Here is a 57,671-nt window from a genome sequence, read left to right as displayed (position 1 = left end):
TGTGGCGGGTTGCGCGCTTCACGATCCTGCAGGCGATCGCTTCAAGCCTGCTTTCCGTGCTGTTTGCGGTTCCGGTCGCCCGTGCACTTTATGCCGAAGCGAGCTTTGCGGGGCGCGGGCTTATTCTGCGCCTGTTTGCCCTGCCGCTTGCTCTGCCTGCACTCGTCGCAGTGCTCGGCGTCACCAGTATCTATGGTCGCAACGGGTTCATTGCGCATCTGTCAGAAGCCGCAGGACATCCGTTCCAACCGGACATTTACGGTATTACGGGCATATTGATCGCCCATGTTTTCTTCAACATGCCGCTCGCTGTCCGTCTCATTCTTGCAGGCTACGACTCGATACCAACCGATTACTGGAAACTATCCGCGCAGCTTGGCATGGGCAATGGAGCGCGCTTCCGGCTCATCGAATGGCCCGTAATCCGGCGCAATCTGCCGGGCATGATCGGCCTCCTGTTCATGCTCTGCGTGACGAGTTTCACAACTGTGCTGACGCTGGGCGGCGGCCCGCGTGCCACCACGCTGGAAGTCGCAATCTATCAAAGCTTGCATTTCGATTTTGATCCGGGTCGCGCGGTCGCCCTCACCTTCACGCAGCTTGCATTGACGTTGCTGGTCCTTCTGGCCCTGCGGATGACCGGTAGTCCGTCTGAAGAAGGCTTCACCCACGCGGCGACACCGCGACGCTACGGCAAGATGTCAACAGCTGAACGTGTTACGAACGTCATCGTCATCGGCATAGGTTTCCTCTATGTCGCACTGCCGATTGCCGGCGTTGTCATCTCCGGCCTCGCCGCAGATCTTGCGCGACTTCTGACCGAGAGAACAGTCTGGCGCGCCATTGGCACCAGTCTGGCCCTCGGTTTTTCTGCGGCATTGCTCTCGGTCATCCTGTCACTTGCGCTTGTGTCGGCACGTGAAGCGATGAAAAAAAGCAAGGTCGCCAGTATTTTCGATACGGGTGCCAGCCTGATCCTCGTCATGCCGCCTATCGTCATCGGTGCCGGCTGGTTCATCCTGCTTCGTCATTTCACCGATCCGTTCGCGATGGCACCGTTTATGGTCGTCAGCGTCAATGCGGCCATGGCCATGCCCTTTGCCGTGCGTCTTCTACGCCCCGCGTGGGATACGGCAGCAAGCCGCCACAACCGGCTTTGCGCACAGTTGGGCATTCGCGGCATCAGCCGTTTCCAGCTCATCGACTGGCCTTCGATCCGCAAACCTTTCGGCATGGCCTTCGCCTTTGCCATGGCACTTTCCCTTGGCGATCTCGGCACGATTGCCCTGTTTGGCAGTGACGCGCTTTTGACGCTGCCCTATCTCCTCTTGCAGCGCATGGGCAGCTATCGCACATTCGACGCGGCAGGTCTGGCGCTTATTCTCGGGCTGCTTTGCCTCGTATTGATGATGATCGCGGATCGCGCATCCCGAAAGGAAACGCCTTCTCTATGAATGCCCGGATGGATGCCTCGATGAACGCCCCAATAAACGTCCTCGCCGAAATTCGCCTTGATAACGTTCGTTTCAGCTATGGTGAAACCGCCATGCATTTCGATGCGACGATAGAGGGCGGTGTTATTGCTGCAATTGTCGGACCAAGCGGTTCGGGCAAGTCGACACTTCTTAACCTGATTGCCGGTTTCGAATTTCCGCAATCCGGTCGCATCTTCATCGGCGATAAAGACGTCAGTGAACTTTCGCCAGCGGACCGGCCTGTTTCGATGGTGTTTCAGGAAAACAACCTGTTTGCCCATCTGACCGTCGAACAGAATGTCAGCCTCGGACGCTCGCCGAACCTGAAGCTCTCCGCGCAAGACCACGCCGATATTGCGGAGGCTTTGTCGCGTGTCGGGCTCGCAGGCAAAGAACAGCGCAAGCCGGAAGCGCTTTCCGGTGGCGAACGCCAGCGCGTGGCGATTGCCCGGGCTCTTATACGCCAGCGCCCGGTTCTGCTCCTTGACGAAGCCTTTGCCTCGCTTGGCCCAGCGCTACGACACCAGATGCTGGATCTTGTCAGGGAGCTTCAACTTGAAACCCGTATGATGGTGCTGATGGTGACCCATACGCCTGAAGATGCGCTCTATCTCGACGCGGTGTTGCTTTTTCTCGACAGTGGCCGGATTTCCGCAATAGGCCCCGCCACTGAACTACTCTCTCCGACTGGACCGGAAGCATTGCGGCACTATATCGGCGAAAAGCAGAATTCGGCGCTAAACCTCAAATAGAGTTACGGTTGCGGACATATTTTGTTCGCAATCTGCCGGAAGAACCGGCTACAGCTTTCTTATAGTGCCCATGTACGGCTTGTACGCTTTCTGGTCTGTGGCTAGATTTGGCCCCGGATCAAGCAATCTGATTCAGAAGCGAGGATAAAATACTGTTCCGTCAATCGACCCGTTCCCGGGCCTTCCTGTGTCTACCCATCTCCCTGCCAGAATGGACGCAGCACAATTGGCGGAAACCAGCCATCGGTCTTGGCTTGCTTGCGGTCGCCCTGATTTCAGGTTGCCAGTCGATCAATTCCAGCAAGGATCTTGGACTGCAGCCTTCCGACAATCCCGTGACGGTCGACAATGTGACGCGCAATGACCGGCTGGCGCAGCTCGGTGCGCAACAACATCCGCGCATTCTCGCGACCTATGGCGGCGAGTACAAGGACCAGAGGCTTGAACGTATGGTGGCCAAGATCGTCGGCAAGCTGACGACGGTTACCGACAAGCCGGACCAGACCTATCGCATCACCATTCTCGATAGTCCCAATATCAATGCCTTCGCATTGCCGGGCGGCTATCTCTACGTTACGCGCGGCCTGCTTGCACTCGCCAACGACTCTTCCGAAGTCGCCGCCGTGATTGCCCACGAAATGGGCCATGTCATCGCCAATCACGGCATTCTGCGCCAGGAGAAGGAAGCCGAAACGGCCATCGCCGGACGTGTCGCCAGCGAAGTGTTACACAATGAATCTGCCAGCCGCGAGGAAGCCCTGCGCGGCAAGCTTCGGCTTGCGCAGTTCTCGCGCAATCAGGAATTGCAGGCGGATGCCATCGGCATCAAGATGATCGGCGAAGCCGGTTACGATCCGTTCGCTTCGGCGCGTTTCCTGCAATCTATGGAAGCCTATCAGGGCTTTCGTTCGGTTTCGGGCGCGACCGATGCCAGCCTCGACTTTCTTGCAAGCCATCCGGCAACGCCGCAGCGCATCCAGCTTGCGCTTGGTCATGCACGCCGCATCGGCGCACCCGGCGTCGGCACAACCGATCGCGATTCCTTCCTCAACGGAATTGACGGCCTTCTCTACGGCGACTCGCCCAATGAAGGTTATGTCCGCGAACAGACCTTCATCCATCCGAAGCTCGGTGTCACTTTCCGCGCACCAGATGGCTTCACCATCGACAATTCGGCCAATGCGGTCATGGCAAGCGGCCCCGGCGAAGTTGCCATTCGTTTCGATGGCGCATCTCTTCCGGCGGGATCAAACCTTGCCGACTATATCCGCTCGGGCTGGGTAACCGGTCTCGACGACAGTTCGATCCAGACCACCACCATCAACGGGTTGCCCGCCGCGACTGCGCGCGCCAGCGCCGACCGGTGGCAGTTCGACATTGTGGTCATCGGTGCAAACAACAAGGTCTATCGCTTCCTGACAGCAGCACCGAAAGGCAGCAACGCCCTTCTGCCTGCTTCGCAGACGGTCACGCAATCCTTCCGCTTGCTGTCGCCTGCCGAACAGAACGCCATCAAGCCGCTGCGCATCCGCGTCGTGACGGTGAAGCCGGGCGACACGCTGGCCAGCCTGTCGGCACGCATGCAGGGCACCACCCGCAAATTGGAACTGTTCCGCCTTCTCAATGCCATGTCGGCAGGGGCGACGGTTTCGGTCGGTGACCGCGTGAAGCTGATCAGCGAGTAGGTCGTGATGACGGAAACATGCATCCACTCTGTCCTTGCCGGAAAAATCGCTCCTCTCGGACCGCGTAGCGTTCCAAGCGGCATCGACAAACAGCCAGTTACTGGCAAAGTCCGCGTGACTTTCGAGGGGCTGGACTGCGATGCGCAGGGCGACCGGAAAGTGCATGGTGGACCGGAAAAAGCGCTCCATCATTATCCGCACGATCATTATGCGGTCTGGCGCGAAGAGATCGGCGAAAACCCGCGTCTGAGCGCGCGTGGTGCTTTCGGCGAAAACATCTCCACATCGGGTCTGAACGAGCACAATGTCGCCGTAGGCGACAGGTTCCGGCTCGGCAGTGCACTTGTCGAGGTTTCACAGGGCCGCCAGCCCTGCTGGAAACTGAACGAACGCTTTGCAACCGCCGACATGGCCGTGCGCGTGCAGAAGACGGGGCGGACAGGCTGGTATTATCGTGTTCTGGAAGAAGGCAATGTTGAAGCTGGCGATTCGATGATCCTCGCCGACCGCCTTTCACCAAACTGGACACTGCATCGTGTCTGGCACCTGCTTTATGTCGACACGTTGAACTATGACGAACTGTCCGTGATGGCGGAGCTTTCGCACCTCGCCGACAGCTGGAAACGCTATGCCGTGCGCCGCCTCGAAAATCGCAAGGTCGAGGACTGGTCGTCACGGCTTGAAGGCAAGGCCACCGAACCACAAAAGTAAGGAGCCGTTCGGCCCCTCTACTTGTGTTGCGCTGATTGTAACAGCTTACGCCTGATAGGCTGCCAGTTCGTGCTGGCTCAACAAGGCAATCTTCAGCTTCTCCATCGCACGGCTTTCGATCTGTCGCACCCGCTCCTTGGAAATACCAAGCTTTTCGCCCAGCGCTTCGAGCGTCACGCCGTCATCATCAAGGCGACGCTCGCGAATAATGTGCAATTCGCGCTCGTTCAACGTATCGAGAGCAACATTGAGCCATTGATTGCGACGTTCCATATCGATGGAACTTTCGGCGATCTCATCCTGCAAGGGATGGTCGTCAACCAGAAAATCCATGCGACGCACTGCACCCGATTCCTCGTTGTTCACTGGTGCCGACAAGGAGCTATCCGGCCCCGAAAGACGGCTGTCCATGATCTCGACATCGCTTGTCGAAACGCCCAGCTGATCGGAAATTTCGCGATACATCTCGGCCTTGGTCATATTGTCGTCGGACTGAGCCAATTTTGAACGAAGCCGCCGCAGATTGAAGAACAGCGCCTTTTGCGCCGAACTTGTTCCGCCGCGCACGATGGACCAGTTACGCAGGATATAATCCTGCATAGACGCACGAATCCACCACGATGCATAGGTCGAGAAGCGCACTTCCCGTTCGGGGTCAAAACGGGCAGCAGCTTCAAGAAGGCCGACATAGCCTTCCTGGATGAGATCGTTCATCGGCAGTTTGAACTTGCGGAAGCGCCCGGCCATGGAAATGACCAGTCGCATATGTGCGGATGTTATGCGGTGAAGTGCGTCCTGATCTTTCAGTTCCTTCCAGCGAATGGCGAGGGCTCGTTCCTCTTCGCGCTCAAGATAGGGAGCCGACATTGCGCTGCGGATCATTGACTGAGAAGAGGCTGCTGTCGCTGGGAGGCTACGCGCAACCATAGGTATGCGATTGGCTGGAACTGCGGAAGAACTGCTCATGGATGACTGCTTCATCTGGTTCTCCTGTTCTGAACTCACGCCCATCGGGCGTTCAGTGGAAGGATATGCCAGTCCCACAAAGACTCATTGGACAAACTTGCGAATTCGCCCAAAACTCCCCGCTAGGCCTATTCTTTGGCCAAAGTAGTTACGCCGCAAAACAAACCCGTTTACGAACTGGTGTCTGGGAGAACGCGTCAGCTGCGATCAGGTTCCCACCAAGCAAGGATAAATCTCTGACAATGCAGGAAGATGACTAGGAAGGTTAATGACTGGCTGCAAAATTCAATAGAATTTTAACTAAGTGGCCCACTCAAAGAGCGGGCCACTTGTCAGATCTCATTTAGATCTGCGTCAATCCTCCGTCGACGACAAGGTCTGTTCCCGTCGAGAAGCTGCTTTCGTCCGATGCAAGGAAAAGGGCTGCAGATGCCAGCTCTTCCGGGCGTCCCAGACGTCCCAGCGGCACATAAGCGGCACTGTTCGTGCGATACGCCGCTGCTTCCTCCGGTGTTGTGACCTGCGACTCAATAATGGGAGTGTCTATCGGCCCAGGGCTTAGCGTGTTCACCCTTATCTTGTTTGCAAGTAGTTCCGCCGCCGCCGAACGCGCGAGAGATCGCACCGCCGCCTTCGTAGCATTATAGACGCTGTAGCCCGGCGTTCCCTTGCTTGTCATACATGTAGAAAGAAGAATGATCGAACCGCCGTCACGCATCACGGGAAGAGCTCCCTGGACGGTGAAGTATGTACCTTTCACATTGATATCGAACATCTTGTCGAAGTGATCTTCCGAAGCATCGCGGATCGAACTCAATTCCACAACGCCGGCATTGGCGACAAGAATATCGAGACCACCCTCCTCGTTCTGGACTGTTTCAAATAGCCGATCCAAGCTACCCAGATCGGATATGTCGGCCTGAATTGCCGTAGCACCTCGTCCCAGCTTATTTACGGCGGCTTCAAGTTCCGCCTTGCGACGACCAGCAATATAGACAGTCGCGCCTTCCTTGATAAAGCGCTGTGCGATGGCAAATCCAATACCGCTGGAACCACCTGTGACAACGGCGACTTTGGAAACGAGCTTACCCATGAAATCCTCGCTTGGGTTCGTTGAACGACAGGGAGCCGCAGGTCCATGCGCGATATTGCGCATACCCTGCCTGACAGCTAGATATGACGAACCCGTGGAGGTTTAAACTGAAGATAAACGCACAACCCTCGTGAGAAAACGCACCATGGATCACTGGAATGAGGTTCGCATGTTTCTCGCGGTCGCTCAGGGCGGCACGGTTCGCGCTGCAGCAGATGCGTTGGACGTCAATCATGCCACGATCATACGTGGTATCAGTCGGCTGGAAGAAACACTGGAAACAAAACTGTTCGACAGGCTGGCATCCGGATACCGGCTTACGGATGCGGGAAGCGACATTGTTGAACTCGCAGGACAGATGGCGACAGCCTCATCCCAGATCGAGGCTCGGATTTTTGGGCGGGATCAGCGTGTCTCCGGGCCTCTGAGGTTCACGCTCCCGATTTCAATGGCGACTGACCTGCTGATGCCATCCCTCGCAGATTTCAAGGCCGCCTATCCAGACATTGGGCTGGAAATCGTGGGCTCGACGTCAATGATTAATCTCGTCAACCGCGAAGCTGATGTCGCTTTGCGTGTGGTCGTTGGCGGGAAGACGCCACCCGACAATTTATACGGAACAAGACTCTGCCAATTCCATATGGCATTCTACATTCATCGAAATCTGATGACACAACCGTCACCAGCTTCCGCAACCTGGTTGCTGGGACCAAACGAACATGTTCCATCAGATTGGGAGTCAGCGACCGGGATTAAAATGGCTGCAAATCCGGTCCGCTTTGCGGAGATAGGATCACAGTTTCAAGCAACGCGGGCTGGGATGGGCATCTCGTTTCTCCCATGCTTTCTTGGCGATAGCGAACCGAAACTCATCCGCGTACCCGGAACTGCCAGTTCCTGTGTAGGCGATATCTGGCTACTGACCCATAGCGATACCCGACAAACAAGGCGCGTCCGCCTGCTATGCGATCACGTGCGAAGGGCAATACAGGGATTTGTGGGGCTATTGAATGGCCAAACAATATCTTAGCAGGTCAGACACCGACATCCCCAGACATACAAGGGCAAACAACTCTTGAGCGCCGGTCCAACAGATCGAGCAAGTCGCCAGCCGCTCGACGCAATGCATTTTGAAGCAATCTGCTTTCCATCACGCGGAGAATGACGCAGGCGAACTCTTCTCAATCGAGAAAAAAAGCCCGGCTATAATGCCGGGCCTTTTTAAAAGAAAGAGAAGTAAAGCTGCTTATGCCGCTTCAACTTCATCGTCATCGAGGTCTGCTTCAGCGTCGGCTTTGCCGCGCTTCGGTCCCTTGGCGAGATTCGCTTCGATCAGACGAACAGCTTCGGTTTCCGAAAGCTTGTTCACGGCAGCGATTTCGCGCGCCATACGATCAAGGGCAGCTTCATAAAGCTGGCGTTCCGAATAAGACTGTTCCGGCTGGTTCTCAGCGCGGAAAAGATCGCGAACGACTTCCGAGATCGAGATCAGATCGCCGGAATTGATCTTTGCATCATATTCCTGGGCGCGGCGCGACCACATGGTACGCTTCACACGTGCGCGGCCCTGTACGACCTTGAGTGCACGTTCAACATAGTCGGTCTCCGACAGCTTGCGCATACCGATGGAAGCGGCCTTGGCAACCGGCACCTTCAGGCGCATCTTGTCTTTTTCGAAATCGATTACGAAAAGCTCGAGCTTGTGGCCTGCCACTTCCTGCTCTTCAATAGTGACGATCTGACCAACGCCATGAGCCGGATACACGATGGCCTCACCGGCCTTGAAACCGCCACGCGCTACTGGAGACTTTTTCTGCTGGGATGACATACGCTTCATTACTCCCTGTTGTGCCCGGCGCGACCCGCCGGTTGACACATGATGTTCGACCGCGCTCCGGAGAAATGAAGCACGGAAGTTGTTTGTCGGCTTGGAACTGAAAACGTATCTGACGGCAAATCTAGCCGACCGGGTGTACGGTGAGGGGGACGACGCCAAATCGCAATCATCTTCCCCGGTGCCATCAGCCCGGTACTAAAGATCAGCCCTTTCAGAGATTAACGCATAGCGCCACGAATTGACGTCCAGTCACCGAAATTATTGGAGCAACCTAACACAATTTCGCGAAAGAATCAACAAATTGCCAAATATGTCGTATCTGGCAATGCAACACGCCTAAAATATGAGCGTTTTCCCGTGATTTCATTCGTCTTTTGCCGATGCATTGCAGAAAAAGCAAGTGATAAATCCTGCATTCCTGTAATGTCGGACAACCTGGCAGTCTTGCCAGGCTGAACGTACACGTTCCTGGAGCGCAAAGTCTTCCGGAACGAAGACATACTTATACAATACCGTCCAGCTCGCAACAGCCTGCAAGCAGTACCCGCAATGCTGGCCGGGTATTAGTCACCGCTACCAGGCTCGGCGGAGAAATACTTCTCCAGTTTGCCAGCCACACCGTCCATTTCCTTGGCTTCCGGCAGGGCATCTTTCTTCGCGGTAATATTGGGCCATTTTGCCGCATATTCCGTATTCAATTCCAACCACTTGTCGAGGCCCGGCTCGGTGTCGGGGCTGATCGCCTCGGCAGGGCATTCCGGTTCACATACGCCACAGTCGATGCACTCGTCGGGATTGATGACGAGCATGTTTTCGCCTTCGTAGAAGCAATCGACCGGACAGACCTCGACGCAGTCCGTATATTTGCAGCGAATGCAATTATCGGTCACGACATACGTCATCGTCGAACTCCTGTTGCCGCCCGAATTCCAGAACAGGCGGCTTATCTATCCTACAGCTTTGCGCCGATACTCCGGCAAGCCGACAATCGGCTCGGGGCTTTGGAATATCTCGCCACGAAGTCACTGTGCACGGAAATGGTTGCTAGTGGATTGAATTTGACGTTTGATACCCGTCCGACATCAATCTCATTTCAAACGTCAAATTCGAAAAATCCACTAGATCCATGGGTTTATTAGTGGTCTTTTAGCTTCCGACATTTGCTCAACGTCTGTATCAGGGGAACGCAAATGTCGGAATCAGACCACTAGCCTCAGCCCATGCCCTTTTATGACAATGCGTGAGGTAACGATTTTATCCTGCCGTGACAAGGGTACAAACGCCGCAACGTCACGAAGTAACGCACATCTGAAACAGCATTTCGTTTGACGGCTTTTGCTTGGAAAACGCTTTCGCCAGAACGGTTTGATGCGCAATTTCCATCACCGCCGCAACGAGCCTGCGGCAACGCGTCCGTGTCAGCTTCCGCGTAAACGATCCGTTTCGCGACGTTCTTTCTTGGTCGGGCGCCCGGCTCCGCTTTCGCGCTGCGGCGCTACGGCCTCCGGCGATATCGTAGAAGTGGATGCAGGTGGAGGCGTAAGATCTTCATAAAGCAGTTGGGCTTCGGGCGCCGGACCACGACGCTCCCCCGGAGCGAGTATCTTGTAAACGAGGATGCGTCGGTCGAGGGTAATGGTCAGCACATCGCCAACCTTCACCTGATGAGCCGCCTGCTCGATCTTGTCACGGTTGACCCGGACCTTGCCGCCGACGGCGAGTTTCGCCGCCAGCGATCTTGATTTGACCACGCGCGCGAAGAACAGCCACTTGTCGATTCGCTGTCTTGCGCCCGCATCTACAGTCATTTTACTTCTTCATCTGTTCTTTCAGAGCCAGAAGCTTGGCGAAAGGCGAATCGGGATCGATACGTACAGGACGTTCCTGCTCGACGCGCTTGCCGCCCTGATGGCCGTGATCGCGCTTCGGCTGACGCTGATTGCCACCACGGAAGTCACCCTTGGAGCCTTCGCGCTTGCCTTCGCCGTCATGACGCTTTTGCTTGTCGAAGCGCTTGCCGCCGCGATCATTACGCGCCTGCTGGTCTGCACCACCTTCAGACTTGCGTGCTTCACCGCCCTGATCACGGTTCTGATGACCGCGATTCTGGTTGCCGCGATTTTGACGCTGACGGTTCTGGTCCTGATTACGGTTGCGGCCTTCGAAACGACCCTGACGCCACAGAAGAACAGGCTTTGGCTCTTCAGCCGCCGCTTCTGCGGTTTCACCTGCCGGTGCGGCTTCTGCAGCCACCGGAGCTTCTTCCGCTTTGGCTTCAGTTTCCGTTTCAGCGACAACAACCGGTGCAGGCACAGGTTCAGCCGCTGGCACGGCAGGTTTCTCAGCCGCTGCGACCGGCGAAGCGCCAATTTCCTTGACTGCAGCTTCAGCCGCAAAAGCATCCAGTTCGGCGAGCTTCGCCGTGACCGCAGCGGCTTCCATGGCCTCGTGACGATAGCCAAGGCTCTTCAGGATTTCTTCCATGTCGTCGGTTGTCGCACCGAGAATCGACATCATGGCAGGCGTGACGATGAAACGTCCGCCGTCATAAGCGCCATCCGGACGCGCACCGGAACCCGGACGCCAGGCAAGCGCCGGGCGAATGAGATCGGCAAGACGTTCCAGAATATCGATGCGCACAGCGCGACGGCCCAGCACACGATAGCCTGCCAGACGGTAGAACATCGGATCGAAAGCCGGATCGACGACGACCGAAGTGCGACCAGCGGCCAGCACGTTCACGACATCGCCATAACCGGCACGTTCGCGGCCATCGTTCTTCAGCGCCCAGAGCAGCGTGATGAGGCCAGCCGGAGCGGGCTTCAGCAGCATGGGCATGAAGACGTGATAGGCACCGAAACGCACGCCGAGACGACGGAGCGCCGCACGCGAATCCTGATCGAGTCCGCGCACTTCCTCTGCCACATCGCGGCGCGGGAGAATGCCGAGATTCTCGACGATCTGGAATGCAAGACCGCGGGTCATGCCGGTCAGAGCATCGGCGGCAGCCAGATCGGTGAGCGGCTTCAGAATGGTTTCGATATGATGAGCGACGAAACGTTCAATACGCGCGGCAACCTTGTCACGCGCCGCTCCGGTAAGCTGTTCGTCGGCCAGGATCACCGCGCGCGGCTTCAGCAGGTCATCGCCCGCAACCAGCGTTGCGACCGTTGCACCAACCCAGCGCATAACGCCGTCCGAGCCCAGCGCGAAATCGCCATTCGGCGCGGCAGCAAAGCGCTCCGCGCGACGTTCGAACTCGGCGGCCAGCGCCTTTTGTGCAGCCGACTTCACCGCCTTGGCGTCCGGCCCCTCGGCCTGAACGTCAGCGGTAAAACGGAATCCTTCCAGTTGCCCGACATTGTGGCCTTCGACAATCACGTCTCCGGCCGGGCTGATTTCTGCTTCAAGCATGGCATTCTCTCTCAGGCGCCTCATAAGCACGCTTGTCCTGCGGTCTACAAAGCGTTTCGTCAACCTTTCATGCAGCGCGTCGGACAATCTGTCCTCAATTTCGCGCGTCTTTTCCTGCCAGTGTGTCGGATCGGCAAGCCATCCCGGCCTGTGCGACACAAAAGTCCAGGTTCGAATTTGCGCCACACGATGCGACAGGGTGTCAATTTCCCCCTCTGTGCTATCGGCGCGGCGCACCTGTTCGCTCATATAATCTTCATCGACGCTCCCTCGGCGGACAAGATCCTGGTAGATGGTTGCAATGATATCGGCATGCTGCGCCGGCGCGATCTTGCGATAATCGGGCAGCGCGCAGGCGTCCCACAAAAGCTCGATGCGTGCCGGTGTCTTGGCGAGCCGCACAATCTCTTCGTCTTTCGACAAATTTTCAAGCGCTTGTTGATCAACGGCAGGCAAAGCCTTGGCCAATCCTTCAATCGGTGCGGGCGTTTCCAGAGAATACCGCAGAGAATCGAGCGATGAAAAGTCGAAACGCGCCGTGCGCCACTGCAGAACTTTCACCGGATCGAAATTATGCGCTTCCACCCGTTCGACCAGTTCTTCGTCGAATGGATGCACCTGCCCGGTCACACCGAATGTGCCGTCACGCAGATGACGTCCAGCGCGCCCGGCTATCTGCCCAACTTCGGCAGGCGTCAGATCGCGGAACTGATAACCGTCGAATTTGCGGTTCTGCGCAAAGGCGACATGGTCAACATCCAGATTGAGCCCCATGCCGATGGCATCGGTCGCCACCAGAAAATCGACGTCACCCGACTGGTAAAGCTCTACCTGCGCATTGCGCGTGCGCGGACTGAGCGCGCCCATGACCACCGCAGCACCACCGCGCTGGCGGCGGATCAGTTCAGCAATCGCATAAACCTCGTCGGCAGAAAAGGCGACAATGGCGGAACGGTTCGGCAGGCGGGTAATCTTCTTGGCCCCAGCATAGGCCAGATGCGACAGGCGCGGACGCGTTACCACATTGATGCCGCGCAAGAGCTTTTCCAGAATGCCGCGCATCGTCCCAGCGCCAAGCAGGAGCGTCTCCTGCCGTCCCCGCAAATGCAGGATGCGGTCGGTGAATATATGCCCGCGTTCCAGATCACCGGCGAGCTGCACTTCATCGATAGCCACAAAAGCCACATCAGTGCGGCGCGGCATGGCCTCGACCGTGCAGACGGAATAGCGCGCGCCAGGCGGCACGATCTTTTCCTCACCCGTGACCAGCGCGACATTGGCCGCCCCGACCCGTTCCACCACGCGGTTATAGACCTCGCGCGCCAGAAGGCGCAGCGGCAGGCCGATCATCCCGCTTCCATGCGACAGCATGCGTTCGATGGCCAGATGCGTTTTGCCGGTATTGGTCGGCCCAAGTACCGCAGTCACATCGCGGCCACTCAAGGTCAGCGGCAAATCATGGGCAGGGAGTTGGTTCATGCCAATAATCGGATTCCCGGTACAAGCGCCCGTCACGGGCTGGATGCTGGTTCTTGCGATAGCACTATACGACCTGCACCGAAAGCGCTCCTGTTAAGTTTCAGTATGGACGAGTTGCCAACCTTTCGGCGACCGATCTGCAGCCGGTCAATAACTTGTCGATTAACGATTGGAACGACTCTGGAACGAATCGGCGACGAATCGCTGACTCAGAGAGCTTCGCCTTTTGTTCACGGCAACATATAGTAAGCCTAACACAAAACCCCACAACATAATGAATCGGATGTTCCGCTTTTCCTCGTTCTCCCGACGCGGAACAACACCGCCGTTAACTTTTGGCAAAACCTGTCAACAGGCTGTTCCGATTACAATGCAATTCTTCAGAAAATCTTAATGATTACTGATAGTTCGTTAATGCCGAAGCGGATGGAAACTCGATTCTCGTTAACCTTCAGGCCAAAGCCGGAACGAATCGGCGACGAATCGCTGATCTGCAAAGTTTCTCCGTTTGTTCTCACCACATCTGGTAGTCCGTGATCGCAATGCGCCATAGAAAACCAGTATTAAACAGACTTTGAGCACCGTCTCATCGGTTTCGCGTTAACTTTCTGACAAAGCCACCATACCGACGCCAGCGATTTCAAACGTCTCATTGCGGAAACAAAAAGGCGGACGGAGCCAAATCTCCGTCCGCCTCTGTTCCAGTGAAGGAGAAGGTCAGTCGCGCTCGACGCACAAGGCAACGCCCATGCCGCCGCCGATGCAAAGTGTCGCCAGACCGCGCTTGGCATCGCGGCGCTGCATTTCGTAAAGCAGCGTCGTCAGAACGCGTGCGCCTGATGCGCCGATCGGATGACCGATCGCGATTGCTCCGCCATTGACGTTGACGATATGGGGGTTGAGACCAAGATCACGCACAACAGCACAGGACTGTGCTGCAAAGGCTTCGTTGGCTTCGACCAGATCGAGATCGCCGACGCTCCAGCCTGCCTTTTCCAGCGCCTTCTTCGTCGCCGGAATCGGGCCTGTTCCCATGATCGAAGGATCGACGCCAGCCGTTGCCCAGGAAACGATGCGCGCAAGCGGCTTCACACCACGCTTGGTGGCTTCATCCGCATCCATCAGCACGACAGCCGCAGCACCATCGTTAATCCCGGATGCGTTGCCTGCAGTAACCGTCCCCTCCTTGTCGAAAGCGGGCTTCAACTTGGTCAATGCCTCAATCGTCGTGCCGGGACGGATATATTCATCCGCCGAAATGACGATATCGCCCTTGCGACCCTTTACAGTGAACGGAACAATTTCATCCTCGAACCTGCCCGCATTCTGTGCCGCCTCTGCCTTCTGCTGGGAAGCAAGTGCGAACTCGTCCTGATCGGCGCGGGTCAACTGCCACTGGCTGGCGATATTCTCGGCAGTGATCCCCATATGATAGCCATGAAAGGCATCAATCAGGCCGTCCTTCAGCATGGTATCGACCATCTTGAAGTCGCCCATCTTCACGCCGGACCGTAAATGCGCGCAATGCGGCGCCATGGACATGGATTCCTGACCGCCTGCCACGATGATCTTGGCATCGCCGGAAAGAATCTGCTGCATGCCGAGCGCAACCGCTCGCAAACCGGAACCGCATAGCTGGTTGATCGAGAAGGCTGTCGTCTCTTTCGGGCAACCGGCATCCATCGCCGCCTGCCGCGCAGGGTTCTGGCCCTCGCCTGCCGTCAACACCTGTCCGAGAATAACCTCGTCCACATCCGTCGCCGCCACACCGGCGCGTTCCAGCGCTCCTTTGATAACCGTCGCGCCCAATTCATGTGCGGGGATATTGGCAAACGCACCGTTGAAAGCGCCCACTGCGGTACGCGCCGCGCTGGCAATGACGATGGCTTTCTGGTCGGACATTCTTTCCTCCTTGAAATGTTGCGCAACACAAAGACCAAAATTCCGGCCTTGGCAAGCTTTGCCGTGTGCCCGCAACCGTCTTCATGAAAATCGATAAAGTGTTTTTCCCATGACGAGCAGCATTGGAGTGTGCATTGCCGGTCATGATCGCTAAATTGCATTTAGCTATAAATAGGAGATATTCATGACTTCACTGACGCTCGAACAAGCCAATGGGATTATTGCTGGTGCCTTTGCCAAGGCAGCCGAGCTGAAACTGAAGCCGCTGGCTGTCTCCGTCTTTGACGCAGGCGGAAACCTGAAAGCGTTTCAGCGGCAGGACGGAACTTCGATCCTTCGTTTCGAGATCGCCTCGGGCAAGGCTTTCGGTGCACTCGCCGTCGGAACGGGCTCGCGCTGGCTGCACAATCAGGCCAAGGACCGTCCACACTTCCTGGAAGGTTTGTCGGGCGTGTCCGGCGGCAAGGTCGTGCCGGTGCCGGGCGGCGTTCTGATCAAGGATGCAGGCGGCGAAATCCTCGGTGCCGTCGGCATTTCCGGTGATACATCAGACAATGACGAAATTGCAGCCATTTCCGGTATCGAAGGCGCAGGCTTTGCATCAGACGCAGGCTGATTTTCAGCAAAAGCTCACGATCAAGGCCGCTTTATGCGGCCTTTTTCATGCAGCTTGCAGAGAAGACCGCACAAAAGAAAACGCCGCTTCCGGAAACCGGAAACGGCGTTTTTGAAAACCATCTTTCGGCTGCAATGCAGCGTCAGACTTATTCCTTGGCTTCGAGGACCTGACGGCCGCGATACATACCGCTCTTCAGATCGATATGATGCGGACGACGAAGTTCGCCCGAGTTCTTGTCCTCGACATAGGTCGGGGCCTTGAGAGCGTCAGCCGAACGACGCATGCCACGCTTCGACGGAGACGTTTTTCGTTTTGGTACTGCCATGGATTCAGCTCCACTGATCGGTCAATAAACGTCCGGCACGGCCCCGAAGAGCCTGTCACATCGGACAAAATTCCGGAAAGTCACGTGCCTATACACGCTCTAACGGCATTTGACCAGCGGGAGTCTTATCTTTTTTTCGTATCATGCATTTATTGCACGCAAACCACATAGGGACCTGACCGTGCGGCGCGTCCGGCGACGATCCGGGCAATGCGCTGCATGTTGCGCGTCGGCTTGGCGGGGTTGCGCAAGGCCGGGTTTGGCAGCGTGACGGCAAGTAGCGCGGATTGCTGTGCATTGAGTTTTGCTGCCGGGCGCTTGAAATGATGCTGGGCTGCGGCCTCGATTCCGTAAATGCCCGGTCCCCACTCGGCGATATTGAGATAGATTTCCATAATGCGCTTTTTGGACAGAATACCGTCGGCAGCCAGCGCCAGCGGAAATTCGAGCCCCTTGCGGACATAGGAGCGCCCATTCCACAGGAAGAGGTTCTTCACGGTCTGCATCGTGATCGTGGAAGCGCCGCGGCTCGGACCACCCTCGCCCGTATCGTCCAGAACCAGCCCCAGCTGATGCCAGTCCACCCCGCCATGGCTGCAGAACTGGCCGTCCTCGGCCATCATTACCGAATTGACAAGAACCGGCGCGATATCGTCGATACTGACCCATCTCCGGTCCACGCCCTGAAACAGAACATAGTCCTTGACCATCAGGGTCGAGATCGGGCGGACAAAGGGTACGGAATAGACGAAAAGCAGGAAAATCGGCAGCACGGCCAGAATCACCAGAATCTTGAGCGCGAGAGCAATCCGGGCACCCCAAACAGGATCCGCCAGATAATTGCGTCCATCTTTGCTCTTGATGATGATTTTTGCCACTGCCACCGCCTGCTACCTTCCCCCAAGCGACATAAACCATTCCTTAATAAGTTTGAACCGGATTCCATAATCCAACCGGGGAAACAAGTCGAAACACGCCGTTTCGTGACGTTCAAATGAAAAAGCCTGTGCTGATCGTTGTGGCCAGTTGACCAAATCAGCGCTTTCGTCCATCCCCTTTGACATGGAAAAGCTGTCGACCGATTTCACCGCCATTCTCAACCATCGTGCCATGGAAGTAGAAATGGCACTGACGGGCCTTCTGGACCAGCGCCTCAAGACGGGAGAAATCGCCCGCCCGGAACGGCTGCTCGCCGCCATGCGGCATGGTGTCCTGAACGGTGGCAAGCGCCTCCGGCCTTTTCTCGTTGTCGAAAGTGCCGCTTTGTTCGGCAAAGGTAGCGACGCCGTTCTGCGTGTTGCAGCCGCGCTCGAATGCATTCACTGCTATTCGCTTGTCCATGACGATCTGCCAGCCATGGATGACGATGACCTGCGGCGCGGCCAGCCGACCGTGCACAAGGCATTTGATGAAGCTGCCGCCATTCTGGCCGGTGACGGCCTTCTGACCTATGCTTTCGATATCATCTCGTCGGATGAAACCGATCTCGATGCAGCAATTCGCCTGCAACTGGTTTCAGCGCTCGCCCGTGCATCCGGTCTCGGTGGCATGGTGGGCGGACAGGCTCTCGATCTGATGGCCGAAACCAGCAAGCCTGACGAAGCCGGCATCATCACGTTGCAGGCAATGAAGACTGGCGCATTGATCCGCTTCGCCTGCGAGGCCGGAGCCATCATCGCCAATGCATCCAGCGAAGACCGCGAGCGCATGGCCGAATTCGGCTCCGCTATTGGCCTTGCCTTCCAGCTGGCGGACGATCTTCTGGACGTGACCGCCGACGCCGAGGCGATGGGCAAGGCCACTGGTAAAGATGCCGCCGCCGGAAAGGCCACGCTGGTTTCACTCCACGGCATCGACTGGACCCGCAAGCAACTGTCCGGACTGGTTGCCCAGGCGGAAAGCTTGCTGGCACCTTTTGGCAAGGATGCGGATATCCTGAAGCAGGCCGCCCGCTTCATCGCCGAACGGCAGAGCTAAAGCATGTCTCCCGCAAGCGGGAACCGATTTTTCTCAAGAAAATGTGTAAAAACAACGACTTAAATATCGTCTTCACGTACCTTGACGATAACCACATCGTCAGCGGAAAGCATGCGCCCGTCCTGAGAACGCACATCAAGCGCGGCCACGTCCTCGCCTGAAACGCTGTCGACAAGACGCGAATGAGTTTCACCCGGCGCAAAGAGATGCTTTTCTCCCCATTGCCTGAGCGACACGATGACAGGCAGCAGATCGCGCCCTTTTGCCGTCAGGCGATACTCCTGATGCGCGCCACCATTAGGGTCTGGCACGGATTCCATGATTCCCTCTCCCGTCAGCTTGCGCAGACGTTCCGAGAGAATATTGCGGGCGATTCCGAGATTCTTCTGAAAGGCGCTGAAACGTGTCACGCCGTCGAAGGCTTCACGGACGATCAGCAGCGACCACCAGTCGCCGATCACATCAAGCGCGCGCGCACTCGGGCAATAATCGCCTTTCATGCTTTTCTTTCGAACCATGTTAACTCCACAGATTGCAATCTGGTTGCAATATAAAACCTTTTTCGCTACAAGCAAAATGGTTTCATTTTAAAACCGTTTTGCAGGAGTCCGTCATGCAACCTTCAACCGGCGCGGCAGCAACGCTGTCCGCGAACCCTGATGCACGCCCTTTGCTTTCCTCGACTACCCTTTTTCTGTTTGCGGCTGCAAGCGGACTGGCGGTAGCCAATGTCTACTTTGCTCACCCGCTGCTCGATGTGATGGCCGATGACCTTGGCCTCAAACGCTCAACAGCAGGTCTCATCGTCGCCGCCAGCCAGCTCGGTTATGCAATCGGCTTGATCTTTCTCGTCCCGCTTGGCGACCTCTTCAACCGGCGCAAACTCATCATCACGCATTTCCTTCTGTCGGTCCTGTCCCTGATCGCAATCGGCTTTGCGGCCAATGCCACCGTGCTTCTGGTCGCCATGGCCACTATGGGCCTGCTCGCCGTCGTCACACAGGCACTTGTCGCCTATGCGGCCAGCCTCGCAGCACCGGCGCGACGCGGCCATGTGGTTGGCATCGTAACCAGCGGCATCGTGCTCGGCATATTGCTGGCGCGCGCGATAGCCGGCGCGCTCACCGACATTGGCGGCTGGCGCAGCGTCTACTTCGTTTCCGCTATTCTCACGCTTTTGATCGCGCTCCTGCTGTGGCGCAGCCTGCCCGACCAAAAGCGGCAGCCGACCAGCGTTAGCTATCCGGCACTCATTCTGTCGCTTGTGACGCTGTTTCGCTCCGAGCCGGTACTACGCATTCGCGCCATCATCGCCATGCTGATCTTCGCCAATATTACCACTTTGCTCGCGCCACTGGTCATGCCGCTCAGTGCACCACCCTTCGAACTGAGCCATGCAGAGATCGGTCTGTTCGGACTGGCAGGTGCTGCAGGAGCGCTTGCCGCGTCGCGTGCTGGCGGTGTTGCCGACCGGGGTTATGCCCAGCGAATGACAGGCATCGCTTTGCTGCTGATGTTCATGTCATGGGGTCTGATAGCCCTGCTGGGACATTCGCTACTCTGGCTGATCGCAGGTGTGCTGATTATCGACTTCGGCCTTCAGGCTGTCCACGTCACCAATCAGGCGATGATCTACCGTGTACGCCCAGACGCGCAGAACAGGCTCACCGCCGCCTATATGGTTTTCTATTCCATCGGCAGCGCAAGCGGTTCGGCGGTTTCAACCTGGGTCTATGCTTATGCAGGCTGGAATGGCGTTTGCCTGCTTGGCGCAGGCATCAGCCTTGTCACGCTCATCTTCTGGGCAGCAACATTAAAGGCTACACCAGAGACCGCTACGCGCGCGGTCACCTGTACCGCTTAGTTCTGGCCAGCAGCGATTTTCTGATCGAGTCCGAAGCGGTTCTCGATGTAATCGGCAACCATTTTCTGGAAGTCCTCGGCAATAGCAGGACCGCGCAACGTCGTGACTTTCTTGCCATCGACAAAGACCGGTGCGGACGGCGTTTCGCCCGTGCCGGGAAGCGAGATGCCGATATCAGCGTGCTTCGATTCGCCCGGCCCGTTGACAATGCAGCCCATCACGGCAACCGACAGCGCTTCTACGCCGGGATATTTCTCGCGCCAGACCGGCATGTTGCGGCGGATATCGTCCTGAATGGTCTGGGCCAGTTCCTGAAACACGGTCGATGTCGTACGACCGCAACCGGGGCACGCCGCAACAATCGGAATAAATTGCCGGAAGCCCATGGTCTGCAGAAGCTCCTGCGAAACCTGCACTTCGCGGGTGCGGTCGCCGCCGGGTTCAGGGGTAAGCGAAATGCGGATTGTGTCGCCAATGCCCTGCTGCAGCAGAATACCCATAGCCGCCGACGAAGCGACAATGCCCTTGGTGCCCATGCCTGCTTCGGTGAGGCCGAGATGCAGCGCATGATTGGAACGCTGCGCCAGCATCGTATAGACGGCGATCAGGTCCTGCACCTGACTGACCTTGGCCGACAGAATGATCTTGTCGCGGCCAAGACCGATCTCTTCGGCAAGATTGGCGGAAATCAGAGCCGACTGCACAATGGCCTCGCGCATGACTTCCTGTGCGCTCAATGGCGCGCCAGCGTCCTGATTGCGATCCATCAGCGTGGTCAGGAGTTCCTGATCGAGTGATCCCCAGTTCACACCAATACGCACCGGCTTGTCGTAACGGATCGCCATTTCGACGATATCAGCGAACTGCTTGTCCTTCTTGTCCTTGAAGCCGACATTGCCCGGATTGATACGATATTTTGCAAGCGCTTCCGCACAGGCCGGATGATCGGCCAGCAGTTTGTGACCGATATAATGGAAATCGCCGACCAGCGGTACATCATGCCCCAGACGCTCCAGCCGTTCGCGGATTTTAGGCACGGCAGCAGCCGATTCATCGCGATCCACCGTGATGCGCACGATTTCCGAACCGGCACGGTGAAGTGCAGCCACCTGCGCGACCGTAGAGTCCACATCCGCTGTGTCCGTGTTGGTCATTGACTGCACGACGACGGGCGCACTGCCGCCGACGATAACGCCACCGACACTGACGCCAACCGACTGGCGACGAGGAAATGGATGCGAAAAATAGCTGACGGCCTCGGAAGACATTTTGCTCTGTTCTTAACTGTACCTGTTCTCAGGTGGCGCAGCGCGACGCGAATGTCAACGCCCGCGTATATTGAGGCCCGCATATATCTGGGTCTGCGTATATCCGGCTCTCGCTTTATATAATCGCTTGCCGTTGCCTTGTCGCCCTCTCATTATGTCGCCGGGAACAAGGAGGAAATCACGCATGAATGCTGCATCTGCCTGCAAGACCGCAATCGTCACCGGATCGAATTCCGGGATCGGCCTCGGTATAGCCCATGCGCTGGCGGCGGCAGGACACAACGTCGTGATCAACTCTTTCACCGACCGTGAGGAGGATCATACCCTCGCACGCAAGCTCGGCGAGGAACATGGCGTCAGCGTGGTCTATATTGCGGCCGACATGTCGAAGGCCGACCAATGCCGCGCACTGATCGCAGAAACGGTAAAGCAGTTCAGCAGTGTGGACATTCTCGTCAACAACGCCGGTATCCAGCATGTGTCTCCCGTCGAGGAGTTTCCGGCCGAACAATGGGACCGCATCATCGCGATAAACCTGACATCGGCCTTTCACACCTCGGCTGCCTCGATCCCGCATATGCGCAAGACTGGCTGGGGCCGCATTATCAATATCGCTTCAGCCCACGGCCTCGTGGCATCGCCGTTCAAGTCGGCTTATGTTGCCGCCAAGCATGGCATTGTCGGTTTTACCAAAACACTGGCGCTGGAACTTGCAACCGCAAAGATCACGGCCAATTCCATCTGTCCCGGCTATGTGCTGACGCCGCTTGTCGAAGCGCAGATACCGGACCAGATGAAGGCCTACCACATGGACCGCGAAACCGTGATCCGCGAAGTGATGCTAGATAAGCAGCCGACGAAGGAATTCGTCACCACCGCACAGATCGGCGCCCTTGCCGCTTTCCTCGCAAGCGATGCGGCAGCGCAGATCAATGGCGCTGCCATTCCTGTCGATGGCGGCTGGACAGCAGAATAGCGCATCCAGAAAAGTGGAAACCGGTTTTCGGATAAGATGCGCGGCATAAGAAAGCTTAATGCTTATGATCCGCGTATCGGGCCAGACTTGAAAAGGCCAGCACGACCAGCAGCAAGACCGGAAGCGCCAGAAACACCACGCCAAAGCCGCTATGCTTGGCAACAAAACCGATCAGCGACGGTGCCACCAGCATACCCGAATAGCCGAGCGTCGTTGCGATGGACAGGCCGACACTCGGATTGACGCCCGGCATGTTACCAGCCATCGAGAAGCCGATCGGCACCATGTTGGAAATACCGATCCCGCAGATCGCGAAGCCGATAATCGCCGTTGCTGAGCTGTTTCCGAAACCGACGATCAGCATGCCGATGATTGCAATGATCGTGCAGGCACGAAGGGTTTTGACTGCACCGAACCGGTCGCGGACCAGATCGCCTGCAAAACGCATGATAGCCATTGAACCCGAGAAGGCTGCGAAGCCGAAGCCTGCCACCGTGACGGAGGCGCCCAGATCCTGGCGCATATGATAGGCGCCCCAATCGAGAATCGCCCCTTCCGGCACCATGGAAAACAGCGCCATGACACCGACAAGCCATGGCAGAGGATTGCGCGGCAAGGTCAGCTTCTGCTTTTCGCCGCTTGGATGATGATGCTCCGTGTCCGGGATGATCGAAGGCCATGCGATAGCAATCAGGATTGCGGCGACAATCGTTGTCACCAGCGCATGAACGGTCGATCCGAATTGCGCGATAAGAAAGCCGCCTGTCGCAGCACCGATAAGGCCGCCGAGGCTCCAGAATGCATGGCAGGACGACATGATTGCCCGGCGCATTTTTTTCTCGACCGCGACCGCATTGGCGTTCATCGACACATCCATCGCAGCCATGGTCCCGCCGAAATAGAACATCACGATCACAGCCGTGACCACATTCGGCACCAGTGCGATGATGAGCAGCGCCGGGATAAAGGCGAGTGCAAAAATGCGCACCACCATGCCCGAACCGCGATGTGCTGAAAGCGCACCTGCGACCGGCATCATGGCCAGAGAACCAAGGCCGAAGACGAGGATCATCAACCCCATGCCTGCACTATCAAGTCCGAGGCGTTCGGCAAATTCCGGAATTTTCGGGGCCCAGCCGCCGAAAATATAGCCGTTCATCAGAAAGAGTAGCGCAACGGCAATCCGCTCTCTGGTTACAATCGGCGCACGCGCAGGCGCCGCATCTTCGCGTCCGGAAACCTGTTCCATCTGTCCCTCAGTTGCGGTCCGCTGCCGCACGTAAAATCTTCATATCCGATGTCGCATAGGGCGCAAGCGCTGCTTCATCCGCATCATACTCGACAGCCATGACACCGACATCGTCCAGGGGAACAACATCATGGGCGGCAACCGTACCGAGCTTGTCGCTCGTAATGGCCAATGCCACCACCCGGCTGCGTCCGGCTATCACTCGCTTGAATTCCGCATCGTCCAGATGCAGCGCCGTTACGCCGATTTCGGCGGCAATACCGCACGCGCCCAAAACACAAAGATCAGGCCGCAGCAGTTCCGCATCACGCAACGCGCGCGCGCCGACGGCGGCACTCACCCGCCGGTCGATGGGACCACCAATCATGATCAGCTCAATTTCCGGCGAGCCCATAAGAATTGCAGCGATAGACGGCGTATTGGTGACGACGGTGATGGCTTCACCGCGTTCGACCAAAAGCCGCGCCAGAGCCGTATTCACCGAAGATGCATCGAGAAACACCGTCATGCCGGGTTCGACCAGTTCCGCAAGGACCGCAGCCAGGGCGGCTTTCGCTTGTGGTCGCTCGGAATCCCGTTCTGCGAGCGGAGAAGGCTCGGGCACGGCACGCAACGCGCCGCCATAGACACGCTTGCAGAGCCCCGCCGCCGCCATCTCGCGCAGATCGCGCCGGATCGTATCCTCGGACACGCCGAAACTTTCAGCCAGTTCAGCAGCCAGTACACGACCAGACTGCTGTAGCAGTTCCTGAATGCGCGCCTGTCTTTCGTGAAGCAGAAGCTCTGTCACCACCACCCTCCTTATCATGCACAATCATGCATAAATCGGCACAAACATGCATATCAGATTTTGGGAACCCTGCAAGCGCAAAAAAAGCCGTACCTTTTGACAGGCACGGCATTAACGTTTCTGATGCTTTTAACGACTCGAAAGCGACAGTTACGGTCTCTGATGGGCCGCTACGCTTCCCCCTCATCCTGAGCTTGTCGAAAGACGAGGGTAGGCGTTGTGCATTTCCCTCGCCCTTCGAGACGCCGTTTTCAACGGCTCCTCAGGATGAGGGAAAAGGAGACCTGGAACGCGATCCGAAGATCGATCCACTTTGACAGAAGCCCATAACTGTTACGAGTAGACGACGAGCAAATCCTTGGCATCGATCTGTTCGCCGGGACGTACCAGCACTTCCGTGATAGTGCCATCGCGTTCGGCATGGATGGCGGTTTCCATCTTCATCGCCTCTATGGAAAGCAGCACATCACCCTGCGTAACCGCCTGGCCGGTCGCCACGGCAACCGTTGATACGACACCCGGCATCGGTGCACCAACCTGCCTGTCGTTCCCGGCTTCCACCTTGCGACGCACACCGCCAGAAGCGCCTTTGGCCCGGTTCGGCACCTTGATGCGGCGCGGCTGACCATTCAGCTCGAAGAACACCGTCACCATGCCCTTCTCATCGGTTTCGCTCATTGCCTGATTGACGATCACCAGCGTCTTGCCGCGCTCCAGATCGACGAAGACTTCTTCTTCCGGCTTCAGGCCGTAGAAATAGACCGGCGTTGGCAGAACACTTGTCGGACCATAGGTTTCCTGCGCGGATGCATAATCGGTGAAGACCTTCGGATACATCAGTGCCGACGCGAATTCCTGATCGGAAATCTTGCGATCGACTGTCTCCTCGAACCCTTCACGCTCGGCGTTCAGATCGGCAGGTTCCAGCAGGGCACCGGGACGCACGGTAAACGGCTCTTCGCCCTTCAGAATCTTTTTCTGAAGCGCCTTCGGCCATCCCGATGGCGGCTGGCCAAGATCGCCGCGCATCATCGACACCACGGAATCCGGGAAAGCAATGTCCTTTGCCGGATTTTCGACGTCGGCAACCGTCAGGTCCTGACTGACCATCATCAGTGCCATGTCGCCCACAACCTTGGAGGATGGCGTGACCTTGACGATATCGCCGAACATGCGGTTCACATCAGCATAGGCCTGCGCCACCTCATGCCAGCGGGTTTCAAGTCCCAGCGAACGGGCCTGCTCTTTCAGGTTGGTGAACTGACCACCCGGCATTTCATGCAGATAAACTTCTGAAGCTGGTCCCTTGAGGTCGCTTTCGAAGGCGGCATACTGGTTGCGTACGGCTTCCCAATAGAAAGAGATGCGGCGGATCGAATCCGGATCAAGGCCCGGATCGCGCTCGGAACCGTGCAGTGCCTCGACAATGGAACCGAGGCAAGGCTGCGATGTGTTGCCGGAGAGAGCGTCCATCGCCGCATCGACCACATCCACGCCCGCATCGATCGCGGCAAGTACGGTCGCCGCCGAAATGCCCGACGTATCATGCGTATGGAAATGGATCGGCAGATCGGTTTCCTCGCGTAGCGCCTTGAACAGGGCGCGGGCCGCGGCAGGCTTCAAAAGCCCCGCCATATCCTTCACCGCAATGATATGCGCGCCAGCTTTTTCAACTTCCTTCGCCAGATTGACGTAATATTTGAGGTCATACTTGGCGCGTTCCGGATTGAGAATATCACCTGTGTAACAGATCGCTGCTTCGCAGAGCTTGTTTTCCTCCAGCACCGCATCCATCGATACGCGCATGTTTTCGACCCAGTTCAGACTGTCGAAAACGCGGAACAGATCGATGCCGCCGCGTGCTGCCTCGCGCACGAAATATTTTACGACATTATCGGGATAAGATTTGTAGCCGACGCCGTTTGCACCGCGCAAAAGCATCTGCAAAAGAAGGTTCGGCGCCGCTTCACGCACCAGCGCCAGACGCTCCCACGGGTCTTCGGTGAGGAAGCGCATCGAAACGTCGAATGTCGCACCGCCCCAGCATTCCAGCGAAAACAGATTCGGCAGTGCCTGCGCATAGGAATTGGCGATGCGGGCAATGTCGTATGTGCGCATGCGCGTCGCCAGAAGCGATTGATGGCCGTCGCGCATGGTCGTATCGGTAATCAGCGCACGCTTTTCGTTGCGCACCCATTCCGCGAACTTCTTCGGCCCAAGCTGGTCCAGACGCTGCTTGGTGCCATCAGCGACCGGCTTATCGCCGAACCACGGCACGCGCGGCTTGGCGGCATCCTTAGCCGGCTTTGCGCGCCCCTTGGTTTCTGGATGGCCATTGACCGTCACGTCGGCGATATAGGTTAGAAGCTTGGTGGCACGATCCTGCCGCTTGACCTGCTCGAACAGTTCCGGCGTCGTGTCGATGAAGCGCGTCGTGTAGTCGTTTGCCTGAAACTTCGGATGATTGATGATCGCTTCCAGGAAGGTAAGATTCGTCGCCACGCCACGGATGCGGAATTCGCGCAAGGCGCGATCCATCCGGCGAATGGCTTCCAGAGGCGTTGCGCCTGAAGCAGTCACCTTGACCAGCAGCGGATCGTAGTAGCGGGTGATGAACGCACCCGAATAGGCCGTACCGCCATCCAGACGAATGCCGAAGCCCGACGCCGAGCGATAGGCCTGAATGCGTCCATAATCAGGAATGAAGTTCTGTTCCGGATCTTCCGTGGTGATACGGCACTGGAGCGCATGGCCATTAAGGCGAATATCCTCCTGACGCGGCACACCCGATTCCGGCGTGCCTATGGCAAAGCCTTCGAGAATATGAATCTGCGCCTTGACGATATCGATACCGGTCACCTGTTCGGTCACCGTGTGCTCGACCTGAATGCGCGGGTTGACCTCGATGAAATAGAACTTGCCGCTATCGGCATCCATCAGGAACTCGACAGTACCCGCGCCGATATAATCGGTCGCATGGGCAATCTTCAGACCATAGCCTGCCAGTTCCTGACGCTGCGCGTCATCGAGATAGGGCGCCGGTGCGCGCTCCACGACCTTCTGGTTGCGGCGCTGGATCGAGCAGTCACGCTCGAAAAGATGAACCGCATTGCCATGGGTATCGCCCAGTATCTGCACTTCGACATGGCGCGCGCGTTCAATCAGCTTTTCGAGATAAACCTCATCCTTGCCGAATGCGGCCTTGGCCTCGCGCTTGGCTTCCGTCACTTCACGGGCAAGATCAGCCTCGGCGCGGATAGCACGCATGCCGCGACCGCCACCGCCCCAGCTTGCCTTCAGCATCAGCGGATAGCCGATTTCTGCCGCAAGTTTCTTCACTTCCTCAATATCGTCGGGAAGCGGGTCGGTGGCTGGAACCACCGGCACGCCGATTTCAATGGCGAGATTGCGTGCCGCAACCTTGTTGCCGAGGCGGCGCATGGTCTCCGGCTTCGGGCCGATGAAGATGATGCCATTTTCAGCGCAGGCTTCAGCAAATTCCGGGCTTTCGGACAAAAGGCCATAGCCGGGGTGGATCGCATCGGCGCCCGAAACCTTGGCGACGCGGATAATCTCATCGATAGAAAGATAGCTTTCAATCGGACCAAGATCTCGATCCAGATGCGGACCGCGACCGACCTGATAACTTTCATCAGCTTTGAAGCGATGCAGGGAAAGTTTGTCTTCCTCAGCCCATATGGCCACCGTTTTGAGCCCCAGCTCATTGGCGGCGCGGAATACGCGGATTGCGATTTCAGATCGGTTGGCGACCAGAATTTTCCGGATAGGCTTTTGGGCGAAAGACAAGGCAGATCTCCCTAACTGCAATGACAAAGGCGCCATTGCTTAACCTGCAATAGACACAAGCGCAAACAAACTGTGCAACAGGGAGATAAAAACAAAATGCCCGACTAAATGCCGGGCAGATTGATGAATTTTGTAGCACTTTATGCTAATATATCAGGCACAAGAGTGGTTCCTATTATGAAGCAATCATCAGAACCGTTCTAAGCATCTGTGTTCTCGCATTATCCAACGCAAAACCGCTTCGCACTTTTGCTGGAAATGCTCCATTACTTCTGGAAGTAATTATACTTGCCGTCTTCACCCTTGCGCCATTCGAACATGACGTAAGGCGAAAGGCTCGGATCGCCCTTGGCGTCGAACGAGATGTCGCCAAGCACGGTCTTGAATGGACCCTTTTCCTTCATCGCGGTTGCAACTTCCTGCGGATCGTTGCTTGCGGCAGCATTGGCGGCATTGACCAGCGACTGCACACCGGCATAGGCATAGAAGGTATAGGCTTCGGGCTCAAAACCCTTGTCGCGGAATGCCTTGATCAGTTCCGCATTCGACTTGTCGTCGCGCGGATCGGGACCGAAAGTGTTCATGACACCACCAACAGCATCACCGGCAATCGAGGCAAGTTCGTTGGACACGATGCCATCGCCCGAAATGAACTGTGCCTTGAGGCCCTGATCATCCATCTGACGGATGAGCAGTCCCGCTTCCGGATGCATGCCGCCCCAGTAAACAGCAGTAATGCCAGCAGCCTTCATCTTGGAGATGAGCGCGGAGAAGTCCTTGTCGCCCTGGTTTACACCTTCGTAGAGCGTTTCCTTCATGCCGTTGTCGTTGAGCGACTTCTTGGTTTCGTCGGCAAGGCCCTGACCGTAAGGGGTCTTGTCGTGAAGGATTGCGACTTTGCCGTCCTTGTAATTGTCGGCGATATATTTGCCGGCAACGATGCCCTGCTGGTCATCGCGACGGCAGGTGCGGAACGTGTTCCAAAGTTCGCGCTCGGTGAAGGTCGGGTTGGTGGTGCCGGGCGCGATCATCAGCACGCCGTTTTCAGCATAGATGTCCGACGTCGGAATGCTGACGCCGGAATTGAAGTGACCGATAACGAACTGAACACCATCACCCACGAACTTGTTTGCAACGGAAATGCCCTGCTTCGGATCGGCAGCGTCGTCGCCATAGACGATGGTGATCTGCTCGCCGTTCATGCCGCCCTTGGCATTGGCTTCTGCGACAGCCGCTTCGACACCGCGCTTGATCTGCTCGCCGAAAGCTGCCTGGCTGCCGGTCAACGGTGCGCCGACGCCGAGCTGGATGTCGGCAGAAGACACGCCACCCATCGCAACCAGTGCCGAAAGGCAGACGCCGCAGAATAAGGATTTCTTCATTTCAGTTGCTCCCACTAAGCGCATCCCGAAAGGTATGAAACGATTTTCGAGACACACGTCAAAATAGTCATTCAGAGCGGCAGTCTGACAGGATCAGATGACCGCCATTTTTTGCAGGCATGAACAGCAACACCAGAGGCGTTGCATAAACCTGATATTCGAATGGGAGACTGCATCAGCGCCAGAAACGCAATTCGGGCTTGAAACTGCCCGCGCTGAAACTGCTCCTCCCACCAGAACGCGAGACTGGATATAGAGATTCGCCCTATATTCAGCCGTCAAGCTAGATACAATCACGTTCAATACCGAAGTAAAGTAATGATTTAGTCTATATCTTGCTTTTTCCGCATGACTTTATGCGGACCGACGCCATCGAAACGAAAATGCCCGGCTTGAAGCCGGGCATTTCCATTCATCGGGAAAGAATGTAAGCGAAACTTACTGCTGAATGTAAGTATATTTCCCGTCAGCGCCCTTTTCCCACTTGTACATGACATAGCCTGGAAGCTTCGGATCGCCCTTTTCGTCATAGGACAGGTCGCCAAGCACGGTCTTGAACGGACCCTTTTCCTTAAGCGCCTTGGCAACTTCCTGCGGGTCGTTGCTTCCGGCAGCCTTCGCAGCCCCAGCCAGAGACTGAACGGCAGCGTAAGAGTAAAGCGTGTAGGCTTCCGGTTCGAAGCCAGCATCGCGGAACTTCTTCACCAAATCGGCATTGTTCGGGTTATTGCGCGGGTCTGGGCCAAACGTATTCAGCGTACCGGCAACCGCATCGCCTGCGATGGAGGCCAGCTCGTTGGAAACGATACCGTCGCCAGAGATAAACTGGACCTTCAGCCCCTGATCGGCAAGCTGACGGATAATCAGACCGGCTTCAGCGTGCAGACCACCCCAATAAAGGACCGTAACGCCCTGCTGTTTCAGTTTGGCGATCAGAGCCGAGAAATCCTTCTCGCCAACATTCACGCCTTCATAGACGGCTTCCTTGACGCCAAGCTCGTTGAGCTTCTTCTTGGTTTCATCGGCAAGGCCCTGACCATAAGGGGTCTTGTCGTGAATGACGGCAATTTTCCCGTCTTTGAAATTGTCGAAAATATACTGACCGGCCACGATGCCCTGCTGATCGTCGCGACCGCAGGTACGGAACGTGTTCCAGAGCTGGCGCTCTGTATAGACCGGGTTGGTCGCAGCAGGCGAGATTTCGAGAATGCCGTTTTCGGCATAAACGTCCGAAGCCGGGATCGAAACGCCCGAATTGAAGTGACCGATAACGTATTTCACGCCATCAGCTGCGAACTTGTTGGCAACCGAGATACCCTGCTTCGGATCCGATACGTCATCGCCGAGAGTGATCGCGATTTTTTCGCCGTTGATGCCGCCCGCATCGTTGATTTCCTTGATGGCCGCTTCCGCGCCCTTCTGGATCTGCGCACCGTAAACGGCATTTGGGCCCGTCAGTGGCGCACCAATACCGACAAGAACATCAGCCCAAGCCGAGCCCCCGAAAGCCATAACTGCTGCAAGAGCAACGCCTGAGAAAAGTGATTTCTTCATTGTTGGAACTCCCATCATTGTATTTACCCCGAAACGATGTTTTGCATCGCCTTATTTTCTTGCTGAATACTCAGCAATATCTACGCTGAATCTTATTACTGTCAACGTGATCTTACAAAAAAGCTTCGCCGCATGACGGCGAAGCTTTAAAATTATTTTGCCTTCCAGCTGAGAGGCGAAGCTTTTTCATAAAGCCAGCTATATTGCCGCACCATCTGCTTGGTGCGGGTGAAGCGAAAGCCGACCGTACCTATGATCATCAGGACGATCGTATCCACCAGATAATAGTGGAACGAAAGAAGCGTTCCCTCAAACAGTGCGAAATGGATGAAGCGCACCGCAGCTCCCAGCGGGATCAGATAGAGCAGAAGCTGCGGATAGGTGCGCCACGTCGAAGCACAGGCACGCCCCGTCATCCAGGCGGCCCAGCCGCCCAGCAGACAGGTGATGAGGAAAAACAACCAGAATGACGATTCTTCGTAGAGAATACCCTGCATCTTATCCTCCTAGTGCCTTCCGCCTTCGAGATAGGCGGCGCGGACTTCCGGATCGGCCAGCAATTCGCGGCCAGCGCCGCTCATGGTGATCGAGCCGTTGACCATCACATAGCCACGGTCTGCGAGCTTGAGAGCACCGAATGCGTTCTGCTCAACGAGGAACACCGTCAGCCCCTGCGTGCGGTTCAGTTCCTTGATCGCTTCGAAAATCTGCTTCACGATCAGCGGTGCCAGACCGAGCGACGGTTCATCCAGAAGCAAGAGCTTCGGACGCGCCATCAGCGCGCGGGCAATGGCCAGCATCTGCTGTTCGCCGCCCGAAAGCGTGCCGCCACGCTGGTTGATGCGTTCCTTCAGGCGCGGGAACAGGTCGAACATCAGTTTCACGTCTTCTTCGAAGTGTTGCTGATGATCGAGACTTGCGCCCATCTGGAGATTTTCCAAAACCGTCATGCGCGGGAAGATGCGACGGCCTTCCGGAGACTGCGCAATGCGCAGCTTGGCAATCTCATGCGGCGGCATGGATGTAATATCCATGCCGTTGAAGAGAATGCGGCCGGTACGCGCCTTCGGCGAGCCGAAGATCGTCATCATAAGCGTCGACTTGCCGGCACCGTTAGCGCCAATCAGCGCGACGATCTCGCCCTCATCGACGGTAAGGTCAATGCCCTTGAGGGCACAAATATTGCCGTAATAGGTCTCGACCTTCTCGACGGCCAGAAGCGGTTGCTTTTTCTGCATGGTTTCGGCCTGCATCATTCGCCTCCCTTCTTGGGCTTGGCCGCGGTTTTAGTCGGTGCTTTAGCGCGTTTCGCACCACCGCTTTTGGCAGCCTTTACGGGAGCAGTCTTATGGCTCGTCGGAACATCACCCTGTTCAACGCGCTCGGAGAACTCTGTCGCCTGACCAGCGGCAAGTTGTTTGGCCTGCCCGACCCAGTCTTCGCGCGCGATACGCCCGTCGAATTCCAGATAGGTTTCAGCGTCCACAATGTCCGCGTCGCTCCAGGCGGCAATCTGATCGAAATGATAGATCCCGTGTTCGTGAAGCTTCTTTTCGTTGACCGCGCCGATACCCTTGATGAGGGTCAGGTTATCGGCCTTGCCACCACGTGCCTCCGCCAGACCACCGGTGAGAGAAACGCGTCCGGACGATGCTTCACCTGTCTCTTCGGCAATTTCTTCCTCGATGGCTTCCTCGGCGAGTTGTGCCGCCACGAAGTCCGCCGCATCACCGGTACCCGGCTTGTCCGCCTCTTCGATAAGCTCGGCAATCTCTTCGTCATCGACGCCGAGATAAGCGGCAATAACGCGCGGATCATTCTTGACTGCTTCTGGAGCACCGTCAGAAATCTTGGTGCCGTATTCCAGCACGATCACATGATCGGAGATTTCCATGACCACCGACATGTCGTGCTCGATCAGCAGGATTGACGTCCCGGTTTCCTTGCGGATATCGAGCAGGAGCTTGTTGAGCTCTGCCGATTCACGCGGATTGAGACCGGCGGCCGGTTCATCGAGGCAAAGAATTTCCGGCTCGGTGCACATGGCGCGGGCGATTTCCAGACGGCGCTGATCGCCATAAGGCAGATCGCCTGCCGGATCGTCCGCACGACCGATCAGGTTGATTTTCTCCAGCCAGTGACGCGCTTTTTCAATCGCATCCTTCGCCGCAGACTTGTAGCCGGGCAAACCGAGAAGACCGAGGATCGTGAAGCCCGACGAACGCATCAGCGTGTTGTGCTGCGCGACCAGCAGGTTCTCCAGAACAGTGAGACCCGAGAACAGGCGAATGTTCTGGAAGGTACGCGCCACCTTGGCCTGCTTGGTGATCTGGAAGTCGGGCAGGCGTTCCAGCAGGAACTTGTCGCCCGTCTTCCGGTTCATCGTCAGCATGCCGCCCGTCGGCTTGTAGAAGCCGGTGATGCAGTTGAAGACCGTGGTCTTGCCTGCACCGTTCGGGCCGATGATCGCCGTGATATCCCCACGCTTCACATTGAAGCTCAGATCGTTGATGGCGACGAGACCGCCAAAGCGCATCGAAAGATGCTCGACCTGCAGGATCGTGTCTTTTTCAGTGTTGCCCAATTCGGCTTTATCAGGCGCAGTGCCAGACATAGTGCTTATCTCCGCCATCAGCCGTGCCCTTCCTTGGTAAAGGCACCCGACACCATCTTCTTCTCATGCAGGAAGGCACTGGGTTCTCGACTTCCGACGAAACCGCGCGGTTTCCAGACCATGACCACGACCATGGCAAGGCCGAAGATGAGCATGCGATAGAGTTCCGGCGTGAAATCTGGGCCGAAAATCGCTTTCAGGAAGCTCATTTCACGCAGGATTTCAGTGCCGCCGATCATGACGATCGCAGCAATGGCGATACCGACCAGGGAGCCCATGCCGCCCAGAACGACGATGGCAAGAATGACGGCGGATTCGAGAAACACGAAGGATTCCGGGCTGACGAAGCCCTGGCGTGCTGCAAAGAAGGAACCGGCAAAACCACCGAACATCGCGCCCGTGGCAAAGGCCGTGAGCTTGGTCGTGGTGGTGTTGATGCCAAGCGAACGGCAGGCAATTTCATCTTCACGCAGTGCTTCCCAAGCACGGCCAACCGGCATGCGGCGCAGACGGATGGTGACCCAGGCCGTCAGCAGCGCCAGCAGAAGGATGACGTAATAGAGGAAGAACTTGTAATGCGCCGCCGAGAAGGTGAGGCCGAAGTGGGCCGCAAAACCGTCCTTGCTGGCATTGAAAGGCAGGCCGAAGAAGGTTGCCTTGGCAATGCCGGAAACGCCGAAGGTGCCGCGGGTGACATCTGTCCAGTTGATGAGCACCAGACGGATGATTTCACCGAAAGCAAGCGTCACGATGGCAAGATAGTCACCGCGCAGACGCAAGACCGGAAAGCCCAGAATGACGCCCCATGTTGCAGCAAGAATACCGGCAATCGGCAGCAGCATCCAGAAGGACAGACCGAAATAGGCCGACAGGAGTGCATAGGAATAGGCGCCGACTGCATAGAAGGCGACGTAACCCAGATCGAGAAGACCGGCGAGGCCCACCACGATGTTGAGGCCCCAGGCCAGCATCACATAGATGAGGATCTGAACGCCGAAATTATCGACCCATTTGAGCGATCCCTGCCAGCCCAGAAAGGTGACGATCAGGACCGGGTAGACAAAAAGGAAGGCAACGCCGAGGCGCGAGAAGTTGCGGCGCACGAAAGACGGGCTTTCGTCGACCGCAGCGGTCGGCTGTTTGCTCTTGGCAAGCTTGCGCGCCTCCAGCGTTGGCTGAAGGAATGCAACGAACAGGAAACGACCAACCGCAGCGAGCGCGACCATGACGACCAGTGCGCCCCAGCGCTGAACGAGCACCAGTTCGTTGTTGATGTTCTGATCGGTCTTGAAACCGATGATGAGGCAGAAGAGACCCAGAGCCAGAAGACCGGCGAAGAACCCTTCACGAATGGCCCGGCCAAAAAGGGAATCCGGGCGTGAACTCGACTGTGCAGCCATGATTAAACCTTTTCGACTTCAGGACGGCCAAGAATGCCGGACGGCATGAAGATCAGCACGATGGCGAGGATCGAAAACGCGGCAACGTCCTTGTAGTCGATCGAGAAATACGCCGACCACAATGCCTCGATGAGACCGATGAGCAAGCCACCGACCACAGCACCCGGAAGCGATCCGATACCGCCCAGAACTGCCGCCGTGAACGCCTTCACGCCGGGGATGAACCCGTCGGCAAAGGAAATCACGCCATAGAAGGAAAGGTAGAGCGTACCAGCCACCGCCGCGAGCATCGCACCCATCACGAAGGTGAGCGAAATGACCCGATCGACATTAATGCCGAGAAGCGCTGCCATTTTGCGATCCTGCTCACAGGCACGCTGCGCGCGACCAAGCGAGGTGCGATTGACGATATACCAGAAGATCGTCAGCAGCACGGCTGTCACCACGATGACCACAATCTGCTTCAGCGAGATCGTCACGTTGGTTCCCATGATATTGTAGGAACCGTTCAGCAGCTGAGGCACCGGCTTGTTACGCGGACCCTGCGTTACCTGTACGAAGTTGGACAAGGCAATCGACATGCCGATAGCCGTGATCAACGGTGCGAGGCGAAACGAACCACGCAGCGGCCGGTAGGCCACGCGCTCGATCGTCCAGCTCCACAAACCCGTCAGCAACATGGCGACGATCATCATCAGAAGAAGCATCAGCGCAATCGGCAATGCTCCAATGAAGGTTGTGATCATGAGAAAAACAATCAGCGCCATGAAGGCGCCGAGCATGAAGACATCGCCATGAGCAAAGTTGATCATGCCGATAATGCCATAGACCATCGTGTAGCCGATGGCGATCAGGCCATAGATCGAGCCGAGCGCGAGCCCGTTGATCACCTGCTGGAAGAAATATTCCATCGAGAAGCCACCCATTTTACCGCCCGGGATTTTATTGACGCATCTTTATTTCGTGCGCCTTCATTTTATTCCCGGCTCTTTACACCTAACGGCTGTATAGAGGAATGCAACCCCCTTTTGCCTCAGACAAAAGACTAAGGGCATCATCCCTCCACAAACTAGTTATGTCCCCTACTAAACGTCCTGTATATGTTTTTTTCTCCTACCCAGGACGCCTTATTCCATACTTTCTACATGGCCGAAAAGCCAAAAAATTGGGGGCCAGCATTAAAATTACCGACCGTACCCACTTTACGCGACCGTAAACCCATGTGCAAAGGGATCACGGTCGTCGATGAAGATCGTATTATATCCCGTCATGCGTGCCCAGCCCGCAATTGAAGGAATAATCGCCGGCAATGTGCGGTCCTGGCCTACAACTTCGGTAGCACGTTCCACACGGCCATGGAAAAGCGACCCGATGATGGATTCATGCACAAACTCGTCGCCGGGCTTCAATTTGCCCTTGGCAGCCAGTTGCGCCATGCGAGCAGACGTACCGGTTCCGCATGGCGAACGGTCGATTGCCTTGTCGCCGTAGAAGACGGCATTGCGGGCATGCGCTTCCGGATGTTTCGGCTTCCCAGTCCACAGAATATGGCTCAGACGGTTGATATCCGGCAGCAGCGGATGCTGGAATTTGTACTTCTCATTTAACCGCTCACGCAGTATCGGACTCCAGGCAATCAGCTGCAGCGCAGAATAATCTTCCATATCGGTGTAATTTTCTTGCGGCTCGACGATAGCGTAGAAATTGCCGCCATAAGCCACATCGACCTTGAGGTTGCCAAGGTCCGGGCATTCGACCTCAAGTCCTTCAGCATAAAGGAAAGCCGGAACATTGGTGAGACGAACGCGCTCGACATACTGGCCGTTCTGCTCATACTCGATCGCCACCAGACCGGCAGGCGTATCCAGATTGAGCTTGCCCGGTGTCTTCGGCGTCACCAGCCCCTGCTCTATCGCCATCGTCACGGTTCCGATGGTGCCGTGACCGCACATCGGCAGACACCCCGAGGTTTCAATAAAAAGCACCGCGACATCGCAATCAGGACGTGTCGGTGGGTAGAGAATGGAGCCGGACATCATGTCATGGCCGCGCGGCTCGAACATAAGACCAGTACGGATCCAGTCATACTCGCGCAGAAAATGCGCGCGCTTTTCCATCATGGTCGAACCTTCGAGGTTCGGCCCGCCGCCAGCCACGAGACGCACGGGGTTACCGCATGTATGTCCGTCGACGCAGAAGAAGGAATGTCTTGCCATGATGGTCAGTTCCGAAAACGTTGTGGCTTGAAAGGTTCAATGTCGATTGCAGGCGCGGCCCCCGTGATGAGATCACGGATAAGCCGCCCGGTTGCCGCCGATTGCGTGAGGCCGAGATGGCCGTGGCCGAAGCCGTAATAGATGTTGCCACCTGCCGAGGCCCGGCCGATGACCGGTACGGAATCCGGCATGGATGGCCGATAGCCCATCCACTGTCGCCCGCCCTCTGTCCGAAAGCCCGGCAGAAACATGGAAGCCTTCTTAAGCATGGCTTCAGATCGCGCGAAATTTGGTGGCAGGTCGAGCCCGCCGAATTCCACCGCACCACCGACACGCAGGCCGGTTTCCATCGGCGTGATGACAAAGCCATGGCCAGGAAAGGTCAATTGCCGTTTCACATCGAAACTGCCGACGGGCAGCGTCGTGTTGTAGCCGCGTTCCGTATCGAGCGGCACCGCATCACCAAAGCCCTTGGCAAGATCGCGAGACCATGCGCCCGCCATAAGGACAAGATGCGTCGTCTTGATTTTCGTTCCATCCTCAAGATGAACGCTCGTCGCGCCATGGCCCGGCTTTGCATTCGTGACCTTGGCCTGAAGGAAGCGCGCGCCCTTGCTCTGGGCATAAGCCCAGATCGCCTTGCCGAACAGTTTCGGATCGCTGACATTCTTCCAGCCGGGAACGAAAGTTCCGGCAACGAAACGCGGGCTCAGGCCGGGCTGCAGTTCGGCAAGCCGGTCACCGCGCACATGTTCATAGGCAATTCCGGCTTGTTCGCGAACATCCCAGCCCGGCTGTGAGGCAGCGAGTTCGGCTTCGCTTTCATAAAGCTCCAGATTGCCATTCTCGCGCAATCTTCCGCGCAGCCCTGCCCTGTCGATCAACGCCATCATCTCGCTGCCGGCAAGACGCATGATGTCAGCCTGCGCAATTGCAGTTTTCGCCAATGCATCCGCGCTGCTTGCGCGCCAGAAGCGGTAGAGCCACGGCACCATTTTGGGAAAATAGGAAGGACGGATCGTAAACGGACCAAGCGGGTCCATCAGCCAGCCTGGCACTTTGCGCATGACGCCCTTGGAGGCCAGCGGAAGAATGTCCGAAAAAGCGAGCGCCGCAGCATTGCCAGAACTGGTCTCTTCGCAAATGCCGGTTCTGTCGACGACCAAAACCTCGCGTCCAGCCTCGGCAAGCAGGGCGGCAGTGGCAACCCCGACAATACCGCCACCGATAATGAGAATATCCTGCTGACCCTGCGGATCAGATTTCATCTTGTGCGGCTCCCCACCGGATTCATTTTTGCCTATAGCCTTGCCAAAGAACCGGACAATGTCGACGCTTCGAGCAATTGGCATTCAGTATGTTCAATGCCAGCCTTTCGGCTCTGTCCATCGATTTTTTGGAATGACACTGTGCTGAAAGTTCGCCATCGCTTGAAAAAGCCACAAAGGCAAAGTTAGGGATCGACAAACTCAAATCACCTCATATTGATATATCAGAGATATATCTGTAAGATTGCACTATGTCAATCGTCGTAACCACAGGGCATGGACAGGCATGGAAGAAGCAAACGTTCGAGACAGGTTGACGCGGAGCCCGGCAAACATGCCGTTGGCGACCATGGATAGCTGGGGTAGCGAAAGCCTCGCCGAGCAAGCCTATCGCATTCTGGAGCGCTCCATCGTCACACTGGAACTCGAACCGGGCACCGTTGTCAACGAGCGCACGCTGATCGAGCTGACCGGTATGGGCCGCACGCCGATGCGCGAAGCCATTCAGAGGCTCGCCTGGGAAGGTCTCGTGGAAGTGCGTCCGCGCTCGGGCATTGCCATCGCGGCCATCGATCCGACGGATTTCATCAAGGTGCTGGATGCCCGCGAAGGTGTCGAGCGCGTTCTGGCGCGCGATGCCGCACGCTTTGGCAGCCCTCGCGATTATGAACGGCTTGAAGCCGCTGCAGCCGCCATGCGGCAGGCCATCCCCAACGAGGATGTGGCCCTGTTTCTCGATGCCGACAAGGCATTCGATATTGTTCTGGGCGCGGCGGCGAGCAATCCCTATGCCGCGCGTATTGCAGCCCCCCTGCAAACCCACAGCCGCCGCTTCTGGTTCCGCCTTCGCCCCTCGACCGGCATAGCCGGTTCTGCCAATGCCCATGCGACACTGATCGAGGCGATCGTCTCCCGTCAGCCGGAACGGGCCAGCGACACGGCCAGTGAACTGATGGCCTATCTGCGCACTCTTGCACCCTGACACCCGGCGTCCGACCAATATGGCTTTGTAGGGATGGACGCCCTCTCCTCAATGGTGTTCAACAAATCCATTCTGCCGCATTAGAGCGCGTTTCGATCTGATTGAATCAGATCGGCGCTCTAATCATTTGTTTTTACGCGCATCTTTTCCGAAAACCGTTTCACACTTTTCGGGATGCGTTCTAAGGCCGTCGGAAGGGCGTCCATCCCACAAGAACCAATCCCAATCAATGAGCCTTGTGTTCGCCCTGCTCCACTTCGGTCGTGACAGGCATGGCACTTTGGAAAAGTTTGGCACGGTTCTCGCCGCTCACGACAAGCGTTCCGACCAATCCGCGTGCCGCTCGCGACAGCGCGTGATCCACCAGAGTGTATTCGCCGGGAACTTCCAGCTTGATGTCGACCGCCGCCGCGCCTCCCGGTGGGACCGTAATTGTCTGGACATCGGATAGCGGCTCCGTCGTCAAGGAGCCCAGCTGATAAACCTTGTCGAAGATTTCTCCGATCACATGAAAGCTCGACGTCTTGTTGGGTCCGCCGACACCGAAGTAGATGCGTACGGTTTCGCCGACCTTCGCCGTCAGGGCATTGTCGCCTGTGAGTGCATTGGCAGCCCCGTTAAAGACATAGTACTCCGGGTCCTCCTTGAGCAGGCGTTCGACGCTCTCGGTCAGCTTCCCCTTGGATCCGTATGGCTGCGACGTGTAGAGCTCGCCCTGCATTACATAGAACTCCCGGTCAACGGGCGGCAGATCGTCTGCCGGCTCGACGAGGATCAGGCCATACATACCGTTGGCGATGTGATGTGCGGCCATTGGCACAGCACAGTGATAGACGTACAGCCCCGGTTTCAGCGCCTTGAACGAGAAGGCCTTGGTTTCGCCTGGTGCGGCATCGGTCGCCGCCGCTCCGCCGCCTGGTCCGGTCACAGCATGGAAGTCTACGCTGTGACGTTCGCTGCTGTCGGCCTTGTTGGAGAGCTCCACCAGGATCGTGTCACCTACTCGGGCGCGCACGAACGGGCCGGGGACCTTCTTGTTGAACGTCCAATAGTGGTAGGCTGCGCCGTCTGCGAGCTGTCCCGTCACCTCGACGGTATCGAGCTTTACCTTGATGGTCGCTGGCTCGCTTCTTGTAATTGGCGATGCCAGGTCATTCGCCGGACGGACAATGTTGAGTGGAGCTTTGACACTGCCGTTTTCCGCCGGATGCTCGTGCGAACCAGATGCGAGGGCTGATGTCCCGGTCACCGCCAGAAATGCGAGTGCCACGGCTGTGTACGAGGGTCTGGAAAGGCGTATCATGAGAACTCCTGAGCAATGGTGTTACTCAGGTATTCAAGACCTCACCGACCTTGCGATCTTTGATCTGCGACAAGGACGGCATGTCCTCGCAAGATCGTGATTGCCGGAGCATTTCCTGTTTCATTTGAATCGTTGGAAATACTCTATCTCTTTGTTCTTACGCATGTCTCCCAAAACCGGTTCCCACTTTGGGGAGACATGCACTAGGTGACCGGCTCACTGGAACGTAGCCAAACGTCAATTGCTACGAATTGAACAGATGCGCCGAAATTGTCATCACGGTTATCGTATCAGGTTGTAACGACGTAGCTGACACTGATGAAAACTTACGGCAAAACAACCCGATCAGTGGGTCTTGTTCATCGATTCTGACATTTTGCGAAGCACGTTGAGCGCGATGCTCAACTCCTCATCGGTTACACCTTCCAGCAAATCCTCGCGGACATCACCGGCGAGCTTCACGACCTGTTCAGCCAGAATCTTGCCTTCCGCCGTCATCACCACGCGCTTGGCGCGGCGGTCACCCTGAACGGTTTGCCGTTCGATGAATGACTGGCGCTCCAGACCGTCGAGCAGGCGGACCATAGTCGCATTCTCAATTTCCAGCGCTTCTGCCAGTTCTTTCTGGTAGAGGCCTTCCTGTTCCATCAAGGCAAGCAGGGTGCGCGCCCGCGCCAGGGTCAGGCCCCGTTCCTTCACACGCGCGTCGAAAACAGTGCGGAGCCTGCGATTAACCTTCGCCATGGCATCAATCATTTCAGCTTTAAGATCTGCCGTATCCATGCCAACCGCCTCATATATTAGTAAACTAATGATTACGGATTTGGATAAATCGCTGGCGAACTATTTTCAAGCGAACTTCCTGAACTCACGCAAGCGTGATGGGATTTAGCGGCAATATGACAGTTCTGCGAACAAATTCACTGGAGAGCAGATGATCTGAAAAAGAAAAAGCGGGCAAAAGCCCGCTTTCCCGAAAAACGATAGAATGCTGCCGATCAGGCTGGCATGATCGTTCCCTGCAGCGTCATCAGCTGGTGCAGGAAGATTTCCGCCTTGGTGCGGTGTTCGTTCGACGAAGCATCGTCCAGAGCCTTGCGGGCATGTTCAATGCGGCGCTGAATATCTGCCGGGTCGATATCGTCCACATGGGTCGCCGATTCGGCCAGAACGGTGCAACCCTGCGGGGTGATATCGGCGAAACCGCCGAAGACCACGTAGGAGTCGGACTTGCCGTCGGCAAGCTTCACCGAAACGACACCCGGCATGATCGTCGTCATCAGAGGCGAATGACCGGCGAGAGCCGTCAGATAGCCTTCGCTACCCGGAATGACGACTTCCGTCACCTGCGCGGACAGCAGGAGCCGTTCAGGCGACACGAGTTCGAATTGGAAAGCTTGAGCCATGGTTCTCACTTGAATTCAAAAGCACAATCCCGAAAACAAACCGACTTTCAGAACATGCTTAAACAAAATGATTGGCTTTCACGGCGGGCCTTGCGACCCACCGGGAAATTCAATTCATCAAGCAGCTTCAGCTGCCAGCTTCTTCGCCTTTTCGATCGCCTCTTCAATCGATCCGACCATGTAGAAAGCCGGTTCTGGAAGATGATCGTATTCACCTGCGCAAAGGCCCTTGAAGCCCTTGATGGTGTCGGCGAGGTCAACCAGCTTGCCTGGCGAACCGGTGAAGACTTCAGCAACGAAGAACGGCTGAGACAGGAAGCGTTCGATCTTACGAGCGCGCGCAACGGTCAGCTTGTCGTCTTCCGACAGTTCGTCCATGCCAAGGATGGCGATGATGTCCTGAAGCGACTTGTAGCGCTGAAGGATCGACTGAACCTGACGGGCAACGGCGTAGTGTTCTTCACCAACGATCATCGGATCGAGCATACGCGACGTGGATTCAAGAGGATCCACAGCCGGGTAAATACCCTTTTCAGCGATCGAACGGTTCAGCGTCGTGGTCGCGTCCAAGTGAGCGAACGACGTTGCCGGTGCAGGGTCGGTCAAGTCGTCGGCAGGAACGTAAATTGCCTGAACCGAAGTAATCGAACCCTTGGTCGTCGTGGTGATGCGTTCCTGCATCGCGCCCATGTCGGTTGCCAGCGTCGGCTGATAACCCACAGCGGAAGGAATACGGCCGAGAAGAGCTGAAAGTTCCGAACCAGCTTGCGTAAAGCGGAAGATGTTGTCCACGAAGAACAGAACGTCCTGACCCTTGTCACGGAAGTTTTCAGCAACCGTCAGACCCGACAGAGCAACACGAGCGCGCGCACCCGGAGGCTCGTTCATCTGACCGTAAACGAGCGCGGCCTTCGAGCCTTCACCGCCACCGAGCTTGTTAACGCCCGATTCGATCATTTCGTGGTAAAGGTCGTTACCTTCACGGGTACGTTCACCAACGCCTGCGAATACCGAGTAACCGCCGTGCGCCTTGGCGACGTTGTTGATCAGTTCCATGATGAGAACGGTCTTGCCGACGCCTGCGCCGCCGAACAGACCAATCTTGCCACCCTTTGCATAAGGAGCGAGAAGGTCAACGACCTTGATGCCCGTTACGAGGATTTCAGCTTCGGTCGACTGTTCGATATACTCTGGAGCTTCCTGGTGGATCGCGCGACGGGCAGTGGTCTTGATCGGACCAGCTTCGTCAACCGGCTCACCGATAACGTTCATGATGCGGCCGAGCGTTTCTTCGCCAACCGGAACCATGATCGGGTTGCCGGTGTCACGCACTTCGTGACCGCGAACCAGACCTTCGGTCGAGTCCATGGCGATGGTGCGAACAGTGTTCTCGCCCAGATGCTGCGCAACTTCAAGAACCAGACGGCTGCCGAGATTGTCGGTTTCCAGAGCGTTGAGGATCAGCGGAAGCTGACCGTCTTCGAACTGTACGTCGACAACAGCGCCGATGACCTGAGTGATCTTGCCGACTGCGCCGGTCTTTGCAGCCTTGGGAGCTGCATCGGACTTAGCGGCGGCTGTCTTCGCCGGAGCCTTTTTGGCTGGAGCTTTCGCCGCTGCTGGCTTCGCTTCGGCCGCGGCGGTAGTTTTCGGGGTCGCTGCTTTTGCCATCGATCCTTTACCTTCCGATTAGAGCGCTTCCGCGCCCGAAATGATTTCGATCAGTTCCTTGGTGATCTGAGCCTGACGCTGACGGTTATACGTGATCGACAACTTGTTGATCATGTCACCGGCGTTACGCGTCGCATTGTCCATCGCGCTCATCTTCGCACCCATTTCGCCCGCCACATTTTCCAGCAGAGCGCGGAAAATCTGGACCGAAATGTTGCGCGGGATCAGCGTACTCAGGATCGCCGCAGGATCAGGTTCGTACTCATAGATCGCATCGCCTGCAGTCTCCGCCTGCGCAACATCGCCAGCCGAAGCCGGAATGATCTGCTGTGCAGTTGGAATCTGTGCAATCACCGATTTAAATTCGGAATAGAACAGGGTGCAGACATCAAATTCGCCTTGTTCGAACAGCTCGATCACCTTGTGGCCGATCTGGTCGGCATGCACAAAAGCGAGCTGCTTGACTTCGCGCAAATTGACGTGGTCGATAATCAGAGAGGCAAACTCGCGACGCAGAATATCTGCGCCCTTCTTGCCGACCGTGATGATCTTGACCGTCTTGCCTTCAGCGAGGAGCTTGCGGGCATGATCGCGCGCCAGACGCGCGATCTGCGAGTTGAAACCGCCGCAAAGGCCACGTTCTGCGGTGCAGACGACGAGCAGATGCACGTCGTCCTTGCCCGTACCGGCCATCAAAGCCGGCGCATCTTCGCCGGTTACGTTCTGCGCGATATTTGCGAGAACGGCACCCATGCGCTGCGAATAAGGCCTTGCGGCTTCCGCGGCTTCCTGGGCACGGCGCAGCTTCGCCGCGGCGACCATCTGCATCGCCTTGGTGATTTTCTGCGTCGCCTTGACCGAGGCGATACGGTTTCTCAGATCCTTTAGTGAAGGCATCCGTTCATCCCGTCACAAAATTCAAGCGAAAGACTTGGCGAACGCGTCGACCGCTGCCTTGAGCTTTGCTTTGATGTTGTCGGTGAGCGCCTTTTCGTCGCGGATCGCATCCAGCACATCCTTGTGCTCGGTGCGCAGCGAAGAAAGAAGACCTGCTTCGAACTTGCCAACCTGGTTGACGGCGATCTTGTCGAGATAGCCATTCACGCCGGCGAAAATCACAGCAACCTGTTCTTCCGTCTTGAGCGGTGAGAACTGCGGCTGCTTGAGAAGCTCGGTCAGACGTGCGCCACGGTTCAACAAACGCTGGGTCGAGGCATCCAGATCCGAACCGAACTGTGCGAAGGCGGCCATTTCACGATACTGGGCGAGCTCGCCCTTGATCGAACCGGCGACCTGCTTCATGGCCTTGACCTGCGCCGAAGAACCAACGCGCGAAACCGACAGACCGACGTTAACAGCCGGACGGATACCCTGGTAGAACAGGTTGGTTTCGAGGAAGATCTGGCCGTCGGTGATCGAGATCACGTTGGTCGGAATGAAGGCGGAAACGTCGTTGCCCTGCGTTTCGATGACCGGCAGAGCCGTCAGCGAGCCAGCGCCGTTTTCGTCGTTGAGCTTTGCAGCGCGTTCGAGAAGACGGGAGTGCAGATAGAAAACGTCGCCCGGATAAGCTTCGCGGCCCGGAGGACGGCGGAGCAGAAGCGACATCTGACGGTAAGCGACAGCCTGCTTGGACAGATCGTCATAACCGATCAGAGCGTGCATCGAGTTGTCACGGAAATATTCGCCCATGGCGCAGCCCGCAAACGGAGCGAGATACTGCATCGGAGCCGGATCGGAAGCGGTAGCCGCAATAACGATCGAATATTCCAGAGCGCCGCGTTCTTCGAGAACCTTGACGAACTGAGCGACGGTCGAACGCTTCTGGCCGATAGCAACGTAAACGCAATAAAGCTTTTCGCTGTCCGGGCCGTTGTCGTGGATCGGCTTCTGGTTCAGGAAGGTGTCGAGAATGATAGCGGTCTTGCCGGTCTGACGGTCACCGATGACCAGCTCGCGCTGGCCACGGCCAACCGGGATCAGAGCGTCAACAGCCTTGAGGCCGGTCGACATTGGCTCATGAACCGACTTGCGCGGAATGATGCCCGGTGCCTTCACGTCGACGCGGCGACGCTCGGTAGCAACGATTGGGCCCTTGCCGTCGATCGGGTTGCCGAGAGCGTCGACGACGCGGCCGAGCAGGCCGGGACCAACCGGAACGTCAACGATTGCGCCGGTACGCTTGACGATGTCGCCTTCCTTGATGTCACGATCGGCACCGAAGATAACGACGCCGACATTGTCGCTTTCAAGGTTCAGCGCCATGCCGCGAATGCCACCAGGGAATTCGACCATTTCACCGGCCTGGACATTGTCCAGACCATAGACGCGGGCGATACCGTCGCCAACGGAAAGAACCTGACCGACTTCGGAGACCTCAGCCTCCTTGCCGAAGTTCTTGATTTGCTCTTTCAGGATAGCGGAAATTTCCGCGGCGCGGATGTCCATCAGCCGACCTCTTTCAGTGCAAGCTTGAGAGAAGAAAGTTTAGTGCGAAGGGACGTGTCGATCTGACGCGAACCCATCTTGACGATAAGACCGCCGAGGATCGACGGATCGACGGTGACATTGATCGTCACGTCCTTGCCGGCCACGCCCTTCAGCGTTGCCTTCAATTCGTTCTGCTGCGCAGCACTCAGTTCGTGCGCGGAGATGACATCGGCGGAGACTTCACCGCGATGTTCGGCAGCAATCTTGCGGAAAGCGGCGATGATGCCCGGCAGGGCGAAGAGACGACGGTTCCGCGCGACAACGCGCAGGAAATTTCCGACCAGACCCTTGATGCCCGCCTTGTCGGCGAGAGCGCCGATGGCGTGAAGCTGATCTTCCGAAGAAAATACGGGACTGGAAATCAGTCGCTTGAGGTCTTCGCTTCCGCTCAGAAGCGCCTCGAAACGGTCAAGATCTTTTTCCACAGCCGCAACGGATTTCGCGTCGAGTGCGAGCTCGAAAAGAGATCCGGCGTAACGCTGTGCGACACCTGAAATGAGCGAAGACGTTTCAGCCACGAACAACCTGCTCTCTACGTTGAAACCATCCTTTTGGGACCCAATCTTGTTCAGGACGCCAAACCGATGATTTTATTGAATGTTTCCGGAAAACCACTGACGCGCGAGCACGTCAACACCGAAATGTGATTGCCGTCTAGCATAGACGAACAGGACTCGCAACACGCGAATCCGGCACTTTTGTGTAAGATTTACCGCCTTTCGCGGTCAAAAAAGTCGCATCCACCGCAGCGACGCTATCTTCCCTTGCGCAGCCTGCACGTCAGACGTGCAGAACAGAGCTCTTTCCGATCAGGAAATGAAGCCGAAAGCGTAGAGCAGCGGACCTGCTGCAAGCACGAACTCCACCAGCGCTGCGAGACCGCCATAGAAGCGTCCGCCGCTCGGTCCGCCCTTGCGCCCACCCGCATCCGACATCATCGAAATGAAGCGTCCGAACAGCGCAAATCCCCAGACGGAACCCAATACGACCCAGAGGAATGGCTGCGCGAAAACGAGGCATCCGAGCCCCACGCCGAGATAGGGCCCAGCGAGCGTCGCACGGATGGAGCCGTAGCCTTCGGGACGGCCATTGATCGGCTGGAGCCGCAACAGCTTCATCGTTATGCCGGGCGCAAAAAGCATGACAAGACCAGCAAGCGCCGTGATGGCGGCAGAGCCCCAGGCAAGCCATTCTCCGGTCGTGGCAGGAAGATAGAATTCCATCGCAATTACCCTCGTCGTTTCTTGCCGTATAAGCATGTCTCCCAAAAGTGGGAACCGGTTTTGGGATCAAGACATGCGGAGAGATAATCAGATAGAATATTCCCCACAATCAAACCAAACTGGAAATCTGTAGCGGAATTTCCGGCGATCTTCCACGCCTTTGCATCTCAAAGGCATGTCAAAGGAAGCTTTGCGGATCGATATCCACCTGCACCCTTATCGAGCCTTTTTCCTTCGGCCCGTTGGCAAGCAAGACGCGGATAAATCCTTGAATGTCGGCGCGTTTGGTCCCGTGCACGAGAATGCGGAAACGGTGTCTTCCCCGCACGAGCGCAAGCGGTGCCTCGGCGGGCCCGAGCACGGAAATCTCCGGGGATGAGGGTGCCGCACGGCGAAGCGCACGCGCATGATTTTCGGCATCGGGCCGGTTGTCCGCGGAAATAATCAACGCGGCGAGCCGCCCGAAAGGCGGCAAAGTACTGCGTTCGCGCTCCTCAATTTCACGGGCGTAGAATGCGTCTGCGTCGCTGCTGACGATTGCCCGCATCACCGGATGATCCGGCTGGTAGGTCTGGATCAGTCCGAGGCTCTTGCGACCGGTTCGACCGGCGCGTCCCGTCACCTGATTGAGAAGCTGGAAGGTGCGCTCAGCCGCGCGGGGATCGCCATTGGCAAGCCCCAGATCGGCATCCACGACACCCACCAATGTCATGTTGGGAAAGTTATGCCCCTTGGCAACAAGCTGCGTGCCGATCACGATATCCGCCTCGCCTTTTGCGATAGCATCGAGTTCCAGCCGCAGCCGCTTCACGCCGCCTGCCATATCAGACGAAAGAACTATGATTCGCGCTTCGCTGAACGTTGCCGCGACTTCTTCCGCGATGCGCTCCACACCCGGACCGCAGGCGACCAGATGATCCAGGGTGCCGCATTCGGGACAAGCCTCCGGCACCGGCTCATGATAGCCGCACTGATGACACATCAGCTGCCCGCGAAAACGATGTTCCACGAGCCAGCTTGAACATTGCGGACATTGAAAGCGGTGGCCGCAGACCCGGCACAAGGTCAAAGGCGCGTAACCGCGCCGGTTGAGGAACAAAAGCGCCTGCTCTCCGCGTTCCACCGTCCTGCCGACAGCTTCGGTCAGTGCGGGCGACAAAAACCGGCCCGGCGGTGGCGGAGAACGCCGCATGTCGATGGTCTTCAGATCGGGCAGTGCGGCTTCCGCATAGCGACCATAAAGCTTGATTCGCTTGTAACGCCCCTGCTCCGCATTGACCTGACTCTCGATGGATGGCGTGGCCGATGCCAGCACCACCGGAAAGCCGCTGATATGGCCGCGCACCACCGCCATGTCGCGCGCATTGTAGAAGACCCGGTCTTCTTGTTTGTAAGCCGGATCATGTTCTTCATCGACAACGATCAGCCCCAGTTCCTTGAAGGGCAGAAAGAGCGCCGACCGCGCCCCTGCCACCACCCGCACCGTACCCTCGGCAATCTGCCGCCAGACGCGCTCCCGGGTGCGGGGTGCAAGGTCGGAATGCCATTCGGCAGGCTTTGCCCCAAAACGATCGTGGAACCGGTCGAGAAACTGTTGTGTCAGCGCGATCTCAGGCAGGAGAATCAGCACCTGCTTGCCTTGCTCGATCGCCTTGGCAACGGCTTCGAAATAAACCTCGGTCTTGCCCGATCCGGTCACGCCATCGAGCAGTGAAACCGAAAAACAATCGGCTTCGACAGCTTCCGACAGCATTTCAGCCGCCGCCTGCTGGTCTTCCGAAAGCGTGGCCCGTGCATAGTCGATATCGGGCTTTGCCACCACGGCTGGCGGCGGTAGCATGACTTCCTCGAAAATACCTTGCGTCTTCAACCCGTCCACGACCGTCATGGAGACACCCGCCGCATGGGCAAGGCCGGATCTGGTCCATGCAAGCCCGTCGCGGGCAAGCTCCATCACCCGCGACCTCGCTTCGGTCATACGCTCCGGCTCACCGCCGGAATAGCGAAGACCCGGCACCGATGGTTCGGGATCAAATGCAGCTGGCACACGCAGGACCATGCGCGCCACCATGCCTGGCGGCGAAAGAGTGTAGTCAGCTGCCCAGCGCATGAAGCGCAGCATGTCGGCTCCCACCGGCGGGCAGTCGAAAACTTCGGAAATCGCCCGCAACTTTCTGGCGTCAACGGCGTCGGTTTCCCCCTCACAGACGATCCCCGCCACCTCACGAGGTCCGAGCGGCACGCGCACGATCGATCCGGGCTGGACGTTCATCCCTTCCGGAACCATATATGAATAAGGCCGCTCCGCGGGCATGGGCACGAGTACGGGAACGACCCGTGGTGCGAGCTCCGGAAACAGACCAGAAATGGGGTTTGCAATATCGTGCGAATCTTTCGACATGATCGCGTGACCTTGGCGCGGCTTTGCGCTAAAGAAAAGCCACCTTCCGGGAATTAAATGGTTTTAAATTCCTCAAATCCACCCGCGCTCATTATGGAGGAACGCTGTTATGAAGTTTTTCGTGGACACTGCGGACGTCAAGGAAATCCGCGAGCTCAACGACCTTGGGCTGGTCGATGGCGTGACCACCAACCCGTCCCTCATCCTGAAGTCGGGTCGTGACATTATCGAAGTGACCAAGGAAATCTGCAACATCGTCAAGGGCCCGGTTTCTGCCGAGGTTGCCGCGACCGAATATGAGCAGATGATGAAGGAAGCGGCCGTCATCGCCAAGATCGCTGACAATATCTGCATCAAGCTGCCTGTAACCCTCGACGGACTGAAAGCCTGTAAGGCTCTGTCTTCTGATGGTCACAAGGTCAACATGACGCTCTGCTTCTCGGCCAATCAGGCGCTTCTGGCAGCCAAGGCCGGCGCGACCTTCATTTCGCCGTTCATTGGCCGTCTCGACGATACCGGCATCAACGGCATGGAGCTGATTGCCGAAATCCGCACGATTTACGACAATTACGATTACCGCACCGAAATTCTTGCCGCTTCGGTTCGCACCGTCAATCATGTCAAGGAAGCAGCCCTCATCGGCGCCGATGTCGTGACCGCGCCTCCGGCAACGCTCAAGGCACTGGTCAAGCATCCGCTGACCGACAAGGGCCTCGAAACCTTCCTCGCCGATTGGGCGAAGACCGGTCAGAAGATCGCCTGATCGACGATTTTCAGAGACATGAAAAGGCGGGCCATCGGCTCGCCTTTTTTATTCCAGCACCGTTTCCCCGTCCTGCTTGCTCACCCGGATCGGTCTTGCGCCGCATTGCTCCGCAATGGCACTGGCAAGGGCGGCTGAATGAGTCACCACCCATATCTGGCTGCGTTCGGATGCCTGCGCGATCATGCGGGCAAGTGACGGGATCATATCGGGATGCAGGCTTGCCTCCGGCTCGTTGAGCGCGATCAGTGGCGGCAGGCGATAGGAAAGCAGTGCACCCGCCAGAGCCAGCAGGCGAATCTGTCCATCGGACAATTCTCCGGGGCGAAATGTTCGCGGCGGGAAAGCCGGGAAATTCAGGCCGAAAGTCGCCGTTTCTTCCGGATAGGGAACGACCAGCTTGGCACCCTCCAGCGCGTCGGCAACCAGACGATCAAGGTCGACCGTATCCTGCCGGATATGGGCAAGCGTGGCAAAGACGGAGGCAAGATTGCCACCGTCCTCGTCCAGCATCGCAGCAGTTGCGGCTATGGACGGCTGACGCACCGGCGCATCACGGTCGCTTCGAAAACCGTGGTAAAAGCGCCAGCCACGTATCTGCGCGGAAAGATCGCCTATCTCCGGATAATGGCCGGATTGCCCAAGCACTGCCAACCCGCTTTCCGAAGTCAGCAGGCGCGCCGGGTGCTCCATGCGCCGCCCTTCCCCGTCCCGCGCGAAAACCGCAGGTCCGCGCCGATCCATCAGATCCACGGGGCGACGACCGGTATCGAGATTGAGCTGTTCTTCCTTGATCTGCGGCTCGAAGGGAAAGGCACCGGAAACCGGCGGCGGCAGACCTGCCTCGACACGATAGGAAAGACGCGAGGCGAGCCGCTCGTCTTCAAAGTCCGCTTCCAGAATGATGCGCGCCGATTCGTGCTTGCGGCGATTGCCGCTCCACATGGCCGATTGCATCCCGCCTTCGCGCACCACTTCAGTAGAGAGATTGCCCTCCGCCGCCGCCTTCACCAGTTGCAACGCCCGATAGAGATTGGATTTTCCGGCACCATTCTCGCCAACGAAAACCGTCACCTGTCCGAGATCAAACCGGACGGAACGCAGCGAGCGATAGCCTTTGGCAGAAAACGAAACGAGACGCATGGTTTGATCGGGCCCCTGCAAATGAAAAGGCGGCGTGAAATCCACACCGCCTTTATAGCCGCCTGTCAATTTGAGACTAGAGCATTTCCAGTTTAAATTTAATCGTTGAAAATACTCTATCTTTTTGTTTTTACGCATTATCCTACGCAAAACCGCTTCGCACTTTTGCTGGAAATGCTCCAGCTTATTCCCACTTCATCTCGCCCTTGATGACCTTTGCACCGAGTTCCAAGCTGCTTTCACCGCCAAGATCAGGATAACGCTTCTTCATTGCTGCGATCAGTTCGCCGCTATCCTTGGCTTTCGCCGCTTCCTCGTCGAAGGCCGCGATATAATCGCGGGTGAACTTGATTGCCGAAACATCCGTCGCCGAACCGGGCTTCATATGCGCCGGAACAACCACTTCAGGATTGCGTGCAGCAATCGTATCGAGATTTCTGATCCATGCCTCACGCTGGGCAAGATCGGGCGTATCGGCAAGCCAGACATGCTCGCCTGCCGTTATCAGAACACCGCCAAACACCGCCTTCAATGAAGGCACCCAGAGATAACGCCTGTTCGTCATGCCTTCGGCGGGAACGATTTCAATCTCATTGCCCTCAAGCTCCAGCGCCTTCACATCGGAAGCTTCGGGAATAACGACATCCGACAGTTTCTGCGGGCCATTGTCCTTGAGTTGCGGACCCCAGACCTTCAGTTTCGCCTCGATATTACCCTTGATCGCATCGACCGTTTCAGGGGCTGCGATGATGCGCGCATCAGGAAAGACGGCCTTGATCGGGCCAAGGCTGAAATAATAGTCCGGATCGCTCTGGCTCACATAGATCGTGGTCAGCTTCTTACCCGTTTCCTTGATCTTCTCGGCAACCGCCTTGCCGTCCGAAAGCGTGAAGCCGCCATCGAGCAGGATGGCTTCCTTGTCTCCGGTCAGAAGGACAGGCGTACGATTGAAGCCATTCTCATCCGCCTGGAAATATTGCCATTGCAACGGCGCTGTCTTTTCCTGTGCCATCGCAGGACCGGCAACCGCCAGCCCGGCCAAAATCGCGAGACTGCCCATCGTCATGGAAAACCGCTTCATCCAACTACTCCTGTAAAAACTGGTTTGAACCAGCGGACGCATCATGCGCCCGCAGAAGCATTCAGGTTGCCAATCACTTCATGAAAAACAAGAAGACACATGAATGTTGGCAAGGCACAGCAATGTTACCCTTCTGAATTTACTGCAATTTTTCTAGTATCTAAAACAAAAAAAGCGGCACCTTGCGGCACCGCTTTTCGATGTCAGGTCGAAGCCCAATCAGAGCTTCGACAATTTCTGCGCCAGAGCGAGGAACACCTGTTCGGCAAGTTCTTCGGCAGCGCGCTTGCGCGCATCGCGTTCAGCACGAAGGTTTGCGAATTCCTGACGCGGACGGTCGAAGGAAGCGCCAACCGTGCGGGTGCCTGCGGCAAGCGGCTTGCCGTCCTTGTCACGCAGCACGAAGTTCGACGTCGCCTTGACGATACCAGCCGATGGACGGCCTGTACGGTCGGTCTGATCGCCAATATCCACACTCACCGCGGAGATCGTATTGCTGCTCAGGCCAAGACCAAGCCGATAGGTCGGGTTGGCCGGTTCACCGGCACCACCGCCAAGCAGGAAGATCAGGCGATTGCGGACCTGCTGCTGAAACACATCGCCGGCCGGATCGATGGCCACCGAAGCAAGCTTGGTGCGCATGTCCGGCGTCACGCTGCCGCCTATGGTTCCACCGGCACCAGCGCCGGAGGAGTAAAGCGGCTGCACGGTGCATCCAGCCATCAGAACCGCGGCCCCGAGTGCGAAAAACGCAACCCGGAAAGCTTTGATTGCGGAGAAAAAGCGGTCAGGCAACGACATTGACGATCCTTTGCGGCACCACGATAACCTTCTTCGGCGAGCTCCCGTTGAGCGCAGCCTTGACGAAGTCAAGTTCGAGCACCGCCTGCTGGATGCTAGCTTGATCAGCGTCGCGGGCGATTGTCAAATCCCCACGCTTCTTGCCGTTGATCTGCACCGGCATAACGATCTCGTTTTCCACCACCAATGCCGGATCGAATTCCGGCCAGGCACTGCGGGCAACCAGCGTTTCACGACCGGCAATCTTGCCGCCAAGTACGGCCAGGCACTGTTCAGCCAGATGCGGCATCATCGGCGCCAGCATCAGGATGAGCTTTTCGGTGACGTCACGGACGGCACTCTTCAACTCGTCATCCGCATTGCCCGAAGCCACCTGCTGCAGGGATGCAGCAGCCGTGTTGACCAGCTCATAAAGACGGGCAACGCCACGGTTGAAGGCGAGCTTCTCGATATCGTCACCGACAGCCTTGACCGCCTTGTGCGCAGCCTTGGAAACAACAAGGGCTTCACCCTGCGTCCCGGTCTTGGGCGCAACGTCCTTCAGATGTTCGGCAGCTTCCGCCACCAGACGCCAGACGCGCTGCACAAAACGATGGGCGCCTTCGGCACCGGCTTCCGTCCAGATCACGTCACGCTCGGGTGGCGAATCAGACAGCATGAACCAGCGCGCGGTATCAGCACCGTAGGAAGCGATAATGTCATCCGGATCGACAACATTCTTCTTCGACTTCGACATCTTCTCGATGGAACCGATTTCCACCGGCTCGCCTGTCGAGAGCAGGGCCGCGCTGCGCTTGCCGTCGGTTTCCTCGATACGAATGTCGGCAGGTGCCACCCACTGGCCGTTGGCCTTGTAGGTTTCGTGCACCACCATGCCCTGCGTAAACAGGCCCTTGAACGGCTCGTCGATGCCGACGTGACCGGCCACCTTCATCGCGCGGGTGAAGAAACGCGAATAGAGCAGATGCAGGATCGCGTGTTCGATACCGCCGATATACTGATCGACCGGCAGCCAGTGATCGGCGACCTTGCGGTCGGTCGGTTCGTTTTCCCATGGTGCCGTAAAGCGCGCATAGTACCAGGACGAATCGACGAACGTGTCCATCGTATCGGTTTCACGACGCGCATCGGCACCGCATTTCGGGCACTTCACATGGCGCCATGTTGCATGACGGTCGAGCGGATTGCCCGGACGGTCGAACTCGACATCGTCCGGCAGCTTGACCGGCAGATCGGCGCGCGGCACCGGATTGACGCCACAGCTTTCGCAATGGATCATCGGGATCGGGCAGCCCCAATAGCGCTGGCGCGAAATGCCCCAGTCACGCAGACGGAACTGCACCTTGCGGCTTGCCTGCGGGCTGTTGCCGAGACTGGTCTGTTCCAGACGGTTCGCCACCTCATTGAAGGCCGCTTCCGGCGTCATGCCGTCGAGGAAGCGTGAGTTGATCATCACGCCATCGTCGGTATAGGCCGTTTCGCCGATGCTGAAGCCTGCCGCATCCTCGCCCTTCGGCATAACGACAGGCGTAACCTTCAATTTGTACTTGTTGGCGAAATCCAGGTCGCGCTGATCATGCGCCGGGCAGCCGAACACCGCGCCCGTGCCATATTCCATCAGGACGAAATTGGCGACATAGACCGGCAGTTCCCAGTTCTCGTCGAACGGATGCTTGACCTTGACGCCAGTATCGAAACCCTTCTTTTCAGCGGTTTCAAGCGCTGCAAGCGAGGTGCCGTGCTGGTGGCATTCTTCGATGAAGCCGGTCAGCGATGCATTGTTTTCGGCAAGCTTCTTGGCCAAAGGATGATCGGCGGAAATCCCGACAAAAGCCGCACCGAACAGCGTGTCGGGGCGTGTGGTATAGACTTCGACTTCCGAGAAACCTTCCGGCGCCGTCTTGCCGTCGAGCGTGAAACGAACCTGTAAGCCTTCCGACTTGCCGATCCAGTTGCGCTGCATCAGGCGGACTTTTTCCGGCCACTGGTCAAGCGTGTCGAGACCGGCCAGCAATTCCTCGCTGAAATCGGTGATCTTGAAGAACCATTGCGTCAGTTCGCGCTGTTCGACCAGCGCGCCCGAACGCCAGCCCCGACCGTCCACCACCTGCTCGTTGGCAAGCACGGTGTTGTCGACCGGGTCCCAGTTGACCTTGGAGGTCTTGCGCGTCACCAGACCTTTTTCGAAAAGATCGATGAACAGCATCTGCTGACGATGATAATATTCCACATCGCAGGTCGCGAATTCACGCGCCCAGTCGAGCGAAAGCCCCATCGATTTGAGCTGGCTGCGCATCGTGGCGATGTTCTGGTAGGTCCATTCTTTCGGATGAACCTTGTTCTGCATCGCTGCATTTTCCGCAGGCATGCCGAACGCGTCCCATCCCATCGGATGAAGCACGTTGAAACCCTTGGCGCGCTTGTAACGGGCGACAACGTCACCCATCGCATAGTTGCGCACATGGCCCATATGGATGCGCCCCGATGGATAGGGGAACATCTCGAGCACATAATATTTCTCGCGGCTGTCGCTATTGTCGGTTTCGAAGGTCCGGTCTTCTTCCCAGACTTTCTGCCAATGAGCTTCCGCCACGCGCGGATTATAACGTTCGGCTGCCATGACCGTATTTACTCGTACGAAGGTGATGCAATAAGGAGAGTCGATGTTTAATGGCGACCTTCACCACGTATTGGCGAAAGCGTCAACCTTTTGCGGATGAAAAGCCTGAAAGCGAGAGTTTCATGTCAGATATCGTAGCGAACCTGAACACGGTCAAGGCCGCAATCGCCAATGCCGAAGAGGAAGCACAGCGCGACAAGGCTTCCGTGACGCTCGTCGCCGTATCGAAAACCTTCGATGCCGAAGAAATTCGCCCGGTCCTCGACGCAGGCCAGCGCGTCTTCGGTGAAAACCGCGTGCAGGAAGCACAAGCCAAATGGCCTGGACTGCGCGACGATTATTCCGGCATCGAACTGCATCTCATCGGCCCGCTGCAATCCAACAAGGCCGCCGATGCCGTCGCCCTCTTCGATGTCATCGAAACCGTCGACCGCGAAAAGATCGCCGCAGCTCTCGCTGTCGAGATCAAAAAGCAGAACAAGGCCCCAAAGCTCTACGTGCAGGTGAATACCGGACTTGAAGAACAGAAAGCCGGCATTGCGCCGAAGGAAGCCGTCGCCTTTGTCGAGCGCTGCCGCAAGGAACACGGCCTCGCCATCGAGGGGCTGATGTGCATCCCGCCTGCGGATGAAAATCCGGGGCCGCATTTCGCGCTTCTGGAAAAGCTCGCCCGCGAGGCACAGGTCGAAAAGCTCTCCATGGGCATGTCGGGCGATTATGAAACCGCCATCGGTTTCGGCGCGACATCGGTGCGTGTCGGCTCGGCCATCTTCGGCGGACGGAGCTATGCCAACCCCACCTGAATTGTCACCCCTACTGTTTGTTCTTGTCGCATTATCCTACGCAAAACCGCTTCACACTTTTGCTGGAAATGCTCCTAATGCAGGACGATCTCGCCCTGCACATTCCTCCAGTCCGAGGGGCCAAGCAGCCGGAAATGCGTATAGCTGACCGAATGCAACGGCCCGTCGATTTCCCGATTCCAGAATTCGATGAAATGATTGAGCACCGGAAAATCGGGCGCGAGGTCATAATCCTGCCAGACGAAAAGCTGCAGCAGATGCGGGTGATCAGGCAAGTGGTAGAAAACTTTCGCCGTCGTCAGACCATAACCGGCGAGCTGGAGTTCGAAGGCTGACTTTGCGTTCAAAGCGGACGTCGTCA

The 57,671-nt window shown here is 57.0% G+C and carries 49 protein-coding genes (2 of these 49 running past the window's edge); 12 read left to right on the top strand and 37 right to left on the bottom strand.

Annotation, left to right across the window (positions count from 1 at the left end; genetic code table 11):
• From thiP to OANT_RS05880, 4 genes are all read left to right on the top strand, one after another.
• On the top strand, positions 1 to 1,454 hold the 3' portion of the coding sequence (gene thiP / locus OANT_RS05895) for a thiamine/thiamine pyrophosphate ABC transporter permease ThiP (RefSeq protein WP_012091286.1). It extends 172 nt beyond the left edge of the window; the window shows 1,454 of its 1,626 coding nt (coding positions 173-1,626); the start codon falls outside the window, past its left edge; its stop codon occupies positions 1,452 to 1,454.
• A 20-nt stretch (positions 1,455 to 1,474) separates the two neighbouring features.
• On the top strand, positions 1,475 to 2,227 hold the full coding sequence (thiQ, locus tag OANT_RS05890; protein ID WP_040130057.1) for a thiamine ABC transporter ATP-binding protein: 753 nt from the start codon (positions 1,475 to 1,477) through the stop codon (positions 2,225 to 2,227).
• A 203-nt stretch (positions 2,228 to 2,430) separates the two neighbouring features.
• Positions 2,431 to 3,912, top strand: coding sequence for a cell division protease CdlP (cdlP, locus tag OANT_RS05885; RefSeq protein WP_029376279.1), 1,482 nt, complete (start codon positions 2,431 to 2,433; stop codon positions 3,910 to 3,912).
• Positions 3,913 to 3,918: 6 nt separating this feature from the next.
• Positions 3,919 to 4,623 (top strand): MOSC domain-containing protein, encoded by a 705-nt coding sequence (locus OANT_RS05880; RefSeq protein WP_012091284.1) that lies wholly within the window; start codon positions 3,919 to 3,921, stop codon positions 4,621 to 4,623.
• Positions 4,624 to 4,668: 45 nt separating this feature from the next.
• Here OANT_RS05880 and OANT_RS05875 read toward each other — a convergent pair whose 3' ends face one another.
• Positions 4,669 to 5,604 (bottom strand): RNA polymerase factor sigma-32, encoded by a 936-nt coding sequence (locus OANT_RS05875; protein WP_012091283.1) that lies wholly within the window; start codon positions 5,602 to 5,604, stop codon positions 4,669 to 4,671.
• Positions 5,605 to 5,932: 328 nt separating this feature from the next.
• Complete coding sequence (locus tag OANT_RS05870) at positions 5,933 to 6,682, bottom strand: SDR family NAD(P)-dependent oxidoreductase (protein ID WP_010661437.1); 750 nt, start codon at positions 6,680 to 6,682, stop codon at positions 5,933 to 5,935.
• A gap of 145 nt (positions 6,683 to 6,827) precedes the next feature.
• Here OANT_RS05870 and OANT_RS05865 point away from each other — a divergent pair, with 145 nt between their 5' ends.
• Entirely contained in the window at positions 6,828 to 7,712 is an 885-nt protein-coding gene (locus tag OANT_RS05865) for a LysR family transcriptional regulator (RefSeq protein WP_040129086.1), read from the top strand.
• A gap of 216 nt (positions 7,713 to 7,928) precedes the next feature.
• On the opposite strand, the gene OANT_RS05860 is transcribed toward OANT_RS05865, so the two are convergent.
• From OANT_RS05860 to OANT_RS05840, 5 genes are all read right to left on the bottom strand, one after another.
• On the bottom strand, positions 7,929 to 8,510 hold the full coding sequence (locus OANT_RS05860; RefSeq protein WP_006471273.1) for a CarD family transcriptional regulator: 582 nt from the start codon (positions 8,508 to 8,510) through the stop codon (positions 7,929 to 7,931).
• A gap of 572 nt (positions 8,511 to 9,082) precedes the next feature.
• On the bottom strand, positions 9,083 to 9,421 hold the full coding sequence (gene fdxA / locus OANT_RS05855) for a ferredoxin FdxA (RefSeq protein WP_006467781.1): 339 nt from the start codon (positions 9,419 to 9,421) through the stop codon (positions 9,083 to 9,085).
• 516 nt (positions 9,422 to 9,937) lie between these two features.
• Positions 9,938 to 10,327 (bottom strand): RNA-binding S4 domain-containing protein, encoded by a 390-nt coding sequence (locus OANT_RS05850; RefSeq protein ID WP_012091281.1) that lies wholly within the window; start codon positions 10,325 to 10,327, stop codon positions 9,938 to 9,940.
• Between the two features lies 1 nt (position 10,328).
• Entirely contained in the window at positions 10,329 to 13,412 is a 3,084-nt protein-coding gene (locus OANT_RS05845; RefSeq protein ID WP_012091280.1) for a helicase-related protein, read from the bottom strand.
• Between the two features lie 717 nt (positions 13,413 to 14,129).
• On the bottom strand, positions 14,130 to 15,314 hold the full coding sequence (locus OANT_RS05840; RefSeq protein ID WP_012091279.1) for an acetyl-CoA C-acetyltransferase: 1,185 nt from the start codon (positions 15,312 to 15,314) through the stop codon (positions 14,130 to 14,132).
• 184 nt (positions 15,315 to 15,498) lie between these two features.
• Here OANT_RS05840 and OANT_RS05835 point away from each other — a divergent pair, with 184 nt between their 5' ends.
• On the top strand, positions 15,499 to 15,930 hold the full coding sequence (locus OANT_RS05835) for a GlcG/HbpS family heme-binding protein (RefSeq protein ID WP_012091278.1): 432 nt from the start codon (positions 15,499 to 15,501) through the stop codon (positions 15,928 to 15,930).
• Positions 15,931 to 16,078: 148 nt separating this feature from the next.
• Here the strand turns inward: OANT_RS05835 and rpmF are convergent, their stop codons facing one another.
• Together rpmF and mtgA are read right to left on the bottom strand one after the other, a co-directional pair.
• A complete protein-coding gene (rpmF, locus tag OANT_RS05830) occupies positions 16,079 to 16,258 on the bottom strand; it encodes a 50S ribosomal protein L32 (protein WP_006467787.1) in 180 nt (59 codons plus the stop codon).
• A gap of 149 nt (positions 16,259 to 16,407) precedes the next feature.
• Complete coding sequence (gene mtgA / locus OANT_RS05825) at positions 16,408 to 17,136, bottom strand: monofunctional biosynthetic peptidoglycan transglycosylase (protein ID WP_029376280.1); 729 nt, start codon at positions 17,134 to 17,136, stop codon at positions 16,408 to 16,410.
• 184 nt (positions 17,137 to 17,320) lie between these two features.
• On the opposite strand from mtgA, the gene OANT_RS05820 reads away from it, so the two are divergent.
• On the top strand, positions 17,321 to 18,235 hold the full coding sequence (locus tag OANT_RS05820) for a polyprenyl synthetase family protein (RefSeq protein WP_012091277.1): 915 nt from the start codon (positions 17,321 to 17,323) through the stop codon (positions 18,233 to 18,235).
• Positions 18,236 to 18,294: 59 nt separating this feature from the next.
• Here OANT_RS05820 and OANT_RS05815 read toward each other — a convergent pair whose 3' ends face one another.
• Complete coding sequence (locus tag OANT_RS05815; protein ID WP_012091276.1) at positions 18,295 to 18,753, bottom strand: winged helix-turn-helix transcriptional regulator; 459 nt, start codon at positions 18,751 to 18,753, stop codon at positions 18,295 to 18,297.
• A gap of 95 nt (positions 18,754 to 18,848) precedes the next feature.
• Here OANT_RS05815 and OANT_RS05810 point away from each other — a divergent pair, with 95 nt between their 5' ends.
• A complete protein-coding gene (locus OANT_RS05810) occupies positions 18,849 to 20,099 on the top strand; it encodes an MFS transporter (RefSeq protein WP_012091275.1) in 1,251 nt (416 codons plus the stop codon).
• On the opposite strand, the gene ispG is transcribed toward OANT_RS05810, so the two are convergent.
• Positions 20,096 to 21,367: a flavodoxin-dependent (E)-4-hydroxy-3-methylbut-2-enyl-diphosphate synthase gene (gene ispG, locus OANT_RS05805; protein ID WP_010661447.1), complete on the bottom strand. Its 1,272-nt coding sequence runs from the start codon at positions 21,365 to 21,367 to the stop codon at positions 20,096 to 20,098. The genes OANT_RS05810 and ispG overlap by 4 nt on opposite strands.
• A 184-nt stretch (positions 21,368 to 21,551) precedes the next feature.
• On the opposite strand from ispG, the gene OANT_RS05800 reads away from it, so the two are divergent.
• A complete protein-coding gene (locus OANT_RS05800; RefSeq protein ID WP_012091274.1) occupies positions 21,552 to 22,343 on the top strand; it encodes a 3-hydroxybutyrate dehydrogenase in 792 nt (263 codons plus the stop codon).
• 55 nt (positions 22,344 to 22,398) lie between these two features.
• On the opposite strand, the gene OANT_RS05795 is transcribed toward OANT_RS05800, so the two are convergent.
• The 12 genes from OANT_RS05795 to OANT_RS05740 form a co-directional block, all read right to left on the bottom strand.
• Positions 22,399 to 23,592 (bottom strand): MFS transporter, encoded by a 1,194-nt coding sequence (locus OANT_RS05795; RefSeq protein WP_012091273.1) that lies wholly within the window; start codon positions 23,590 to 23,592, stop codon positions 22,399 to 22,401.
• A gap of 7 nt (positions 23,593 to 23,599) precedes the next feature.
• Positions 23,600 to 24,385 carry a DeoR/GlpR family DNA-binding transcription regulator gene (locus OANT_RS05790; RefSeq protein WP_040129085.1) on the bottom strand — a complete coding sequence of 262 codons (786 nt, stop codon included), beginning with the start codon at positions 24,383 to 24,385 and terminating at the stop codon, positions 23,600 to 23,602.
• Positions 24,386 to 24,715: 330 nt separating this feature from the next.
• Entirely contained in the window at positions 24,716 to 28,189 is a 3,474-nt protein-coding gene (gene pyc / locus OANT_RS05785) for a pyruvate carboxylase (protein WP_040129084.1), read from the bottom strand.
• Between the two features lie 266 nt (positions 28,190 to 28,455).
• Positions 28,456 to 29,571, bottom strand: a complete 1,116-nt coding sequence (locus tag OANT_RS05780; RefSeq protein ID WP_012091270.1) for a branched-chain amino acid ABC transporter substrate-binding protein — start codon at positions 29,569 to 29,571, stop codon at positions 28,456 to 28,458.
• Positions 29,572 to 30,009: 438 nt separating this feature from the next.
• Complete coding sequence (locus OANT_RS05775; RefSeq protein WP_010661453.1) at positions 30,010 to 31,125, bottom strand: branched-chain amino acid ABC transporter substrate-binding protein; 1,116 nt, start codon at positions 31,123 to 31,125, stop codon at positions 30,010 to 30,012.
• A 152-nt stretch (positions 31,126 to 31,277) separates the two neighbouring features.
• Positions 31,278 to 31,622 (bottom strand): DUF6867 family protein, encoded by a 345-nt coding sequence (locus OANT_RS05770; protein WP_010661454.1) that lies wholly within the window; start codon positions 31,620 to 31,622, stop codon positions 31,278 to 31,280.
• A 9-nt stretch (positions 31,623 to 31,631) separates the two neighbouring features.
• A complete protein-coding gene (locus tag OANT_RS05765) occupies positions 31,632 to 32,378 on the bottom strand; it encodes an ABC transporter ATP-binding protein (RefSeq protein ID WP_012091269.1) in 747 nt (248 codons plus the stop codon).
• Positions 32,378 to 33,757 carry an ATP-binding cassette domain-containing protein gene (locus OANT_RS05760; RefSeq protein ID WP_049768393.1) on the bottom strand — a complete coding sequence of 460 codons (1,380 nt, stop codon included), beginning with the start codon at positions 33,755 to 33,757 and terminating at the stop codon, positions 32,378 to 32,380. Before OANT_RS05760 ends, OANT_RS05765 begins: the two co-directional genes overlap by 1 nt.
• The gene (gene livM, locus OANT_RS05755; protein WP_012091267.1) at positions 33,757 to 35,139 is read right to left on the bottom strand and encodes a high-affinity branched-chain amino acid ABC transporter permease LivM; all 1,383 of its coding nucleotides are present in this window, start codon (positions 35,137 to 35,139) and stop codon (positions 33,757 to 33,759) included. Before livM ends, OANT_RS05760 begins: the two co-directional genes overlap by 1 nt.
• Positions 35,140 to 35,141: 2 nt before the next feature.
• Positions 35,142 to 36,050 (bottom strand): branched-chain amino acid ABC transporter permease, encoded by a 909-nt coding sequence (locus OANT_RS05750; RefSeq protein ID WP_010661458.1) that lies wholly within the window; start codon positions 36,048 to 36,050, stop codon positions 35,142 to 35,144.
• Positions 36,051 to 36,341: 291 nt separating this feature from the next.
• Positions 36,342 to 37,355 (bottom strand): 4-hydroxyproline epimerase, encoded by a 1,014-nt coding sequence (locus tag OANT_RS05745; RefSeq protein WP_012091266.1) that lies wholly within the window; start codon positions 37,353 to 37,355, stop codon positions 36,342 to 36,344.
• Positions 37,356 to 37,360: 5 nt separating this feature from the next.
• Positions 37,361 to 38,623, bottom strand: a complete 1,263-nt coding sequence (locus OANT_RS05740; protein WP_012091265.1) for an NAD(P)/FAD-dependent oxidoreductase — start codon at positions 38,621 to 38,623, stop codon at positions 37,361 to 37,363.
• A 286-nt stretch (positions 38,624 to 38,909) separates the two neighbouring features.
• Between OANT_RS05740 and OANT_RS05735 the strand changes: the two genes are divergently transcribed.
• The gene (locus OANT_RS05735) at positions 38,910 to 39,605 is read left to right on the top strand and encodes a GntR family transcriptional regulator (RefSeq protein ID WP_010661461.1); all 696 of its coding nucleotides are present in this window, start codon (positions 38,910 to 38,912) and stop codon (positions 39,603 to 39,605) included.
• Between the two features lie 226 nt (positions 39,606 to 39,831).
• Here the strand turns inward: OANT_RS05735 and nirK are convergent, their stop codons facing one another.
• The 9 genes from nirK to OANT_RS05690 all read right to left on the bottom strand — a co-directional run bounded on the left by nirK (position 39,832) and on the right by OANT_RS05690 (position 50,099).
• Entirely contained in the window at positions 39,832 to 40,908 is a 1,077-nt protein-coding gene (gene nirK / locus OANT_RS05730) for a copper-containing nitrite reductase (RefSeq protein ID WP_012091263.1), read from the bottom strand.
• A gap of 345 nt (positions 40,909 to 41,253) precedes the next feature.
• Positions 41,254 to 41,691, bottom strand: coding sequence for a MarR family winged helix-turn-helix transcriptional regulator (locus OANT_RS05725; RefSeq protein WP_012091262.1), 438 nt, complete (start codon positions 41,689 to 41,691; stop codon positions 41,254 to 41,256).
• A 215-nt stretch (positions 41,692 to 41,906) separates the two neighbouring features.
• Positions 41,907 to 42,314 (bottom strand): F0F1 ATP synthase subunit epsilon, encoded by a 408-nt coding sequence (locus OANT_RS05720; RefSeq protein ID WP_010661464.1) that lies wholly within the window; start codon positions 42,312 to 42,314, stop codon positions 41,907 to 41,909.
• Positions 42,315 to 42,431: 117 nt separating this feature from the next.
• Positions 42,432 to 43,985, bottom strand: coding sequence for a F0F1 ATP synthase subunit beta (atpD, locus tag OANT_RS05715; protein WP_012091261.1), 1,554 nt, complete (start codon positions 43,983 to 43,985; stop codon positions 42,432 to 42,434).
• A gap of 18 nt (positions 43,986 to 44,003) precedes the next feature.
• Entirely contained in the window at positions 44,004 to 44,882 is an 879-nt protein-coding gene (locus OANT_RS05710) for a F0F1 ATP synthase subunit gamma (RefSeq protein ID WP_012091260.1), read from the bottom strand.
• 21 nt (positions 44,883 to 44,903) lie between these two features.
• Positions 44,904 to 46,433, bottom strand: coding sequence for a F0F1 ATP synthase subunit alpha (gene atpA / locus OANT_RS05705; protein ID WP_012091259.1), 1,530 nt, complete (start codon positions 46,431 to 46,433; stop codon positions 44,904 to 44,906).
• The gene (locus tag OANT_RS05700; RefSeq protein ID WP_012091258.1) at positions 46,433 to 46,993 is read right to left on the bottom strand and encodes a F0F1 ATP synthase subunit delta; all 561 of its coding nucleotides are present in this window, start codon (positions 46,991 to 46,993) and stop codon (positions 46,433 to 46,435) included. Before OANT_RS05700 ends, atpA begins: the two co-directional genes overlap by 1 nt.
• Before the next feature lie 291 nt (positions 46,994 to 47,284).
• Positions 47,285 to 47,698 (bottom strand): AGROH133_08824 family phage infection protein, encoded by a 414-nt coding sequence (locus tag OANT_RS05695; protein WP_012091257.1) that lies wholly within the window; start codon positions 47,696 to 47,698, stop codon positions 47,285 to 47,287.
• Between the two features lie 178 nt (positions 47,699 to 47,876).
• Entirely contained in the window at positions 47,877 to 50,099 is a 2,223-nt protein-coding gene (locus OANT_RS05690; RefSeq protein ID WP_012091256.1) for a primosomal protein N', read from the bottom strand.
• 109 nt (positions 50,100 to 50,208) lie between these two features.
• Between OANT_RS05690 and fsa the strand changes: the two genes are divergently transcribed.
• Positions 50,209 to 50,862 (top strand): fructose-6-phosphate aldolase, encoded by a 654-nt coding sequence (gene fsa, locus OANT_RS05685; RefSeq protein WP_010661472.1) that lies wholly within the window; start codon positions 50,209 to 50,211, stop codon positions 50,860 to 50,862.
• 48 nt (positions 50,863 to 50,910) lie between these two features.
• Here the strand turns inward: fsa and OANT_RS05680 are convergent, their stop codons facing one another.
• From OANT_RS05680 to leuS, 4 genes are all read right to left on the bottom strand, one after another.
• Positions 50,911 to 52,005, bottom strand: a complete 1,095-nt coding sequence (locus OANT_RS05680) for an AAA family ATPase (protein WP_040130055.1) — start codon at positions 52,003 to 52,005, stop codon at positions 50,911 to 50,913.
• Positions 52,006 to 52,189: 184 nt separating this feature from the next.
• Positions 52,190 to 53,086 (bottom strand): MBL fold metallo-hydrolase, encoded by an 897-nt coding sequence (locus OANT_RS05675; RefSeq protein WP_012091254.1) that lies wholly within the window; start codon positions 53,084 to 53,086, stop codon positions 52,190 to 52,192.
• Between the two features lie 219 nt (positions 53,087 to 53,305).
• The gene (gene lptE, locus OANT_RS05670; RefSeq protein WP_010661475.1) at positions 53,306 to 53,887 is read right to left on the bottom strand and encodes an LPS assembly lipoprotein LptE; all 582 of its coding nucleotides are present in this window, start codon (positions 53,885 to 53,887) and stop codon (positions 53,306 to 53,308) included.
• A complete protein-coding gene (gene leuS, locus OANT_RS05665) occupies positions 53,874 to 56,507 on the bottom strand; it encodes a leucine--tRNA ligase (protein WP_012091253.1) in 2,634 nt (877 codons plus the stop codon). Before leuS ends, lptE begins: the two co-directional genes overlap by 14 nt.
• A gap of 122 nt (positions 56,508 to 56,629) precedes the next feature.
• Here leuS and OANT_RS05660 point away from each other — a divergent pair, with 122 nt between their 5' ends.
• Positions 56,630 to 57,310 carry a YggS family pyridoxal phosphate-dependent enzyme gene (locus OANT_RS05660; RefSeq protein ID WP_040130051.1) on the top strand — a complete coding sequence of 227 codons (681 nt, stop codon included), beginning with the start codon at positions 56,630 to 56,632 and terminating at the stop codon, positions 57,308 to 57,310.
• A gap of 74 nt (positions 57,311 to 57,384) precedes the next feature.
• On the opposite strand, the gene OANT_RS05655 is transcribed toward OANT_RS05660, so the two are convergent.
• Positions 57,385 to 57,671 carry the 3' portion of an usg protein gene (locus tag OANT_RS05655; protein ID WP_006471250.1) on the bottom strand. The gene runs 1 nt beyond the window's last position, so the window shows 287 of its 288 coding nt (coding positions 2-288); the start codon is cut by the window's right edge — 2 of its three bases fall inside, at positions 57,670 to 57,671; it ends in the stop codon at positions 57,385 to 57,387.

The sequence above is a fragment of the Brucella anthropi ATCC 49188 genome, from assembly GCF_000017405.1.
GTDB classification, from domain to species: Bacteria; Pseudomonadota; Alphaproteobacteria; order Rhizobiales; family Rhizobiaceae; genus Brucella; species Brucella anthropi.
This window is presented reverse-complemented; position numbering and strand designations above follow the sequence as displayed.

Excerpts from the sequence above, each read along its gene's own strand:
- OANT_RS05875 (WP_012091283.1), bottom strand. The coding sequence starts at position 5,604 with ATGAAGCAGTCATCCATGAGCAGTTCTTCCGCAGTTCCAGCCAATCGC.
- OANT_RS05870 (WP_010661437.1), bottom strand. The coding sequence starts at position 6,682 with ATGGGTAAGCTCGTTTCCAAAGTCGCCGTTGTCACAGGTGGTTCCAGC.
- OANT_RS05680 (WP_040130055.1), bottom strand. The coding sequence starts at position 52,005 with ATGCGTCTCGTTTCGTTTTCTGCCAAAGGCTATCGCTCGCTGCGTTCC.
- OANT_RS05695 (WP_012091257.1), bottom strand. The coding sequence starts at position 47,698 with ATGGAATTCTATCTTCCTGCCACGACCGGAGAATGGCTTGCCTGGGGC.
- OANT_RS05775 (WP_010661453.1), bottom strand. The coding sequence starts at position 31,125 with ATGAAGAAATCACTTTTCTCAGGCGTTGCTCTTGCAGCAGTTATGGCT.
- OANT_RS05820 (WP_012091277.1), top strand. The coding sequence starts at position 17,321 with ATGGAAAAGCTGTCGACCGATTTCACCGCCATTCTCAACCATCGTGCC.
- livM (WP_012091267.1), bottom strand. The coding sequence starts at position 35,139 with ATGGCTGCACAGTCGAGTTCACGCCCGGATTCCCTTTTTGGCCGGGCC.
- OANT_RS05840 (WP_012091279.1), bottom strand. The coding sequence starts at position 15,314 with ATGTCCGACCAGAAAGCCATCGTCATTGCCAGCGCGGCGCGTACCGCA.
- atpD (WP_012091261.1), bottom strand. The coding sequence starts at position 43,985 with ATGGCAAAAGCAGCGACCCCGAAAACTACCGCCGCGGCCGAAGCGAAG.
- lptE (WP_010661475.1), bottom strand. The coding sequence starts at position 53,887 with ATGTCGTTGCCTGACCGCTTTTTCTCCGCAATCAAAGCTTTCCGGGTT.
- OANT_RS05675 (WP_012091254.1), bottom strand. The coding sequence starts at position 53,086 with ATGAAGCGGTTTTCCATGACGATGGGCAGTCTCGCGATTTTGGCCGGG.
- OANT_RS05815 (WP_012091276.1), bottom strand. The coding sequence starts at position 18,753 with ATGGTTCGAAAGAAAAGCATGAAAGGCGATTATTGCCCGAGTGCGCGC.
- OANT_RS05880 (WP_012091284.1), top strand. The coding sequence starts at position 3,919 with ATGACGGAAACATGCATCCACTCTGTCCTTGCCGGAAAAATCGCTCCT.
- OANT_RS05735 (WP_010661461.1), top strand. The coding sequence starts at position 38,910 with ATGGAAGAAGCAAACGTTCGAGACAGGTTGACGCGGAGCCCGGCAAAC.
- fdxA (WP_006467781.1), bottom strand. The coding sequence starts at position 9,421 with ATGACGTATGTCGTGACCGATAATTGCATTCGCTGCAAATATACGGAC.
- OANT_RS05740 (WP_012091265.1), bottom strand. The coding sequence starts at position 38,623 with ATGAAATCTGATCCGCAGGGTCAGCAGGATATTCTCATTATCGGTGGC.
- OANT_RS05795 (WP_012091273.1), bottom strand. The coding sequence starts at position 23,592 with ATGGAACAGGTTTCCGGACGCGAAGATGCGGCGCCTGCGCGTGCGCCG.
- OANT_RS05720 (WP_010661464.1), bottom strand. The coding sequence starts at position 42,314 with ATGGCTCAAGCTTTCCAATTCGAACTCGTGTCGCCTGAACGGCTCCTG.
- OANT_RS05745 (WP_012091266.1), bottom strand. The coding sequence starts at position 37,355 with ATGGCAAGACATTCCTTCTTCTGCGTCGACGGACATACATGCGGTAAC.
- OANT_RS05850 (WP_012091281.1), bottom strand. The coding sequence starts at position 10,327 with ATGACTGTAGATGCGGGCGCAAGACAGCGAATCGACAAGTGGCTGTTC.
- OANT_RS05765 (WP_012091269.1), bottom strand. The coding sequence starts at position 32,378 with ATGCAGGCCGAAACCATGCAGAAAAAGCAACCGCTTCTGGCCGTCGAG.
- OANT_RS05760 (WP_049768393.1), bottom strand. The coding sequence starts at position 33,757 with ATGGCGGAGATAAGCACTATGTCTGGCACTGCGCCTGATAAAGCCGAA.
- OANT_RS05725 (WP_012091262.1), bottom strand. The coding sequence starts at position 41,691 with ATGGATACGGCAGATCTTAAAGCTGAAATGATTGATGCCATGGCGAAG.
- OANT_RS05835 (WP_012091278.1), top strand. The coding sequence starts at position 15,499 with ATGACTTCACTGACGCTCGAACAAGCCAATGGGATTATTGCTGGTGCC.
- OANT_RS05780 (WP_012091270.1), bottom strand. The coding sequence starts at position 29,571 with ATGAAGAAATCCTTATTCTGCGGCGTCTGCCTTTCGGCACTGGTTGCG.
- OANT_RS05810 (WP_012091275.1), top strand. The coding sequence starts at position 18,849 with ATGCAACCTTCAACCGGCGCGGCAGCAACGCTGTCCGCGAACCCTGAT.
- OANT_RS05860 (WP_006471273.1), bottom strand. The coding sequence starts at position 8,510 with ATGTCATCCCAGCAGAAAAAGTCTCCAGTAGCGCGTGGCGGTTTCAAG.
- OANT_RS05750 (WP_010661458.1), bottom strand. The coding sequence starts at position 36,050 with ATGGAATATTTCTTCCAGCAGGTGATCAACGGGCTCGCGCTCGGCTCG.
- ispG (WP_010661447.1), bottom strand. The coding sequence starts at position 21,367 with ATGTCTTCCGAGGCCGTCAGCTATTTTTCGCATCCATTTCCTCGTCGC.
- OANT_RS05690 (WP_012091256.1), bottom strand. The coding sequence starts at position 50,099 with ATGTCGAAAGATTCGCACGATATTGCAAACCCCATTTCTGGTCTGTTT.
- rpmF (WP_006467787.1), bottom strand. The coding sequence starts at position 16,258 with ATGGCAGTACCAAAACGAAAAACGTCTCCGTCGAAGCGTGGCATGCGT.
- OANT_RS05660 (WP_040130051.1), top strand. The coding sequence starts at position 56,630 with ATGTCAGATATCGTAGCGAACCTGAACACGGTCAAGGCCGCAATCGCC.
- nirK (WP_012091263.1), bottom strand. The coding sequence starts at position 40,908 with ATGATACGCCTTTCCAGACCCTCGTACACAGCCGTGGCACTCGCATTT.
- atpA (WP_012091259.1), bottom strand. The coding sequence starts at position 46,433 with ATGGACATCCGCGCCGCGGAAATTTCCGCTATCCTGAAAGAGCAAATC.
- OANT_RS05710 (WP_012091260.1), bottom strand. The coding sequence starts at position 44,882 with ATGCCTTCACTAAAGGATCTGAGAAACCGTATCGCCTCGGTCAAGGCG.
- OANT_RS05770 (WP_010661454.1), bottom strand. The coding sequence starts at position 31,622 with ATGCAGGGTATTCTCTACGAAGAATCGTCATTCTGGTTGTTTTTCCTC.
- fsa (WP_010661472.1), top strand. The coding sequence starts at position 50,209 with ATGAAGTTTTTCGTGGACACTGCGGACGTCAAGGAAATCCGCGAGCTC.
- OANT_RS05800 (WP_012091274.1), top strand. The coding sequence starts at position 21,552 with ATGAATGCTGCATCTGCCTGCAAGACCGCAATCGTCACCGGATCGAAT.
- OANT_RS05845 (WP_012091280.1), bottom strand. The coding sequence starts at position 13,412 with ATGAACCAACTCCCTGCCCATGATTTGCCGCTGACCTTGAGTGGCCGC.
- thiQ (WP_040130057.1), top strand. The coding sequence starts at position 1,475 with ATGAACGCCCCAATAAACGTCCTCGCCGAAATTCGCCTTGATAACGTT.
- leuS (WP_012091253.1), bottom strand. The coding sequence starts at position 56,507 with ATGGCAGCCGAACGTTATAATCCGCGCGTGGCGGAAGCTCATTGGCAG.
- OANT_RS05865 (WP_040129086.1), top strand. The coding sequence starts at position 6,828 with ATGGATCACTGGAATGAGGTTCGCATGTTTCTCGCGGTCGCTCAGGGC.